The 57,671-nt window shown below is 50.8% G+C and carries 44 protein-coding genes and 1 riboswitch (1 of these 45 only partly in view); of the genes, 20 read left to right on the top strand and 24 right to left on the bottom strand.

What is annotated here, in order from left to right; translation table 11 throughout:
* The 7 genes from ACNRUY_RS00920 to ACNRUY_RS00890 form a co-directional block, all read left to right on the top strand.
* Positions 1–59: the end of a glycogen synthase gene (locus ACNRUY_RS00920; RefSeq protein WP_488109757.1), read on the top strand. The gene continues 1,456 nt to the left of window position 1, outside the view; 59 of the gene's 1,515 nt are visible here — the last part of the coding sequence; the start codon falls outside the window, past its left edge; the stop codon is at positions 57–59.
* A gap of 5 nt (positions 60–64) precedes the next feature.
* The gene (glgB, locus tag ACNRUY_RS00915) at positions 65–2,284 is read left to right on the top strand and encodes a 1,4-alpha-glucan branching protein GlgB (protein ID WP_488109756.1); all 2,220 of its coding nucleotides are present in this window, start codon (positions 65–67) and stop codon (positions 2,282–2,284) included.
* Between the two features lie 218 nt (positions 2,285–2,502).
* Positions 2,503–2,952: an imm11 family protein gene (locus ACNRUY_RS00910; RefSeq protein WP_488109755.1), complete on the top strand. Its 450-nt coding sequence runs from the start codon at positions 2,503–2,505 to the stop codon at positions 2,950–2,952.
* 1,077 nt (positions 2,953–4,029) lie between these two features.
* Positions 4,030–4,800 (top strand): succinate dehydrogenase/fumarate reductase transmembrane subunit, encoded by a 771-nt coding sequence (locus ACNRUY_RS00905; protein ID WP_488109754.1) that lies wholly within the window; start codon positions 4,030–4,032, stop codon positions 4,798–4,800.
* Between the two features lie 194 nt (positions 4,801–4,994).
* Positions 4,995–6,965: a fumarate reductase flavoprotein subunit gene (locus ACNRUY_RS00900; protein ID WP_488109753.1), complete on the top strand. Its 1,971-nt coding sequence runs from the start codon at positions 4,995–4,997 to the stop codon at positions 6,963–6,965.
* 48 nt (positions 6,966–7,013) lie between these two features.
* The gene (locus ACNRUY_RS00895; protein WP_488109752.1) at positions 7,014–7,760 is read left to right on the top strand and encodes a fumarate reductase iron-sulfur subunit; all 747 of its coding nucleotides are present in this window, start codon (positions 7,014–7,016) and stop codon (positions 7,758–7,760) included.
* Positions 7,757–7,921 (top strand): hypothetical protein, encoded by a 165-nt coding sequence (locus ACNRUY_RS00890; protein WP_488109751.1) that lies wholly within the window; start codon positions 7,757–7,759, stop codon positions 7,919–7,921. The genes ACNRUY_RS00895 and ACNRUY_RS00890 overlap by 4 nt, the downstream gene beginning before the upstream one ends.
* 25 nt (positions 7,922–7,946) lie before the next feature.
* On the opposite strand, the gene ACNRUY_RS00885 is transcribed toward ACNRUY_RS00890, so the two are convergent.
* The 6 genes from ACNRUY_RS00885 to ACNRUY_RS00860 form a co-directional block, all read right to left on the bottom strand.
* A complete protein-coding gene (locus tag ACNRUY_RS00885) occupies positions 7,947–8,789 on the bottom strand; it encodes a DUF2726 domain-containing protein (protein ID WP_488109750.1) in 843 nt (280 codons plus the stop codon).
* A 261-nt stretch (positions 8,790–9,050) separates the two neighbouring features.
* Positions 9,051–9,362: a cold shock domain-containing protein gene (locus ACNRUY_RS00880; RefSeq protein ID WP_488109749.1), complete on the bottom strand. Its 312-nt coding sequence runs from the start codon at positions 9,360–9,362 to the stop codon at positions 9,051–9,053.
* 479 nt (positions 9,363–9,841) lie between these two features.
* Complete coding sequence (locus ACNRUY_RS00875; protein ID WP_488109748.1) at positions 9,842–11,422, bottom strand: SpoVR family protein; 1,581 nt, start codon at positions 11,420–11,422, stop codon at positions 9,842–9,844.
* Positions 11,409–12,698 (bottom strand): YeaH/YhbH family protein, encoded by a 1,290-nt coding sequence (locus ACNRUY_RS00870; protein ID WP_488109747.1) that lies wholly within the window; start codon positions 12,696–12,698, stop codon positions 11,409–11,411. The genes ACNRUY_RS00875 and ACNRUY_RS00870 overlap by 14 nt, the downstream gene beginning before the upstream one ends.
* Positions 12,699–12,884: 186 nt before the next feature.
* Positions 12,885–14,807, bottom strand: coding sequence for a PrkA family serine protein kinase (locus ACNRUY_RS00865; protein ID WP_488109746.1), 1,923 nt, complete (start codon positions 14,805–14,807; stop codon positions 12,885–12,887).
* A gap of 397 nt (positions 14,808–15,204) precedes the next feature.
* Positions 15,205–16,095 carry a lysophospholipid acyltransferase family protein gene (locus ACNRUY_RS00860; RefSeq protein ID WP_488109745.1) on the bottom strand — a complete coding sequence of 297 codons (891 nt, stop codon included), beginning with the start codon at positions 16,093–16,095 and terminating at the stop codon, positions 15,205–15,207.
* A gap of 99 nt (positions 16,096–16,194) precedes the next feature.
* On the opposite strand from ACNRUY_RS00860, the gene ACNRUY_RS00855 reads away from it, so the two are divergent.
* Positions 16,195–16,980, top strand: a complete 786-nt coding sequence (locus tag ACNRUY_RS00855) for a sulfite exporter TauE/SafE family protein (RefSeq protein WP_488109744.1) — start codon at positions 16,195–16,197, stop codon at positions 16,978–16,980.
* A gap of 21 nt (positions 16,981–17,001) precedes the next feature.
* Here ACNRUY_RS00855 and ACNRUY_RS00850 read toward each other — a convergent pair whose 3' ends face one another.
* Complete coding sequence (locus ACNRUY_RS00850; RefSeq protein WP_488109743.1) at positions 17,002–18,714, bottom strand: ShET2/EspL2 family type III secretion system effector toxin; 1,713 nt, start codon at positions 18,712–18,714, stop codon at positions 17,002–17,004.
* 250 nt (positions 18,715–18,964) lie between these two features.
* Between ACNRUY_RS00850 and lgt the strand changes: the two genes are divergently transcribed.
* Positions 18,965–19,813 carry a prolipoprotein diacylglyceryl transferase gene (lgt, locus tag ACNRUY_RS00845; RefSeq protein WP_488109742.1) on the top strand — a complete coding sequence of 283 codons (849 nt, stop codon included), beginning with the start codon at positions 18,965–18,967 and terminating at the stop codon, positions 19,811–19,813.
* The gene (locus ACNRUY_RS00840) at positions 19,810–20,643 is read left to right on the top strand and encodes a thymidylate synthase (protein ID WP_488109741.1); all 834 of its coding nucleotides are present in this window, start codon (positions 19,810–19,812) and stop codon (positions 20,641–20,643) included. Before lgt ends, ACNRUY_RS00840 begins: the two co-directional genes overlap by 4 nt.
* Here the strand turns inward: ACNRUY_RS00840 and ACNRUY_RS00835 are convergent.
* The 4 genes from ACNRUY_RS00835 to ACNRUY_RS00820 form a co-directional block, all read right to left on the bottom strand.
* Entirely contained in the window at positions 20,640–23,348 is a 2,709-nt protein-coding gene (locus tag ACNRUY_RS00835) for an inositol phosphate phosphatase SopB (RefSeq protein ID WP_488109740.1), read from the bottom strand. The genes ACNRUY_RS00840 and ACNRUY_RS00835 overlap by 4 nt on opposite strands.
* A 163-nt stretch (positions 23,349–23,511) precedes the next feature.
* Positions 23,512–24,567: a succinylglutamate desuccinylase/aspartoacylase family protein gene (locus ACNRUY_RS00830; protein WP_488109739.1), complete on the bottom strand. Its 1,056-nt coding sequence runs from the start codon at positions 24,565–24,567 to the stop codon at positions 23,512–23,514.
* A gap of 58 nt (positions 24,568–24,625) precedes the next feature.
* Positions 24,626–25,531, bottom strand: a complete 906-nt coding sequence (gene rimK / locus ACNRUY_RS00825; protein WP_488109738.1) for a 30S ribosomal protein S6--L-glutamate ligase — start codon at positions 25,529–25,531, stop codon at positions 24,626–24,628.
* Positions 25,532–26,083: 552 nt separating this feature from the next.
* Positions 26,084–26,260: a PA3496 family putative envelope integrity protein gene (locus tag ACNRUY_RS00820; protein WP_488109737.1), complete on the bottom strand. Its 177-nt coding sequence runs from the start codon at positions 26,258–26,260 to the stop codon at positions 26,084–26,086.
* 372 nt (positions 26,261–26,632) lie between these two features.
* Here ACNRUY_RS00820 and yccS point away from each other — a divergent pair, with 372 nt between their 5' ends.
* Positions 26,633–28,828: a YccS family putative transporter gene (yccS, locus tag ACNRUY_RS00815; RefSeq protein ID WP_488109736.1), complete on the top strand. Its 2,196-nt coding sequence runs from the start codon at positions 26,633–26,635 to the stop codon at positions 28,826–28,828.
* A 49-nt stretch (positions 28,829–28,877) separates the two neighbouring features.
* Here the strand turns inward: yccS and ACNRUY_RS00810 are convergent, their stop codons facing one another.
* Positions 28,878–30,044 carry a M20 family metallopeptidase gene (locus ACNRUY_RS00810; protein ID WP_488109735.1) on the bottom strand — a complete coding sequence of 389 codons (1,167 nt, stop codon included), beginning with the start codon at positions 30,042–30,044 and terminating at the stop codon, positions 28,878–28,880.
* A 151-nt stretch (positions 30,045–30,195) separates the two neighbouring features.
* Here ACNRUY_RS00810 and ACNRUY_RS00805 point away from each other — a divergent pair, with 151 nt between their 5' ends.
* A complete protein-coding gene (locus tag ACNRUY_RS00805; RefSeq protein ID WP_488109734.1) occupies positions 30,196–30,972 on the top strand; it encodes an alpha/beta fold hydrolase in 777 nt (258 codons plus the stop codon).
* A 194-nt stretch (positions 30,973–31,166) separates the two neighbouring features.
* Here ACNRUY_RS00805 and maiA read toward each other — a convergent pair whose 3' ends face one another.
* From maiA to ACNRUY_RS00775, 6 genes are all read right to left on the bottom strand, one after another.
* Positions 31,167–31,802: a maleylacetoacetate isomerase gene (maiA, locus tag ACNRUY_RS00800; RefSeq protein WP_488109733.1), complete on the bottom strand. Its 636-nt coding sequence runs from the start codon at positions 31,800–31,802 to the stop codon at positions 31,167–31,169.
* A complete protein-coding gene (gene fahA / locus ACNRUY_RS00795; RefSeq protein ID WP_488109732.1) occupies positions 31,799–33,151 on the bottom strand; it encodes a fumarylacetoacetase in 1,353 nt (450 codons plus the stop codon). The genes maiA and fahA overlap by 4 nt, the downstream gene beginning before the upstream one ends.
* 41 nt (positions 33,152–33,192) lie before the next feature.
* The gene (gene hmgA / locus ACNRUY_RS00790) at positions 33,193–34,491 is read right to left on the bottom strand and encodes a homogentisate 1,2-dioxygenase (protein ID WP_488109731.1); all 1,299 of its coding nucleotides are present in this window, start codon (positions 34,489–34,491) and stop codon (positions 33,193–33,195) included.
* Between the two features lie 212 nt (positions 34,492–34,703).
* The gene (locus ACNRUY_RS00785; protein WP_488109730.1) at positions 34,704–34,946 is read right to left on the bottom strand and encodes a PA3496 family putative envelope integrity protein; all 243 of its coding nucleotides are present in this window, start codon (positions 34,944–34,946) and stop codon (positions 34,704–34,706) included.
* A 178-nt stretch (positions 34,947–35,124) separates the two neighbouring features.
* On the bottom strand, positions 35,125–35,913 hold the full coding sequence (cpdA, locus tag ACNRUY_RS00780; RefSeq protein ID WP_488109729.1) for a 3',5'-cyclic-AMP phosphodiesterase: 789 nt from the start codon (positions 35,911–35,913) through the stop codon (positions 35,125–35,127).
* Positions 35,914–36,031: 118 nt separating this feature from the next.
* The gene (locus tag ACNRUY_RS00775) at positions 36,032–36,511 is read right to left on the bottom strand and encodes a DUF1249 domain-containing protein (protein ID WP_488109728.1); all 480 of its coding nucleotides are present in this window, start codon (positions 36,509–36,511) and stop codon (positions 36,032–36,034) included.
* A 451-nt stretch (positions 36,512–36,962) separates the two neighbouring features.
* Between ACNRUY_RS00775 and ACNRUY_RS00770 the strand changes: the two genes are divergently transcribed.
* Together ACNRUY_RS00770 and ACNRUY_RS00765 are read left to right on the top strand one after the other, a co-directional pair.
* Positions 36,963–38,354: a TolC family outer membrane protein gene (locus tag ACNRUY_RS00770; RefSeq protein ID WP_488109727.1), complete on the top strand. Its 1,392-nt coding sequence runs from the start codon at positions 36,963–36,965 to the stop codon at positions 38,352–38,354.
* Between the two features lie 129 nt (positions 38,355–38,483).
* Complete coding sequence (locus ACNRUY_RS00765) at positions 38,484–38,771, top strand: hypothetical protein (RefSeq protein WP_488109726.1); 288 nt, start codon at positions 38,484–38,486, stop codon at positions 38,769–38,771.
* 29 nt (positions 38,772–38,800) lie between these two features.
* On the opposite strand, the gene waaA is transcribed toward ACNRUY_RS00765, so the two are convergent.
* The 5 genes from waaA to ACNRUY_RS00740 all read right to left on the bottom strand — a co-directional run bounded on the left by waaA (position 38,801) and on the right by ACNRUY_RS00740 (position 45,726).
* Positions 38,801–40,087: a lipid IV(A) 3-deoxy-D-manno-octulosonic acid transferase gene (waaA, locus tag ACNRUY_RS00760; RefSeq protein WP_488109725.1), complete on the bottom strand. Its 1,287-nt coding sequence runs from the start codon at positions 40,085–40,087 to the stop codon at positions 38,801–38,803.
* A gap of 268 nt (positions 40,088–40,355) precedes the next feature.
* On the bottom strand, positions 40,356–41,489 hold the full coding sequence (locus tag ACNRUY_RS00755; protein ID WP_488109724.1) for an ISAs1 family transposase: 1,134 nt from the start codon (positions 41,487–41,489) through the stop codon (positions 40,356–40,358).
* A 211-nt stretch (positions 41,490–41,700) separates the two neighbouring features.
* Positions 41,701–41,814 (bottom strand): type II toxin-antitoxin system prevent-host-death family antitoxin, encoded by a 114-nt coding sequence (locus tag ACNRUY_RS00750; protein ID WP_488109779.1) that lies wholly within the window; start codon positions 41,812–41,814, stop codon positions 41,701–41,703.
* 91 nt (positions 41,815–41,905) lie between these two features.
* Positions 41,906–44,137 (bottom strand): hypothetical protein, encoded by a 2,232-nt coding sequence (locus tag ACNRUY_RS00745; protein WP_488109723.1) that lies wholly within the window; start codon positions 44,135–44,137, stop codon positions 41,906–41,908.
* Positions 44,134–45,726 carry a hypothetical protein gene (locus ACNRUY_RS00740; protein WP_488109722.1) on the bottom strand — a complete coding sequence of 531 codons (1,593 nt, stop codon included), beginning with the start codon at positions 45,724–45,726 and terminating at the stop codon, positions 44,134–44,136. Before ACNRUY_RS00740 ends, ACNRUY_RS00745 begins: the two co-directional genes overlap by 4 nt.
* Before the next feature lie 244 nt (positions 45,727–45,970).
* On the opposite strand from ACNRUY_RS00740, the gene ACNRUY_RS00735 reads away from it, so the two are divergent.
* Together ACNRUY_RS00735 and ACNRUY_RS00730 are read left to right on the top strand one after the other, a co-directional pair.
* Complete coding sequence (locus tag ACNRUY_RS00735) at positions 45,971–48,997, top strand: hypothetical protein (RefSeq protein WP_488109721.1); 3,027 nt, start codon at positions 45,971–45,973, stop codon at positions 48,995–48,997.
* 99 nt (positions 48,998–49,096) lie between these two features.
* A complete protein-coding gene (locus ACNRUY_RS00730; protein ID WP_488109720.1) occupies positions 49,097–50,596 on the top strand; it encodes a cobyric acid synthase in 1,500 nt (499 codons plus the stop codon).
* 54 nt (positions 50,597–50,650) lie between these two features.
* On the opposite strand, the gene ACNRUY_RS00725 is transcribed toward ACNRUY_RS00730, so the two are convergent.
* On the bottom strand, positions 50,651–51,415 hold the full coding sequence (locus tag ACNRUY_RS00725) for a hypothetical protein (RefSeq protein WP_488109719.1): 765 nt from the start codon (positions 51,413–51,415) through the stop codon (positions 50,651–50,653).
* Between the two features lie 738 nt (positions 51,416–52,153).
* On the opposite strand from ACNRUY_RS00725, the gene ACNRUY_RS00720 reads away from it, so the two are divergent.
* From ACNRUY_RS00720 to ACNRUY_RS00705, 4 genes are all read left to right on the top strand, one after another.
* The gene (locus ACNRUY_RS00720) at positions 52,154–52,738 is read left to right on the top strand and encodes a cob(I)yrinic acid a,c-diamide adenosyltransferase (protein WP_488109718.1); all 585 of its coding nucleotides are present in this window, start codon (positions 52,154–52,156) and stop codon (positions 52,736–52,738) included.
* A gap of 375 nt (positions 52,739–53,113) precedes the next feature.
* Positions 53,114–53,346, top strand: a riboswitch (cobalamin riboswitch).
* A gap of 301 nt (positions 53,347–53,647) precedes the next feature.
* Positions 53,648–54,700 carry a cobalamin-binding protein gene (locus ACNRUY_RS00715; RefSeq protein WP_488109717.1) on the top strand — a complete coding sequence of 351 codons (1,053 nt, stop codon included), beginning with the start codon at positions 53,648–53,650 and terminating at the stop codon, positions 54,698–54,700.
* Positions 54,701–54,937: 237 nt separating this feature from the next.
* Complete coding sequence (locus ACNRUY_RS00710) at positions 54,938–56,749, top strand: TonB-dependent receptor domain-containing protein (protein ID WP_488109716.1); 1,812 nt, start codon at positions 54,938–54,940, stop codon at positions 56,747–56,749.
* A 217-nt stretch (positions 56,750–56,966) separates the two neighbouring features.
* Positions 56,967–57,530, top strand: coding sequence for a cobalamin adenosyltransferase (locus ACNRUY_RS00705; RefSeq protein ID WP_488109715.1), 564 nt, complete (start codon positions 56,967–56,969; stop codon positions 57,528–57,530).
* Positions 57,531–57,671 lie beyond the last annotated feature (141 nt).

The following is a 57,671-nucleotide window of genomic DNA, read 5'->3' as shown; positions in this document are numbered from 1 at the left end:
TGTCTTTTACCTGGGAGCAGTCGGCCCGACAGTACATCGAAGTCTACCGTTCGAAATAAATGTCATGAATATAGCTGTAACCTCTTTTCCTGCCTCTGATCTGGAGGCGGGTGTTTGTGCCACCCCGTTCAGTACACTGGGTCTTCACTCCCACCCCACCGGCAAGGGCCTTGTGGTCAGGGCGTGGCGACCAGACGCAGTGGCGGTGGATGTCCTGGATTATGTGTCCGGAAAAATGCTGGGAACCATGGAAAAAAGGCCGGATGGTGTCCATGAGCTGCACTTAACCAGACGGCGTAAACCGTTTTTATATCAGCTGGTGGTTCACTGGGAGAATGGACACTGTTTTACGCTGTTTGATCCCTACCAGTTTGGTCAGTACACCCTGACACAGGGGGATATTGACTCGGAAAGCCTTTATCAACACCTCGGCGCCCAGGTGATGTCACATGCTGTGAATACCCGGAGGCGTATTGAGGGAGTGTTGTTCAAGGTGTATGCGCCCAATGCCAGGGCCGTTCATGTGGTGGGCAGCTTTAATGGCTGGGATGACCGACTGCACCCCATGGCCAGTGCCGACGATGGTATCTGGCGGCTATTTGTCCCTGGACTGAAACCCGGCGACCCGTATAAATATTCCGTTCGTGACCAGCAGGGCCAGCACCTGCCCCTGAAAACCGACCCTTTTGCCCGACACATAGAACAGTGGCCGGGGCTTGCCTCTGTTGTTCAAAAGGGTTCCCAGGCTGACGAGACCTTCCCGTGGGGGGATGAACAGTGGATGACAGTCAGGCGTGAGCTTCAGCCCGGTAATCAGCCCATGTCCATCTATGAGGTTCATGCCGGTTCCTGGCGCCGAAAAGACGATGATGGCTTTTTATCGTTCCGTGAGCTGGCCGGGGAGCTGATTCCCTACGTTCGGGAGATGGGTTTCACTCATATTGAACTGTTGCCTGTCTCTGAGCACCCCCTGTTTGACTCATGGGGTTATCAGCCCGTGGGGTTGTTTGCTCCCAGCAGCCGTTACGGCGGTCCGGACGATTTCAGGGTGTTTGTGGATCAGTGTCACCAGGCGGGGATTGGCGTGATCCTGGACTGGGTTCCCGCTCACTTCCCCAGTGACGACCATGGTCTGGTGAATTTTGACGGTAGTTGCCTGTTTGAACATCCGGACCCCCGCCGGGGCTGGCACCCGGACTGGCAGACCTGCATCTATGACTTTGGCAAACCCTGGGTTCAGGACTTCCTGGTCAGCAACGCCCTTTACTGGCTGGATGAATACCATATTGATGGTCTTCGGGTGGACGCTGTGGCCTCCATGTTGTACCTGGACTACTCCCGTAACGACGGAGAGTGGGAGCCCAATGTTCATGGGGGCAATGAAAATCTTGAGGCAGTGGCCTTCCTGCAAAAGTTTAATGACGCCGTGCACCGGAGATTCCCGGATGTCATGACCATTGCCGAGGAATCCACCAGCTGGCCCGGAGTCACCCGCCCGGTGAGTGAAGGTGGTCTGGGCTTTGACTTCAAGTGGAACATGGGCTGGATGAATGACTCTCTGGAGTACATGAAGCAGGATCCGGTGCATCGCCCCTATCACCATAACCAGATCACGTTCAGTACGGTGTACGCCTGGAGTGAGCAGTTTATTCTGCCTCTGTCCCATGATGAGGTGGTCCATGGGAAGGGAACGCTGCTGACCCGCATGCCGGGGGATGAGTGGCAGAAGTTTGCCAGCCTCAGGGCCTATCTTGCCTTTATGTACGCACACCCTGGTAAAAAACTGCTGTTTATGGGCGGAGAGCTGGGAACCGACAGGGAGTGGAACCAGAATGGGTCCCTGGACTGGCATCTGCTGGACGGTGACTCTGATGGCAAAAAGAGTCTGAATGCCGGTGTTCAGACGCTGGTAAAAGGGCTGAACCAGTTGCATCGAAACCTTCCAGCGCTGTATCAGAAAGATATAGATCCTGAAGGCTTTGCCTGGACCGTAGGGGACGACAGCAGTCAGAGTGTACTGGCTTTCCGGCGTTATGATGAAGAGGGAAGGGCAGTGCATGTTGTGTGTAACCTGACGCCTGTTGTTCGTCATGATTACCGCATCGGGGTTCCGGCGGCAGGAGCCTACCAGGAGCTGTTGAATACCGATGATAAACGCTTTGGTGGCAGCGGGGTCAGAACGGGTGACGCACTGCAGGCGGATGACATTGCCATGCACGGTCAGCCATGCAGTTTGTCGCTGACTCTTCCTCCCCTGGCCACAGTGATTCTGGCCAGCGAGTAACGCAACGCTTTAACATTGGCAGGGACTTTCATTGAGAGTCTCTGCTTTTTTTATCTCTCATTTTTCCCGTTCCCATGCTGTCAGCAAGGCGGTAGAGCCCGAAAGGCCGAATAAGTTATTGAAAACTCGATGGCTTTGTTTTTTCATGCCTATGCATATACCGGTATGGGCTGATTATCGGACCTGTTTTCTGACCGGTTTCGTTCAAGGAGGAAAAAATGCCCTATTATGTTTCTGGTTCCATCCGTCCAGGGGAAGTCGTAAAGGTGACATTCGACCCACCCTGGCGCACGAGACAACTTGTGCACTATACCTCCTCCCCTGAACCGTTGCCGGAAGCCATGGTTCGCCGGTTCCCCAAAACGGCGACAGTGGTACTGGAGCGGGGCCAGTTGAGCCCTCCGGATATGATAGGTAATCCAGGTAAAGCATTGATCAATGAGGCCTTGAAAAATCAAATAGAGGCACTGGAACCGGAACTTCACAGTTTTATCCCTGTGGATGTTCTTGATCAGAGGGGCAATCACCACGGATGCTATTACTACCATTGCGTACACCATTTTGCGGATACCCTGAATTATGACCGCACCCGTTTTTTAAGCGGCTTTGGCCTGGAGGCAGGAAAAGCAAGCCATTTTTCATTTCGAGACAATGACGGTGAACGCTGACCTATCATGATGCACCAGAATCGGGTGGCTAACCGGCACTTTTGGCGGGGTCTGAACAAACAAATGAATACTATTTTTTTGTTCAGACCTGTCAGGGGATTTTATCAAGCAACACCGTATGAAAGGGTGGAGGCTCGGTAAAGCGTGGTCTTAACAGGAAAATAGACCAGCGTACCGTTCAAGGGTGCACATCCAGAAGCGATGAGGGTATTGAAAATAACACTGGGTTTCGCAGGATCACAAAGTATAACAGTAGTGATCTATGTCAAATTATCATGCTCTGGTTGTATGCTACTGTCCATAGCCTGAAGCAGTACTTGATAGATAAATAGCAACTTTAACCAGGATCAGGGAGAGGTTTCGTTAGGAAAGGTATTCAATAAAAGTTCTGTGCATTCCTGCAGACCAAACCGTTTGCAGATGTCATGCCCTTAAGACACAAGAATGCAGTTTACACTTAATGGCCCTGGCTCGTAATTGCATGCTGCGATGTATCCTGTGCTGATTTGATGTCTTGTCTTTCAAGGAAGCCCAGGCTCATTGGGAACCGTTTTAACGATATTAAATCGGTCAAAAATAGTTTTCTTGATTCTGAATTTGCCCCTTTCTTGATACGTATTGCTTCTTTTTTCATTTGATGGGCTATTGATCAGGATAAAGGTTTGATCATGAAGTTATTATTTTTTGAGGGATTGAATAAAATCGGTAGAGCAAATATTGTACACTCTGTGTGTTCAGTTTTAATCGCCATCCCTGCTCTACTGCTATACCTGGCTTGGCAGTACTTGATGTTTTTTCTGGGTTTTGTATTTTCAGTGATTTACTTGTTTTCACGATTTAAAAAGTAAGGCTATCCTGTTATAAAATTATCGTTTTAAATAGGATATGTTATAAAAAACTGATGCTGGGAGATGTATAAACCAATTTCAGATATTCAAGTTGGTAAGTAGAGTTGTTGTTCAAGACTTGATCGACACCGTCCTTTCTTTTTTTACGCTCGTCTTCAGTATTCTCAGAGTTTAACAGGTATGAGAATTCAGGGATGAGTAGAAACCCCTCTGGTTAACTGGATGGCCGATGATTGTTTTCATCGGGTTAGTGCTTTTCAGTGCCTGCGGGTTTTACGGGGTAAAAATCATAGTAAAAAAGGTGTGCTATATCAGACAGGATTTGATCAGTATGTTATTAATTTATAAGAAAAATGTGAGTGGTTGGCTGGATGTAGGGCAAAGTGTGTCAGGTGTTATTCTAGCCCTTTTTTTGTGGCTTCATACGATGCTTGTGTCGTCTATAAAGCTGGGTGAAGAGGAGATGGTCTTTGTTGCAAAGACTATGAAGTTGAGCTTTTTAAGTGAAGAGGGTCGTGGATTCCCCTGGGTGGTGAGTTTGGTGGCTCTTGGTATTGCCATTCTGACGCTTTTGCACGCCTGGGTGGTAATACACAAGATACCACTGAACCTGGCTCAACAGCGGACACTTAAAAAGCAGATGGCTGTAATCAAACACAAAGATACCCGCTTATGGCTCTGGCAGGTGATTACCGGTATTGGCCTCTTTATTTTGCTTCCTATCCATCTTTGGCTGATTGGCAGTGCGCCGCAAATCATTGGTCCTGAGGGCAGTGCAAACAGAGTCTGGAATGAGGCCGGGTGGATTATGTATGTGCCATTGCTGCTTTGTGGGCAACTTCATGCTGCCATAGGCATTTACCGGGTCGCCATGAAGTGGGGAATGAATAAAGCAGTGAAGAACCGGGCGTGTTTAAAGAAAGTGATGATTACGTTTGGGGTGGTATTTTCGGGGCTTGGTATGGCTTCTTTATTCGCCTTTATGCCCTATGCAGGTTGATAGCTGAATGGTTAGGTGTTGGGGTTGTTGCTTGTAATCTGGCGATGAAAATGAACTAAAAGCCAGGAATAGCGGCCTATTCATAGAAAAAATAAAACAGACTGTAACCCGGTTTTTTATAAGCACTTCCACTGTGATGTCTGAGAAGACACCAGGAAGATTTATAAACTACCCGGTTAGCGCTAGGAGTACGTGTGAAACTGATATACACCGATTCCCTGGTTGTGGGTGCCGGGCTTGCGGGGCTCAGGGTTGGCATTGCTTCAAAGGAGCATGGCCTGGACACGGTTGTGCTGTCCCTGATTCCTGCCAAGCGCTCTCACTCTTCAGCGGCCCAGGGGGGAATGCAGGCGAGTCTTGGTCATACCGCTAAAGGGCGGGGGGATGATGAAGATGTTCATTTTCATGACACCGTAAAAGGATCTGACTGGGGATGTGACCAGGAAGTGGTTCGTATGTTTGCCCACTGCGCACCCAAAGCGGTTCGCGAACTGGCGGGTTGGGGGGTGCCCTGGACGCGGATAAAGAAAGGTCCCCGTCAGGTGGTGGTGAATGCCGAAAGGGTCACCATAGAAGAGGCTGAAGAGGCCCATGGTTTGATTAATGCCCGTGATTTTGGTGGTACCAAAAAGTGGCGCACCTGTTATACCTCAGATGGTACCGGTCATTCGTTGCTGTATGCGGCGGACAATAAAGCCATTTCTCTGGATATTCCTGTTCACGAGCGTGTTGAGGCGCTGTCACTGATTCATGATGGCAAAAGGTGCCATGGTGTTGTGGCCCGCTGCCTGATTACCGGTGAACTCCGGGCTTATCTTGCCAGGGCAACCACCATTGCAACGGGAGGGTATGGCCGGATCTATTCAGTATCCACCAATGCAGTGGTGTGTGAAGGAATCGGGCAGGCAATGGCCCTGGAAACTGGTGTTGTCAGGTTGGGCAATATGGAGGCCGTCCAGTTCCATCCAACAGCGATTGTGCCCGTAGGGATATTGACCACTGAAGGTTGCCGTGGGGATGGAGGCCTGCTCCGTGACAAGGAGGGGCACCGCTTTATGCCGGACTATGAACCTGAGAAAAAAGAGCTGGCTTCCCGGGATGTAGTGTCCCGGCGAATGACCGAACATATGCGCAAAGGCAAGGGAGTCGATAGCCGGTATGGACCTCATTTGTGGCTGGATATTACCTTGCTGGGCCGTAAGCACATCAATACCAACCTCCGTGAAGTCAAAGAGATCTGTGAAAACTTCCTGGGGATTGATCCTGCTGAAGAGTGGATTCCTGTGCGGCCAACCCAGCATTATTCCATGGGAGGCATTCGCACCGATGCGACGGGGCAGAGTCCGCATTTGAAAGGGTTGTTCAGTGTGGGTGAAGCGGCATGCTGGGATATGCACGGTTTTAATCGTCTGGGGGGGAACTCATTGGCAGAAACCGTTGTTGGCGGCATGATCGTTGGTAAGTACGTAGCTGATTTCTGTGAGGAAAATACTCTGGAAATCAATACTGCCCTGGTGGAGACGTTTGTTGACCGGCTGAGGGAGGAAATTGATGAGCTGATAGAGGGCGGTGGCTCTGAGTCAGCCTTTGAAGTCAAAGCGGCCATGCAGCAAACCATGATGAGTTATGTGGGGATATTCCGCAACGGGCCAGAGCTTGAAAAGGCTGTGGAGGAGTTGCAGGCGCTCCTGTTGCGTGCCCGGAACATGGGTGTTACCTGCAAGAAGCGTCATGCCAATCCAGAGCTGGTGGAAGCCTTGCGGGTGAAACGTATGTTAAAGGTGGCTCTCACCGTCGCCAGTGGTGCTCTTGCCCGTACTGAGAGCCGGGGAGCCCATGCCCGTGAAGATTATCCGCAGCGTAATGATAAGGAGTGGCTGAACCGGACCCTGGCAAGTTGGCCTGACTCCAGTGCGACAGTGCCCACTCTTGAGTACGAATCCCTGGATGTGATGAAGATGGAGCTGCCTCCCGGTTATCGGGGCTACGGTGAGGATAATGCTATTGCCCACCCGGATACGGAAAAGCGGGAACGGCAAATCACTGAAATACTGAGGGGGTTGGGTGAGCATGCAGATCGGCACGAGCAACAGCATGCCTTGATGCCCTTTGAAGTACCCGAGTCACTAAAAGACAAGAATGAGCGTTTGCATGATGCAGGATAACCGGGTTAAACATCACCAGCCGCAGAATCAGCCTGGAGCACGAATCCAATGAGTCAGGGCCGTATCTTAACATTGACTGTTTTCCGCTATGACCCCCAGGAACCCGGTGGTCAACCGTGTATGGTCAGCTATCAGATTGAAGAAGCGCCGGGAATGACGGTGTTTATTGCCCTGAATATGATCAGGGAGCAGCAGGATGCCTCTTTGCAGTTTGATTTTGTCTGTCGGGCCGGCATTTGTGGAAGCTGTGCCATGGTCATTAATGGTCTGCCAACGCTGGCTTGTCGTACTCTTACCAGCAAGTTTCCGGAGGGTGAAATTACGCTTATGCCTTTGCCCGGGTTTGAGTTGATCGGTGATCTGTCAGTGAATACCGGTCAGTTTATGCGGGAGCTGGCAGAGCGGCTTGAGTTGTGGTTACAGCCCGGGTCTGACGATGTGGATATTCATCGGATGGAAGCACCGATGGACCCGGAGGAAGCGGAGAGGCTGTATGAAATTGAGCGTTGTGTTGAGTGCGGTATTTGTGTGTCGGCTTGTGCGACAAAACAGATGCGGGATTCATTTGTAGGGGCCGTTGGCATGATGAAAATCGCCCGGTTTGCCCTCGACAGCCGTGATGCCCGTGAGGTGGAAGATTTTTATCATGTGCTGGGCAATCAGGACGGCGTATTTGGTTGTATGACCTTGCTCGGCTGTCAGGATAATTGTCCAAAAGATTTGCCCCATATGCAGCAAATTGCCTACTTGCGTCGAAAGCTGGCCTTGAGAGGGCATCAGCAGCCATCCGGGTGAGCCAACACATTTTTGTCAATGAGCGTTTAGGGGGGTGTGAAGCGGCAGCAGGGGGGATAAAGCCTTTGTTGTTTGGTTTCCGGGAAAATCGATTTGGCAAGGAGTTGCCAGAAGTGTCAGGAGAGAGAAGCTTCTGGCCAGCCTGGGGTTATTACAGGTGAATCTCTTGTGAGTTACTGTAACCGGTCATAATGGCATTTCTGCGATAACCCGCCGGGCTCCCTTGCACTGAGGATAACTGCTGCACACCCAGCAGTGCTGACCGGCATAAGGCCCTTTTTTCAGGGTTCTCAGGGTCATGGCTGAGTGGCATTTGGGGCAGGTTTCTGCAGGTTCCTGCATAAGTTCATCGTTGGTAACATCAGAATGTTGTGCCCCAGCCGTCCTGGGCAAAACCGCATCTTCAACGGTCAGCTCGGACACCACTTTACGGGAGCCCTGCATCTCATCGTCGGGAATCTCCAGTTCTTCAATGCCACAGGTGGCCAGCACCGTTCTTCGCAACTGTGGGACATCCCGATAGGGCTTCATTTCATACTCCAGCAGGGGCAGTTCAGCCGCCTCGCAGAGTCTTCTCAAGGTTTGGATGGCCCTTGAGTTATGGCTGGAACCATAGGGGATCAGTTTGATGACGCACCGAACTTCCATTTTCCGCCGGTGGTAAAGAACAAAGTCAAATTGCTGGATCCCGGCCATACGCAGGATAACGGCAGATCGGCTGAAGCGGCCGGCTTTGAGCACATCTCTGATGGGGAGGGATGGGAAAATCGCCAGGTGGCTGCGAACGGCAATGTCCAGCTGGCCAAGAAAAGCCCGGGTATCCGGTTCAAGCAGCGGCCGGTTAGTGGCAACCTTGAGCGGGCCGAAAGCCAGCCAGGCGAGTACCGCCAGGGAGATGATCAGTAAGGCTGAGGCGCCAATAAGTAATGGAAGGCTTTCCTGAAACACTGAAGAACTGCTCTTTATTCCGATCGACTTCGAATCAACGGCATTCCAGCCAATGCCTCTCCTTTCGTACTCTCTTTTCACAAGAAATGCACAGGAGAAATGCACTGTGTGCCCATGACAACAATAAACGGGCACAGACAATACCGCTTTCTATTGGATCAGTGAATCAGATCACGAAAAAGCACTTCATACCGAATCATTTCCAGCCATTGCCGGAAACGGCCCGGTTGTCAGCCCAGCGCCTCATAATAGCGGTTTGCAGCGACAGTAAAGAATACGTGTTTGCCCGGTATCCCTTATCCGGGCTATGCATCCATGCAAACTGTCTGCTGGCAAACAGCCCTACGCAGGAAGTGATTCTTCCTGGGTAGCTGAGGTGTCCTGGTTATTGCCTGAAGCGGCTGTGCCATTGCCATTGTCGGGAATCACCTTGGTGGCGATCAGCCCTTTGGGGCCATGGCCAATCTCAAAGCTGACCACCTGACCGGCTTTCAGGGTTTTGAACCCTTCCATGTCAATGACGGAGTAGTGAATGAGAACGTCTTGATTTTCAGTGGCTTCCTGAGCCTGGATAAATCCATATCCCTTCGGGTTATTAAACCACTTGACTGTACCTACCAGCATAGCTTCCATTTCCTTCTTGGTCGCTTCCATACAGCTTATATCCTTCAAATATTACATTGACGGAACTGCTGGGAAACTGCAACCCTTGTTGTTTTATTTTTGGTGTTTTTTTGTTGGTTCATAAACTTTCTTATTAACAAAAGTGCCATCCTTGCCACTTCTCCCTTCCATTATGCCCTGATCAAGCGGGTCAACCCATCAGGTTACCGGCAAAGGGAATTTACAATATAACACTATCAATAGCCTTTATAACAGCCCTGGCACCGCTTTATATACTGCCAGGGATGTATTCTTTAGATAAAAATGCCGTTGCATGGCTCCTCAGTTATTTTCAGGGTTCAGAGTAAGCGGCATTTTCCGCTCATGGCTGTTTAAAGCTGTATCACATATGTCTTATGTCGTGCAGGCCGGGCGAACCATTTAAACAGTTGCAGAGGGGGTGTGAAGAGGCAGGCTCACCGTGGAGTGAGCCTGTAACAGAGTAGCTTGTAACAAAGAGCCTACAGGGCTCAGGAAGCCTTTTCCTGTTTTTTCTCTTCCACCGGCAGGGTGAACATATCCTTGATGCTGTTTTCTTCGTCAACGGACTCCAGCCGCACATCAAAGCCCCAGAGCCTGCGGACATGTTTGATGATTTCGGTGGTACTGTCAGCCTCCAGAGGTCTGCCACGGTGCATGTAATGGCGCAACGTCAATGAGCGGTCACCCCGGATGTCCACATTGTACACCTGGATATTGGGTTCCCGGTTGCCCAGGTTGTATTGGGCCGCCAGGTTCTCCCTGAGCTGCCGGTAGCCACTGTCGTCATGAATGGCGTCAATCTCCAGATAGGGATTGATGTCATTGTCATCAATGCTGAACAGCCGCATATCCCGCATCACTTTGGGAGAAAGGTACTGCAGGATAAACCCTTCATCCTTGAAGTTGCGCATGGCAAAGTGAACCGCATCCAGCCAGTCTGTTCCGGCCAGGTCCGGGAACCACTCGCGGTCTTCATCGGTGGGTTCTTCACAGATCCGGCGGATATCCCGGAAGATATTGAAGCCCAGGGTATAGGGGTTGATGCCGCTGTACCTGGGGTCATCAAAGTCCGGCTGGAACACCACGCTGGAGTGGGAGTGGAGAAATTCCATGATAAAGCCTTCGGTGATCAGGCCTTCATCGTACATTTCATGCATCAGGTGGTAATGCCAGAACGAAGCCCAGCCTTCGTTCATCACCTGGGTCTGGCGTTGGGGATAAAAATACTGGGCGACCTTGCGGACAATCCGGATGATCTCCCGTTGCCAGGTTTCCAGTAGAGGGGCGTTCTTTTCGATGAAGTAGAGCAGGTTTTCTTCCGGGTCTTTCGGGAAGCGTACTTCCTGCTTTTCCTGCTCACTTTCCCGAACCGGGATGGTACGCCAGAGGTCGTTCAGGTTTCTCTGGATATACTCTTCCCGCTCCTGGGCCATGGCCTTTTCCTGCTCCGCCGACATGGGTTTCGGCCGGACATAGCGATTCACCCCCTGGTTCATCAGGGCGTGGCAAGCATCCATCAATTCCTCTACGGCGGTAATGCCGTATTTTTCCTCACACTGGGCCACGTAGTTCTTGGCAAACAGCAGGTAGTCGATGATGGAGCTGGCATCGGTCCACTGCCGGAACAGATAGTTGCCCTTGAAGAACGAGTTATGGCCATAACAGGCGTGGGCAATCACCAGTGCCTGCATGGGCATGGTGTTCTCTTCCATCAGGTAGGCAATGCAGGGGTCTGAGTTAATAACAATCTCGTAGGCCAGCCCCATGCGGCCGCGCTGGTAATTCTGCTGATTGCTCAGGAAGCTTTTGCCATAACTCCAGTGGTTGTACATCAGGGGCATGCCTACTGAAGAGTAAGCATCCAGCATCTGCTCAGAACTGATGACCTCTATCTGGTTGGGGTAGGTGTCCAGCCGGAACTTGTCCGCCAGGCGGGAAAATTCCCTGTCGTATATTTCCAGCAGCTCAAAGGTCCACTCCGAGTCTGTGGAGAGCGGCTGCTTCCTTTTGCCTTTTTGTTTTTCAATGTCCCCATCAGAAAGGGGCTGTCTGGTTTCAGCTTCCAGCATGACTTCCCTCCTTTTTCTCAAATAAGCGTCGGAAGGTTGGGTAGATGTCCCCGTAGCTGCGGATCTGCTGCATGGCAAAGTGACCCGGATGCTCCTGCTCGATACTCTTGTATTCATACCAGAGATTCTGGTGGTGACGGTCGGTGATCTCTACATAGGAGTAGTACTGACAGACCGGCAGGAGTTTCTGCAGGATGATATCCCGGCATTTGCTGGAATCCGCTTCCCAGTTATCGCCGTCAGAAGCCTGGGCAATGTAGATGTTCCACTCACTGGGGGAGTATCGATCCTGAATGATCTCATCGGACAGCTTCAGGGCCGTGGAAACCACGGTGCCACCGGTTTCCCGGGCATAGAAGAAATCGTTCTCGTCACACTCCCTGGCCTCACTGTGGTGGCGGATAAAGACCACTTCCACGGCTTCGTAGTTTCTTTCCAGAAACAGATACAGCAGCAGGAAGAAACGTTTGGCCATGTCCTTGATGTCACGGGTCATGGAGCCGGATACGTCCATTACACAGAACATGACGGCCTTACTGGAAGGCTGGGGTACTTTGGCCAGGTTGTTGAACTTGAGATCGAAGTCATCAATAAACGGCAGTCGTTTCAGCTTTTTATTGAGCACATTGATCTCTTCGCGAATCCGGCGCGCCTGCTGCTGATCCACTTCCTCCGGGCTCACTTCCATCTCGCGAAGTTCCCGCTTGAGGGTGCGGATCACCCGGCGGTCTTTGCCAGACAAAGCGATGCGCCGGGCATGGGCAGCTCGCAGTGAACGCACCACGTTCAACCGGTCCGGGGAACCGGCACTGGTGAATCCGGCCCGCTTGAGTTTGTAGTCGGTGCTGTCTTTCAGCTCTTTTCTGACCAGGTTTGGCAGCTCCAGGTCATCAAACAGGTATTCCAGGAACTCGTCCCTGTTGATCTGGAAAACAAACTCGTCTGCACCTTCGCCGCTGTCGCTGGCCTGACCGTCACCACTCCCCTGACCACCGCCACCGGGTGGGCGCTGGATACGGTCGCCGCTGTTGTATTCTTTATTTCCTGGGTGAACATGGCCGTGGTGTCCTCCCTGGCCATGGTGAAAGAAGGGCTCGTTCAAGTCCTTCTTTGGGATAGTGATGTCGCTGCCGCTCTCAACGTCGGTAATGGAGCGCTGATCAACGGCATCCTGAACAGCCTCTTTAACCAGGCTGCGATAACGCCTCAGAAAGCGCTGTCGGTTGACCGTGCTTTTCTTTTTCCCATTGAGGCGTCGGTCGATGATTAGGCTCATAAGACGCTCTCCCGATGATTATTGTCCGGTGGTAAAGGCTCTTTAGAGAGCTGAAGGCTCTTGTCAGAGTTGAAGGCCCTTTATCGAGCTTAAAGCTCCTGCCTATTGAACGACAGGAGTCATCTGGGTCGTCCCCTCCTCACAAGGCCGGTTCTGCACTCATGAGGAGTGGGTTGGTACCAGGGGTTACTGAGACTTGCGAACCCGGATATACCACTCGGACAGCAGGCGGACCTGTTTCTCGGTATAGCCATGGGCCACCATGCGGTCGACAAAGTCAGCGTGCTTGCGCTGGTCGTCCTGGGAGCCCTTGGCGTTAAAGGAGATCACCGGCAGCAGGTCTTCCGTGTTGGAGAACATCTTCTTCTCAATGACGGTGCGCATTTTTTCGTAGCTCAACCAGCTGGGATTCTTGCCGTCATTATTGGCCCTGGCCCGCAGTACAAAGTTCACCACTTCGTTACGGAAGTCCTTGGGATTGGCAATGCCTGCTGGTTTCTCGATTTTCTCCAGCTCTTCACTGAGGGCGGAACGGTCGAGAATATGGCCGGTATCCGGATCCCGGTACTCCTGATCCTGAATCCAGAAGTCCGCGTAGGTGATGTACCGGTCAAAGATGTTCTGGCCGTACTCTGAGTAGGATTCCAGATAGGCGGTCTGGATTTCCTTGCCCAGGAACTCAATGTACTTGGGCGTCAGGTACTCTTTGATAAACGACAGGTAACGATCCTGAATCTCTTCCGGGAACTGGTGCTGCTCAATCTGCTGTTCCAGAACATAAAGCAGGTGTACCGGGTTGGCCGCTACCTCAGAGGGATCAAAGTTAAAGACCTTGGACAGGATCTTGAAGGCAAAACGGGTTGAAAGGCCGTTCATGCCTTCATCCACGCCGGCCATATCCTTGTATTCCTGAAGGGGCTTGGCGTTCGGGTCGGTATCTTTCAGATTTTCACCGTCGTACACCCGCATCTTGGAAAAGACGGCAGAGTTTTCCGGTTCCTTGATCCTTGACAGGGTGGTGAACTGGGCCAGCATTTTCAGGGTGTCTGGTGCGCAGGGGGCATCCCTGAGAGAGCTGTTTTCCAGAAGCTTCTCATAGATATGAACCTCTTCACTGACCCGCACGCAGTAGGGCACCTTGACGATGTTGACCCGGTCAATAAACGCTTCGTTGGTTTTGTTGTTGCGGAAAGTCTGCCACTCGGACTCGTTAGAGTGCGCCAGCAGTATGCCTTCATAAGGAATGGCGCCCAGGCCTTCGGTGCTGTTGTAGTTACCTTCCTGGGTAGCGGTCAGCAATGGGTGCAGAACCTTGATGGGGGCCTTGAACATCTCCACAAACTCCATGAGGCCCTGGTTGGCACGGCACAGAGCGCCCGAGAAACTGTATGCATCGGGATCGTCCTGGGAGAACTCCTCCAGTTGACGGATGTCCACCTTGCCCACCAGGCTGGATATGTCCTGGTTATTTTCATCACCGGGTTCGGTTTTGGCGATGGCCACCTGATTCAGCTGGCTTGGATAGAGTTTTACCACCCGGAACTTGGAGATGTCGCCACCAAATTCATTCAGGCGCTTAACCGCCCAGGGGGACATAATGTACTTCAGGTAGCGGCCGGGGATGCCATACTCTTCCCGGAGGATATCGGCATCCTCTTCCGGGTTGAACAGGCCCAGGGGCGACTCAAAGATAGGCGATCCCTTGATGGCATAGAACGGCACCTTCTCCATCAACTGCTTGAGCTTTTCTGCCAGTGAAGACTTACCGCCCCCCACCGGGCCCAGCAGGTACAGGATCTGTTTCTTTTCTTCTAATCCCTGGGAGGCATGCTTGAAATACGACACGATCTGCTCAATGGCTTCTTCCATGCCATAGAAATCTTTGAAAGCCGGATACTGCTTGATGAGTTTGTTGGAAAAAATCCGGCTCAAACGGGGATCCCGTGAGGTATCAACGACTTCAGGCTCACCAATAGCAGTCAACATCCGCTCAGCTGCATTGGCGTAAGCCCCGGGGTCTTTTTTGCAGAGTTCCAGGTACTCAGTAAGACTCATCTCTTCCTGCTGAGTGGACTCATACCTCTGCTGATATTGTGCGAATATGGACATTTATTCTTCTCCTCGCCTGGTTCTGGTAAGTCTTGAAGGCGTACTGCTTAATTATGGTTATCAGGAGCTTTTTATTTCTTTGGACGACACCTGGTAGTGGCCATATCGATGTACGTACATTTACGTTATATAACTAATGGAACCGATAGTCTATAACTTTTATTGGCTAAATTAACGTCTTGATCTGACAGGGAATAATCGAAAAACAGGTAGCAGGGGAAAGGGTGGAAAATAAATGTATCCTGTCATGGTAAAACGTTTTCATAGATAAATCTAACAACTCCGTCGTTTACTAACGAATGTAATTTTAGAACGCTTCTGCTGCCTTTCTGAAAATAAAAACAAATCGATTTCGGTCTGTTTTTTGTACAGTCGAGTTGTAAAAAAACGTTGTCGCTTATTGGGTGACCAGATGCTTTAATTGAAAACGATCATAGTGCCAGATCCACAATTCAGGATTTTGTCGTATCACGGCTTCCATTCTGTCGAACAGGCGCTGCAGGTTACTCTGAATGTCCCGTTCTCTGTTGCCGGTCAGTTCCAGGGGAAAGGGTTCAAAGTGGCAATGCCACCGTCGTTTTTGCCCAGGCCTCTGCTCCTCGCCCCCTTTCTCAAGGGTGCAAAAATGAAAGAGCACTGGAACGTTCATCATCATGGCAGAGGTGATCAGGCTGGCAGGCGCCCGGGTCTCCATGCCAAAAAAGCGGACAGGCGCCTCATCAGATCGCATATCACAATGAAGAAAGAGGGCCTCTTTTCGTCTCAGGGTTTTCATGACCGCAACAGGGTCTCCACGCTGGATAAAGCGTATGCCCACTCGATCCAGCAGCCACTGCCCTGCAGCATTGAGCCAGGGCTTTTGCTTACCGGCCCCGATGACCGTAGAGACCGCTACCCCTTCCCTGCTCAGGGCCAGTGTGGCGATATCCGGTGGCCCCATATGGGGGGCGGCAATCAGAAGCCCCCTGTTTTCAGCCAGGATCTGCCGGACGGTCTCAAGGTTGTGGAGTTGATAATGGCATCGATGGAGCCGGGGGATGGACAGGAGGTAATCCAGGCCATTTCGAGCGGCGGATTCAGCCAGTTGGTCCAGGACGTTATCCGGTTGCTCTGGAAACGCTTTCTTCAACGCGGCACGGGCGATGGTTCCCTTCTTCCGGTCAACCAGTCGCCCACCCACTCTGGCCAGTTTTTGCACCAGGCATTCTGGTAAGATGGACAAAAAGCGCATTACACCGATGGACAGAGTTGCTTTGATGCGGTGGTTGGTGGTTTGATTGGGTGCCATCCTGGCCTCCTGTTTTGTCCGAGTTTGTTCTTGTGATTCAGGAAAGCTTATGGACTTTTAATACAAGACCTGAACATTGAAATCAATTGAGAGAGTGAAATGACCTTCCTTCTATACCTGATTCTTGGGGCTTTTGCCGGCACGCTTGCGGGTCTGTTTGGTATTGGAGGTGGGTTAATTATTGTACCGGTGCTGATCTTCAGTTTTGAGTTGCAGGGACTTTCTCCGGAGGTCCTCACTCACCTGGCGGTGGGCACATCCCTGGCAACCATTGTGATCACCTCATTAAGTTCGATTAACGCTCATCACAGCAAGGGGGCAGTGTGTTGGCCGGTCTTTGCCATGTTGACGGTGGGCATTCTGATGGGCTCCTTGTTGGGAGTGTATACCGCTATTCAGCTCAGTGGCCAGGTGCTGCAGCGTTTGATCGGGGTATTTGCCATAGCGGTGGCGGCCAAAATGTGGTTTGGTTTTCAATCGGGGGCAGGCTCAACAATGCCTGGGCGGCCGGTGATGGTCTTTGCGGGGGGCGTTATTGGCTGGGTGTCCAGTATTTTTGGCATTGGTGGCGGGACCCTGTCAGTGCCTTTTTTAAGGCGCAGCCACCTGCCCATGGCCCAGGCGGTGGGGACTTCTGCCGCCTGTGGTTTGCCCATAGCTCTGATGGGAACCGCTGCCAACATGGTGCTTGGCTATGACAATGCTCAGGTGCCCGCCCTGGCGACGGGGTATGTCTATTGGCCGGCCTTTTTTGGCATTGTACTGACCAGTGTACTGTTTGCCCGGCTAGGGGCTTTGCTTGCCCACCGGCTGCCTTCTGAGCAGCTTCAGAAGCTGTTCGCAATTTTGCTGGTGGTGGTGGGGAGCAAGTTTTTGCTTTCGTGAGTTTAGGCCTGTCAGAAGCGGTTACACGAAAGCACAGCCCTGCTCCAGGGCCTTATGGAGTCCAGGGGCATACCCTTGTTGATCACGGGCATTCAGCAGGTCCAGTTTGCACTGTTCTGGCAGTGAGCTGGCGAGTACTTTCTGGCAGAAAACGTCTGCGACTTTTGATTGACCTTTATCCAGGGCAGCCTGCAAGCCGGTTCTGTTTTCTGTTCCCCTGGCTGCCAATAGAGCCATTTTTTGGGGCAGCGGCAGTGAGCTTGAAAGGACCGCATCACAGAAAACACTAACCGTTTTGTGGTGGCCTTTTTCCATGGCCGTATGTAAGCCAGTAACCCCGGCGCCGTCACTGGCATTTAGCAACCCAAACTTATGCTCCACTGGAAGGTTGCTTTGATGAATCAGATCGAAGAATACCTTTATGGAATCTGGCTGATTATGACTGAAGGCGGCGTTGAACCCAGCGGTGCCCTCTAAGTTTTCTGCAGAGAGTAGTCGTACTTTTAGGGGTAGGGGTAAAGAGCAGCCAAGAATGATGTGGCAATAGGTGTGAATACTCGTTGGGCAACCGTGTGCAAATGCACAATAGAGCCCCGGATGGCCATCAGAAGTCAGTGACAGTAAAAGTTTTACTTTTTCTTCTTCGGAAAATGAACTGTTTAAAATCAGTTTGCAAAACTCTTTTATAGACCCCGGGTGGCTATCCAGCATTGCTGCTGATAGCCCTGGTAATCCAGTGGCGTCCTTGGATGAGAGTATTTCATGTTTTATCTGGTTTGGGAGAGTCGTATCGGCCAGGATAGACTTGGCCCGTCTCTTCCATTCAGCCTGTTCAAGCACTCCGTCATAGAGTGCAATGAAAAGTCCCATAGGGTCACCAATCAGGACTGTTTCTCTTTCAGAGGCTTTATCTGTCCAATCGGCGAGTTCAAAGACTGCAGATTGATTCTTGTCATCAAAATACAGGTCAATAAGCTTCTGGGGCAGAAAGTCATGAATACTGAGATGGGGGATGTTTTCAATTCTGCAAACGATCCTTTTATGTCGGGTTGTATCATTTGGATCGTAGAAGAGAATGATAACAAGATCATCTTTTATAATTAGTCTCATTGCCATGGCGTGATTGTCACTTAGGAAAAAATAGGAGGCTTCATGTCTTTTTTTGCCTTCTGCCTGGCGAAAGGTCGTTGAGCACACATGAATTAGTGCATCTGTGAAGTGACTTAAGTCGAAGTATATTGCTTTTCTGGTTTTCTTTGATTGTCTGAGTGTATGCCACTCATCATCTACAAACGCAGGGTGATTTTCGACTTTTTCTATGGAGTTGATTGACTCCTGCCCTTTTCCTTTTTTTGTGCTTATTGTCTTTTTTAGAAATGCGGTAGACCAGTCTACGCATGTTATTTCTTGGTTTTTACGAGTTCCTTGTTTAAATTTGGCTCGGCAATTCAGCCCTTTTTGTGATTCATGAGAATGGTAAATGAGGATTGTATCCGGGTTACATGAAAGGCACATATCTCTTTCTTTTAACGGGGGGGGGAGAGTCAGGTCAGCAGGAAAAAAAGAGCTTTGCCCCCATTGAATAACAGACGACACCACTTTGTGCAGGTTAACAGTATATTGACCCAGTTTTGCACCAAGATCGCTATTAGCTGTTTTCTGGACAAAAGGTCTTCCTTCTTCACGAAGTTTTCTGATTTTTTCACAATAATAGTGCGGGCTGCTCTCTATCATAGTGAGCCTCTTCTTCCTTGAAGTTCGATGTATTATGCCAAAGCGCACAGGGGGGATTCATAACCTTTGGGTTAGTCAGGCTAACAGGGTGTGAACTTTGCCAGAATCTTTGAAAACCGAGTCGTAGCCAGGGCATTGTGTATCTCTGACTGCGGTAATGCTGATTTTCAGGATTTCTGGCACTGGTGGCTGGCTGTGATACCTTGGTAGACTCACCCCTCATTATTTTGAATTGAACGGGAACAGATTTGTGATCGCCTATCCGGAAATCGACCCCATTGCCTTTAGCCTTGGGCCACTGAGTGTCCACTGGTATGGCCTGATGTACCTGGCCGGTTTTGCCCTGGCGCTGTGGCTGGGAGGCGTTCGGGCCAGAAAATCCAATGGCCTCTGGCAGCCTGAGCAGGTCAGTGATCTGGTGTTTTTCGGTGCGGTCGGGGTAATCCTGGGGGGACGCTTTGGTTACGTGGTGTTTTATAACTTTGACTATTTTCTAAGGGATCCCCTCTGGCTGTTCAAGGTCTGGGATGGGGGGATGTCTTTCCATGGCGGCTTGCTCGGGGTTCTGGTGGCCATGTGGCTCTATGGACGGAAAATCGGCAAACACTTTTTCCAGGTAACGGATTTTATTGCCCCCCTGGTTCCTCTGGGGCTGGGGCTTGGGCGAATTGGCAACTTTATTGGGGGAGAGCTGTGGGGCCGTGCGACTGATGTACCCTGGGCAATGGTGTTCCCATCTGACCCCAGCAGATTGCCCCGGCATCCGTCCCAGTTGTATCAGTTCTTTCTGGAAGGCGTGGTGCTGTTCTCTGTTTTATGGTGGTTTTCTTCAAAGCCCAGGCCGCGAATGGCCATTTCCGGACTGTTTTTGCTGGTCTACGGTCTGGCCCGTTTTGCGGTGGAGTTTGTCCGTCAGCCTGACAGCCAGCTGGGCTTTATTGCCTTTGACTGGTTGACCATGGGGCAACTGCTGTCCCTGCCAATGATTGTTCTGGGCGTCGGCATGATCGCCTGGGCTTACCGCAACAACCCGCTCGACAACGGTATCAATGTTGACGATGCGGCCTGGTTGAAACTGTATGGATCGAAAAGACGATGAAACAATATCTGGACCTGCTCCGTCATGTTAAGGATAAGGGTACGTTCAAATCGGATCGGACTGGGACAGGCACCTACAGCGTGTTTGGTTACCAGATGCGTTTTGATCTGTCAGACGGTTTTCCCCTGGTGACCACCAAGAAGTGCCACCTTCGCTCCATCATTCATGAGCTGCTCTGGTTTCTGAAAGGGGACACCAATATTGGTTACCTGAAAGAAAATGGCGTTCGAATCTGGGACGAGTGGGCAACCGAGCAGGGTGATCTCGGTCCGGTATATGGCAAGCAGTGGCGTAGCTGGGAGGCCCCTGGGGGAGAGGTTGTGGATCAGATTCAGTGGCTGCTCAATGAAATCAAAACCAATCCGGACTCCAGGCGGATGGTGATCAGTGCCTGGAACCCAACTGTCCTGCCTGATGTGGCGTTTTCTCCAAAACAGAATGCGGCCATGGGGCGCCAGGCATTGCCTCCCTGTCACTGCCTGTTCCAGTTTTATGTGCTTAATGGACGGCTATCCTGCCAGTTGTACCAGCGCAGTGCGGATATATTTCTGGGGGTTCCTTTCAATATTGCCTCTTATGCGCTGCTCACTATGATGATTGCTCAGGTCTGCGGTCTTGAACCCGGTGATTTTGTTCATACCTTTGGAGATGCACACCTTTACTCCAACCATCTTGAACAGGCTGAGGAACAACTGGGCAGAAAGCCTTTCCCGTTGCCCCAGATGAAGCTGAATCCGGCCATTGACAGCCTCTTTGACTTCACCATTGATGATTTTGAGCTGGTGAACTACGAAGCTCATCCTCATATCAAGGCAGCGGTATCGGTTTAGCAGCAACCCGTGTACATTGGCAACCGGCTCCATTCCATAAAATGTTTCTGGAATGGTGCAGGTTGTTGCGGAGCACAGCGAGGCACTATAGGTGCCTGGCAGGGCTTTGCGTGGGGAAGGTGAACTGAACTGAACCACTCAGGCTTCAGATTCTCCTGCTGCCTGGGGCAGGTGAAGTTTTCGGAACGCTGGATGGCCTGGTAACACTGTTTGTTCAGCCGGGCTCCGGGGGTGCTGTCCAGGCGGTATCCTGGGAGGCCAGTGTTTCTCATTTGAACCATCATATGGCCACCAAATACCAGACAGTGCTCGACCATAAGGGGGCCTCCCCCCAAGAGGGCTGCCTGGTCATGAGCTTCGGAGATTCCGGTGCGGTCCTTATTGCTTTTACACCCAGTAAACTCCGGCATCTTGAGGAGTCGAAGCAGGGCTTTCAGCTTCATGGAGAATTCGAAGGGACCTTTTTCCATGGAGGCTTTTTGCAGGCCGCTGTTCACCATTTCCCAGAGTTCATCGGCCAGCTTCCGGGCACTGGTCTGTTCATCGGTCGATAAACCGGGCAGTTTCTCCCCCAGCATGCCCTGATGGCTGCCGGAGCTTCCCACAAGCCGGGTCAGGGCCTTCCTGTTGATGGTCATAACGCTCTTCCAGGTGTTGGCGTGCCTGGCCAGCCAGGGTTTAAGAGCCAGCATATTGCAGGGCAGGACAAACATCAGCGGGTTGGCTTTGACCTTCACGGTCAGGGGCTGTCCATTAGATTGTGTGATGGTCAATTCCCTGGGCGTGTTGATCATTGAATCCAGGTAATCATCCAGTTTTTTCACCCATTCTTTTTCATTATCCTGATCCATCAGTTTTGCCAGCAGGCCGTCTCGCAAATGGTCAGGGCTCATCAGGTTAAGATAGGCCAGGTCAAGCTCGATCACATGATCAGGGTCTGTGGCAGCCTGCTTCAACGATTCTGGTTGGCAGTGAACCAGAGTGGCGGTCAGGATTTCATCCAGACGGTCATTGGTCTGGACGGTCTGTTCTTCCCCTTTCGCTTTATAGGCCAGCGGGCATCCCACCCTGATACGCCGGGTGACCACTTCATCATCCACTTCCATGGTATACCCCAGCATATTCACAGCATGCTTTGTATCTCTGAGCATTGAGGGCTGAAAGGTTCCCCCATAGGAATGTTTAAAGGGATCTCTGTCGTTCATTGAAGCATCCGGGGACGGACCATGGAAACGCATATCGGCGGCCGGAGTGTAAGTGAAGCGCACTTTATGCCAGCCATCTTCTTTATAAACATAAAGTTCGCTGGCAAAGCTACTGCTGTCTTTGGAAAGTTCATCAATAAGCCGCTGATCAAATGCCTCGCCGGACAGGCCGTTCTTCTGCCCGATTTTCCTGAGTTTATTTTGCAGTTTGATTAAAAGGGCGACGGCATTTTGCACACAGCCATCAGTGCTACCGTTTGTTGAGGGAATATCACGGTATTTCTGAATGACCTCCATGGCTTGTTGTTTCCCCTTGAAACTGTCAGGCAGTTTATCCGCAACTTTCTGGTGGAGATCGACCTGTTTTAAGTAGTTTGACGGGCTTCTGAAGTCATGCAGAACTGCGGTATCAATATAGTCATTGAGACCCTTGAAGTCAGCCTCAAGTCGGGCCATTGCCTGCCGTAATGGGTCATAACGCGGATCATCGGATATCTGCTCTTTAAAATACGAGCGGAGTTTTTTCAGTTTTTTGGCTTCAAATAGTGCCAAGTGTGGTTGAACAGTCTGTTTATCAGAGCCTTCTGACAGAAACTTCATTTGTATGTGTTCAATAAGGGCTTTCAGGTCACTTTGGCATTGACTCATTGAAGCTTGCACACTGTCTATTTCGACTTCATCAACAGGGGGGGATGGAGGCAGAAAAATCGGAACCTTACTTTTCAGCATGATTGAATGGTCATTCTGCATGGACGTCTCTTCAGGTGCTTTCAGAAGATCGTCATGGAAATCCTCCAGTTCATCCTCACTGTTTTCCAGGGGAGTAATATCAATTTGTTTGTCAGGCAGAGGGCTGTCATATCCACCGTCTGAAGAATCGGAGCCCGGTGGGATGGGCTCAGGGAAATCAAGATGCACATCTTTCAAGGCTGTTACATCACTCTCTGCTCTAGAGGCGCTGGTGGAATTACTGTCAATACCGCTGTCTGGAGCCTGTGGAGCTAACGGTTCAATGTTGATTGGAATGGGTAATTTTCTTTCTCCAGGATTGGCCTGCACCTGAGGAGGCTTTGGAATCGCCAGGCGCAGTTGTCCGCTGTTTTTTTTGTCTATCCAGCTCTGTTCGGCTGGATTGTGCGTTGGTGCGGTGGTGGTTTGAACATGGCGATCTGCAGCCAATTGAGCGGGTCCTGCTGGCTCCGTGTTTGGTGCAGGTGGGCTGTAGCGGCGGGTCGGTGAGAAACTTCGTACAATTCTGTCGTAAATGGATTGACCGGCAGACACTATTTTTTGAAACAGCCATGCCGGAGTTGAGGCAATGGCCCTCAGTACCGTTCGAACGGTTCGAACGAATGAAGACCCTTCCGTAGCCCTGCAGTGTTTCTGATGAAACATACCGGTGGGTGTAGAGAGGCTCTCAGGGGAATCTGGCAGCAGAGGTTCCAGATCCTCAGAACGGGAAGTCGAAGACGGACTGAAAAATGGGATAGTCAATTTCATCTTAAACCTCCCTGTTGGCTTGTCAGGCATCCTTGCCTGGTTTGGTCAATGGTCCAATCGGTATTGATTGAGACGGTTATTTTTGGATTTCCTGATTGTAATAGCCCTTTTCAATAAAAGTCGATACAGAAAACCGAGTTGGTTAGGCATAGTGACCGGCTTGTTATATAGGGGCATCAGGCATTGGCTGCAGGGTATTTCCCATTTCAAGGTTTTCCTGCACTGCCTCCTGGTCATACTCATTCGACGAAAGTCTACTATCGGTTTTGGCCAGATGAATCAGTGCATCCCCTTCATTGGCCAGAGGAAGTTGGTTCAGCCCGATAATCACGCCATCAAAAGGAGCGTAAATACAGGTGGTATCTGACGCATCGAAAGGGTTGACGATGCTGATCAACAGCGTGTCCTTGGTGACCCTCTGGCCTGACTGGGTATGAAGAAGGACAACCCCGTTACCGCTGCTTCGTAACCAGCGGCTCTGGTTGCATTCCCAGGGGGAGATCAGGGGCGGTTTCTGCGAGCGGCCGGGCAGCATTTTCAAATGGCGCATGACTCGAAAGATTCCTTTCAGGCCCAGCCGGATGGAGGCCTGATCCAGTCGCAGGGCTTCCCCGGCTTCGTACACCAGCGTGGGGATTCCCTGCTCATGGGCCGCATGGCGGAAGGAACCGTCCCTCAGGGCTGAGTTCAGAATAACCGGAACACCGAATGCCCTGGCCATGGCCAGGCAATAGCCATTGCTCAGGTCGGTTCTCAGTTGTGGCAGGTTGGTTCGGTGAATGGCTCCGGTGTGGAGGTCTATGGCAAAGTCAACCTTGGGTAGGAGATGAGAGGTAATCCTCTCGGCCAGTCTGCCGCCCAGTGATCCTTTGCTGGAGCCCGGGAAACAACGGTTCAGGTCGCGCCGGTCGGGGAGGTAGCGGATCTGATGGATAAAGCCCAGCTGGTTCACCACTGGAATGACAATTAACGTTCCCTGTATTTTTGCAAGATGTCGGTGGCCAAGCAGCTGCCTGCAGATCTCTACGCCATTCAGTTCATCGCCGTGTATGGCGGCAGTGACCAGCAAGCACGGACCCTGCTGTTTTCCGTGGATGACCTCCATTCTCAGGTCAATGGGGGTGTCCGTGTAGAGCCGGACCACGGGGATAGAGAGGTGTCTACGGGTACCCGGTTCGATGGTCTGCCCAAGTAACTCGATGGATTCTGCTTTTGCCATTGGTGTGTCTCGCCCTGGCGTATTTCTGGCAGGGTATGATTTTGATTATGGAGGGTACTTAACCCTGAGTGCGTGAATGTCTGTTTGAACGACAGTGGTTTTTTTCTACGAATTCAATAATGCAATTGGCTACATCGTTGGCTGTGGCGCTCTCAATCCCTTCAAGGCCGGGTGAAGAGTTGACTTCCATCACCAGGGGGCCACGGTCTGACCTGAGAATATCCACCCCAGCCAGCCTGAGCCCCATGGCTTTTGCCGCCTTGACGGCAGTGGTTCTCTCATCCCGGGTTAATTTAACGAGGCTGGCACTGCCGCCACGGTGGATGTTGGAGCGAAACTCTCCTTCCGGAGCCTGCCGTTTCATCGCCGCGATGACCCGATCTCCAATAACAAAGCAGCGGATATCGGCACCACCCGCCTCCCGGATGTATTCCTGAACCATGATATTGGCCTTTAACCCCATAAAGGCTTCCAGCACACTTTCTGCGGCCTTTCGGGTTTCGGCCAGAACCACCCCGATGCCCTGGGTGCCCTCAAGAAGCTTGATGACCAGGGGGGCTCCCCCCACCAGGTCAATCAGGTCGGGTATGTCTCCCGGGCCACTGGCGAAACCGGTAATGGGCAGGCCAACACCTCTTCGGGACAGCAGTTGCATGGAGCGCAGCTTATCCCGGGAGCGGGCAATTGCCAGGGATTCGTTCAGGGAGTAACAGTTCATCATTTCAAATTGACGAAGTACTGCCGTTCCATAAAAAGTGTTGGATGCCCCGATTCGGGGAATAACCGCATCATAGCGGGGCAGTTCAATCCCTTTCATATGAATGCTGGGGTTCTGGTCATTGATATTCATATAGCAGCTTAAAATATCAATCACATCGATGGTATGGCCTCGGGATTCTGCCGCCTCAATAATACGGCGTGATGAGTATAAGCGCTCATTGCGGGACAGCAGGGCTATTCGCATGGGTAAAACTCCGGGGTATGGAAGGTGAGAATAAGTCCTGCGGCACTCTGGCCTGCCAGGGCGAACCAGAATCGAGAAAGCCTTTTGCAGGCAGGTCGGGACCTGTCAAAAAAGGCTGACGAAGAGTCTGGTTCGCCCTGGAGGCCCCGAAGGGCAAGCTAAACAGCCTGCATCTACTGTGTTGAAGTTTTTGTTAAGGGTTACGGCCATTAACTGCAAACTTCGCCCTTGTGCCCTATGGGTATTGTATCTGCAGGCTGTTTAGCTTGCAGAGCACGCACAGGACTTAATCGCACCTTCCTTATCCTGCGTCCAGGCTATGAACGCTGATGCTTTAGAAAAAAGGGATTAAGAGGGCCCGTGTTTTAATTCCCGGAATGGAAACCAAAAACGGGCCTCAGGGTATTAAAGTAATCGTTTCTGTTGAATGCACCGGTTTTTTTACTCTACAGTGATTCAAGTCAGTTAGAACCCGGTGTCGATTTAACAATGGCTTGCCGTAAAATGATTGTTTGGCAAGCCGATGAATAAACGATGCATCTACTTGTGTTACTACCAGTGGTCCAATACAAGAGTGTTGTCGTCAAGTAGTTTTCTTAAATTACGCTGCTCCAGATAAAGCTCAGCCCTGGCTCTTTTTCTTTCAAGGGATGCGGCACGGGAGCGCTGCTGTTTTTTTACTCTGGCGGATTTTTCGAATTCTGCTTCGAAATCAATATAGTCTTCCATCTTTGCCTGCTCTGAATGTCGGTTAAGACAATAGCAAACTGCCTGGATTTCAATGCAGCCAATCAAGCTTCACTGTTTTTGATCCGGCATTGCGCGCTAATTTCTGGCAAAAGCTTTTTTGAGTCAACAAAAAAAATCGGGAGCAATGAAAAAAAGAGTAATGCGCTGAGAACACTGGAGTTCAGTGATCGTTTCTGAAGCCTTCTGCTTTTCTGTGGTTCTGAGTTTTTTGTTTTGATGACCGTTTTCAGCGTTTTTTTCTGAGGCTGGGCAGACCCCTATTCAGGCCAGAGGCTGTTTTGGGTATCCTCACTGCCGGGGCTAATGGATAGTCGCTCTTTTCTTGCACTTCTTGATACAGATTCCTCAGATATGTCAGCCAGCCACCTGCGTTACCGGCTTCGAAGTTACTGGGCCAATGATCGAATTCATAACAGTGTCAGGGTTCTGATTGCCCTGGCGGGGGTTACCCTGCCTGCCTGGTATTGGGGAGCCAACCATGAGATCACGCCGCTGGTGCTGGGTATTATTGCCGCTGCCTTGGCAGAAGTGGATGACAATCTGACCGGCAAGCTCAAGTCCCTGGTGATGATGTTGCTGTGCTTTCTGCTGGCATCTGTATCCATTGAGCTGCTGTTTGACTGGCCACCTCTGTTTGCCATTGGACTGTTCACTTCGACGTTTGGCTTCATCATGCTGGGGGCCATGGGTACCCGTTATGCCAGCATTGCTTTTGCCTCTTTGCTGCTGGCGGTTTATACCATGCTGGGAGCCCATAACAGCCCCAACCTCTGGTATCAGCCAACGCTGCTTTTATCAGGGGCACTCTGGTATGGCCTGTTGTCGCTGGTCTGGCATATTCTCTGGCCCAATCGACCGGTTCAGCAGGGTCTTGCCGGTGTGTTCACCGAACTGGCCGCTTACCTGGAAAGCAAGAGTCAGTTATTTGTGCCTGTCTCGAACATGGATCCCCAGCCCATGAGGTTAGTGGCGGCCGGGAAAAATGCCCGGCTGGTGGCCGCCCTGAACGCTGCCAAGGCAACCTTGTTGAGCCGGGTCAGAAGGCATCACTCCTCCCGGCAGCAGGCATTGTTGCAGACGTATTTTCTGGCCCAGGATATCCATGAGCGGGTCAGCTCTTCCCACTATCGTTATCAGGATCTGGCCAGTACTTTCGGCCGCAGTGATATTCTGTTTCGTTTTCAGCGGGTGTTAATGGCCCAGGCCCGAGATTGTCGGCACATTGCCCGGGCACTGGCTATGGGAAAGCAATACCACCATGGCAAAGAGAGCGCCTGGGTATTGGACGAGCTTCAGCATTCCCTTGACCATTTGAAAAGCCTGCAGGAGGCTCAGCCGAACCCTCAGTGGCGTTCCCTGTTGATTCAGCTGGATTATTTGTTTAATAACCTGGCGACGGTTGAGCTGCAGATGTCGACAGTGGGCAATCCTGAGCCTGGTCAAAAGAGTGAAGAAGAGGAGCTGGCGGATTTTGAGCCCCGGGGGATCAGGGCAATGCTCCGGAGGATACGGGGAGAGTGTCACCGGGACAGCCTGCTGTTTCGACATGCAATTCGTCTTTCCATCGCCCTGACCGCCGGTTACGGGATCATTCAATTCCTGCATATGGAACGTGGATACTGGATTCTGTTGACCACCTTGTTTGTTTGCCAGCCCAATTACAGCGCTACCCGTCAGAAACTGACCCAGAGAGTCCTGGGAACCCTTGGGGGACTGTTGCTGGGAATGCCTCTTCTGTATCTTTTTCCGGGCCAGGAGGGACAGTTGGTGCTGATGGTTCTGGCCGGGGTGCTGTTCTTCGCCTTCAGAACCGTGCGTTATGATGTGGCCACTGCCTGTATCACACTGCTGGTTCTGTTCTGCTTTAATCAGCTGGGTCAGGGATTTGCCGTCATTCTGCCCCGCCTTGGGGATACCCTGCTGGGTTGCCTGCTGGCGGTGATAGCGGTCAGTTTTATTCTGCCCGACTGGGAGTCCAGGCGACTGAACCGCATCATGGCTTCCGCCATTGGCAGTAACCGGGAATACCTGGCCCAGATTATCGGTCAGTACCAGAAGGGCAAGCATGATCATCTGGCCTATCGAATTGCCCGCCGGAGTGCCCATAACACCGATGCCCGCCTCCATACCGGTATCAGTAATATGCTGTCGGAGCCAGAGCGGTTTCAGGTGGCCAGCGATGAGTGTTTCCGGTTTCTTACCCTGAGCCATGCGATGCTGAGCTATATCTCGGCACTGGGGGCTCACCGGTCAAAGCTGGCAACCCCTGATGCACGACAGCTGGTTAATGAGGTCTATCAGCTGATTGATGGTCACCTGTTGATTCTGGAAGGGCAGCTCACCGGAGGACGCCAGGATACAGATCAGGTCTCTGACCTGGTTTTAGAGGATAAGCTGGGGCATTGGCATGAAGAAGAGAGTCTGCCGGTCCGAATGATTCTTCAGCAGTTGCATCTGATCCATATTATGTTGCCGGAGCTTCACGCTCTTGCGGTTACGCTTGAGCCAAAGTTTAACGGAGCGAGTCAGGCAAAGGTGGGGCAATAAGCAGCGGGGTGAAGAAAGGCTGCGACCAGATCGCAGCCTTCAGCACGGATTAACCGGCCAGTTGTTCTGAAAGGTTAATCAGAACGTTTCTCAGCAGCTGGAGCCTTGGGCCGATGGAGTCCAGCACCAGGAACTCATTGCGGCTGTGCATGCCACCGCCAATGGGACCCAGGCCGTCAACGGTGGGAATACCCAGAGAACCGGTCAGGTTGGCATCAGAACCACCGCCTACGGCCTGCCAGGTGATGGGCAGTCCCATATCCTGTCCGCTCTTTTCAATCAGCGCCATCAGCTTTTCACTGCCTTCATTGGGAGTGAAAGCGGGTTTGTAGGCATCCCGGGACAGGCCGATCTCAATGCCTTTCAGGCTTGGGTTTTCCTGGAGTTCGGCAATTTTCTTTTCCAGGAGGGCGTAATCGTCATTATCCCAGAAACGGATATCCAGAACCGTTGACGCATAATCCGGTACCACGTTACCGGCAGAGCCGCCTTCAACGACACCGAAGTTGAGGGTGGTGCCGGTTTCAAAGTTGGTTTCCCGGTTCAGGGTTTGAATCCAGTGAGCCAGTTCGGTAATGGCGGAAATCCCTTTTTCAGGCTCGTTACCGGCGTGGGCCGCTTTGCCCCGGAATTCAATTTTGTAAGAGGCCATGCCTTTACGGGCCTTGACCAGAGAACCGTCGGCACGGGCAGCTTCTCCCACCAGAACGAAGCGGCTCTTTTGGGCGACACTTTTCAGCCATTCACCGGAATAGATAGAGCCCACTTCTTCGTCGGGGTTCATGCAGACGCAGATGCGCAGGCGGTCAGCAACATCTTCAGGCAGCAGGCTGATGGCCTTGAACATGTTCAGGAGGCCGGATTTCATATCGGCCACACCGGGACCGTAGGCTTTTTCACCGTCCTGGCTGAAGGACCATTCGGCGATGGTGCCTTCCGGGAATACGGTGTCCATATGACCGATCAGCAGAATATCGTATTCTTCCGCTTCGGGTTTGTTGGTGGCCAGAAGTCCGGGTCCCACTTTTTCGCCCAGATCGTGGCGCTCTACCTGCCAGCCAAGGCTCTGGTATTTTTCGGTCATCAGGTCGGCAATCTGGTGAACTCCGGCGGGTGTCCAGGTGCCGCAGTCAACATTGATCAGGGGCTTGAGTTCAGCCAGGTACTGTTCGAGGTCGAATGGGTGTGAAGGGTTTTGTTCTGTCATGTTTGTCATGAAAAATACAACATTGGGTTGATTGAGTGTTCTTTGTTCGCTGAGAGCATTTGTATCAAAACTTGGTACGATTGTGTTGGTCATTAAGTAGAAATGCGGATCAGTAATTTCCGATTACTGATTACAGATTAAAAGCTGTCAGGGTGTCTCAATGAAACTTTATGCAAGGCGACAGGGGCAGGGGGCGGATGTCGTCAGTCTTCATGGTCTGTTTGGTTCCCAGGAAAACCTTGGGATGATCAATCGCGGACTGTCGGAACGGTTCTGTGTTCATGGGCTGGATGTTCGAAACCATGGACGTTCCCCCCATGATTCCGTGATGAATTATGAGGCCATGGCCTTAGATGTGCTTGAGTACATGGATGATCATCAGCTGGATAAGGTGAGTCTGGTAGGGCACTCCATGGGCGGGAAGGTAGCCATGACCCTGGCGCTGATGGCTCCGGAGCGTATCCAGCGGTTGGCCGTGATTGATATTGCCCCGGTCGCCTATCAGGAACGTCGTCATGACCGGATCCTGGAAGGGCTGTCCTCTCTGGATTTATCAGGCATCAGTAGCCGTTCAGAAGCAGAAAGACACCTTCAGGCCTATGCTCCGGAACCGGATATACGGCAGTTTCTCCTGAAAAACCTCTACCGGAATGAGCAGGGGGGGTATGCCTGGCGGATGAACCTGGGCACCATTGTTCAGCACTATGATGAGGTGATGGGTCAGGTGATAGTAGCTCAGAGTTCTGCCACCGGTTTTAATGGCAAAACCCTGTTTATCAAAGGGGGAGAGTCCGATTACATTCAGCCGGAACACCGTGAGTCTGTGCTGGCTTTATTTCCGGCAGCCAGTGTCAAAGTAGTACCGGGGGCCGGTCACTGGCTTCATGCCCAGAAACCGGAGCTGGTGATCCGTATGTTGCACCGGTTTCTGGCTTAGTGCAGGAAAGCGTAAGAGAAAAGCACGGCTTTTGTTGCGCTTCGTTGTGCTCAGCAGCAACCTACTGCATTCCTGAAGTTGTTTCTAAACGTAGGTTGCAGCTGAACGTAGTGAAGCGCAACTGAAAAAGACACAGAAGCGATCGGAGCCCCGCCATCACAGAGAGAGTGTTTGGGTACCAGTGTTGTCTTGCACTAGACCACATCGGGCTGGTTTTCCGGAGCTGCGTCTATGAATGGCTGCAGACTATTACAGTGCTGGTATATCGCCCGGATGCGCGGATAGGCGGTCATATCTACCTCAAACCGAAGTGCATTGAATACCTGGGGAACCAGACAGATGTCGGCAATACTGGGCTGTGGGGAACAGCAGAACCGCTGTTCATCAAGCTGCTGTTCCAAGGCTGAAAAGCCCAGTTCAATCCAGTGGCGGTACCAGGTGTTTCTGGCGTCCTTGTCCATACCAGATTCTGTTTCCAGATACTTCAGAACCCTGAGGTTGTTGACCGGGTGGATATCACAGCTGACCTGAAAGGCCAGACTTCGAAGCCGGGCTTTCTGCCAGCTGTCGCCGGGAATGATAGAAGGCTCTGGGCAGGTTTCTTCCAGCCATTCCATTATTGCCAGTGACTGGGTCAGTATGCCCTGTTCAGTCTCCAGGGCAGGCACCAGCCCCTGGGGGTTTTTGGTCTTGTAGGTGTCTGACTGCTGCTCACTCTGTAACAGATTGACAGGGCGTTGCTGGTAATGGATACCCTTCAGGTTCATGGCGATACGAACCCGGTAGGCTGCCGAAGAGCGAAAATAGGAGTAGAGGCTGACGGGTTTCATGGGGTGCTACTCTCCGGGCTATCAAGAGCAGGCAGGACCGTCGCGCGGACTTCACCAAAACCAATTCGGGCATGACCCGCTTTTTCACACCATCCTTTGAACGTGACGGTATCGCCGTCTTCCAGGAAGGTGCGTGTTTCGCCATTATCCAGGGAAATCGCCTGTTTCCCTCCCGCGGATAGCTCCAGCAAAGAGCCGGCTTCTTCCGCTAAAGGCCCGGACTGGGTGCCGCTGCCAAACAGATCTCCCGGCTGAAGGTTACAGCCATTGACGGTGTGGTGGGCCACCATCTGACTTATGGTCCAGTACGAGTGCCGGAAACTGGACTGGGATAGTTGAGCGGGTGCTTTTCCCTGCTTCCCCATGGTTTCAGTTAACAGGTGGGCGGACAGCTGGATGTCCAGGGCGCCCTGTTGCCGGTTGTTTGAGGACTCCAGGTAGGGCAGGGGCTGCGGGTCGTCTTCCGGGCGGTTAAAAGCGGTTCGATAGGGGGCCAGGGCTTCCAGGGTAACAATCCAGGGAGACACCGTTGAAGCGAAGCTTTTCGACAGGAAAGGTCCCAGGGGTTGATACTCCCAGGCCTGGATATCCCTGGCAGACCAGTCGTTAAACAGGCAAAGGCCAAACACGTGCTGGTCCGCCTGATCCATGGGGATTGGAGAGCCGGAGGCATTGCCGGTGCCAATAAAAATCCCCATTTCCAGTTCGTAATCCAGTCTTTTGCAGGGACCAAAAAAGGGCCGGTCTACATCCGGGGCTTTGGTCTGTCCCATGGGCCGGTGAAAGCGGTGGCCGGATACCTGAATGGACGACGACCGGCCATGATAGCCGATGGGAACCCATTTATAGTTGGGCAGCAGCGGGTTGTCCGGACGAAACAGTGAGCCAACGCTGGTGGCGTGATGAATGGAGGTGTAGAAGTCGGTGTAATCACCAATCCGGCAGGGCAGTGAATACTCAATATCATTGAGAGGGATAAGGCAGCTGCGAAGTATTTTCTCTTCTTCAGCCCCGGAGCGCAGGGCTCTGGACAGGGCCAGACGAAGCGCTGACCAGTGATGAAAACCGAGCCCCATGAAGCGGTTCAGGGTAGTTTCACAACACGCTTCCAGAGCCTCGGCAGCGGCTTTTATAAATAGAGAGCTTGCGATTAACTCCGAATCGCGTATGGCGCAGAGGTCAACAACCTGATCGCCAATGGCCACTCCTCCTCGGAACGGTTCATTGCGGTTCCTGCGTTTGAAGACAGCAAACGGCAGGTTCTGTATGGGGAAGTCACACGCTTTCCGGTTGGCAGACTCCAGCCAGGAGGTAAGGCTGGCGTCGTGTGTTTCATTGAGAGATAACATGGTTCCAAACGCTCCTGTTTTAATCGCTTTATTGGGGCTGTTTATGGAGAAAATTGTTTTTGCAGACCGCTCCAGCAATCAATGTAGTCTTTCTGTCGAGCCTCCGTTTTTAAAGCAAAGTCTGTGAGGGAGTAGGCATAACGGGACTCAAACATAAAGGCCAGGGTGTTTTCATAACGCTGGGGTTTGAGCTCCGCGGTGGTGGCTTTGTTGAACACCGATGCTTCCGGGCCATGGGGGCTCATGCAGTTGTGCAGGCTGGCTCCTCCCGGAACAAATCCCTCCTCCTTGGCGTCGTAAATACCATGGATTAACCCCATAAACTCGCTCATCACATTGCGGTGATACCAGGGGGGGCGAAAGGTATCTTCTGCCACCATCCAGCGGGGTGGAAAGATGACGAAGTCAATATTGGCGATGCCCGGGGTATCGCTCTGGGAGGTCAGGACGGTAAAGATGGAAGGGTCGGGGTGGTCGTAACTGACGGTATTGATCACATTGAAACGGGAAAGGTCGTACTTGTAGGGGGCTGAGGTGCCTACCCAGGCCACGACATCCAGGGGGGAGTGATTCAGCTGGCAGGTGAAGAGGTTTCCGGAAAACTGGGTGACCAGCTCGAATGTATCATCAATATCTTCATAGCTGGCCACCGGGTATTGAAAGTCCCGGTCATTGGCATACCCGTTGGCGCCCACAGGCCCCCGTTCTGGCAAGGTCAGGGGGGCGCCATAGTTTTCACAGATATAGCCCCGGGCCTGGCCATCCGGAAGCTGGATCTGAAATTTGATGCCCCTGGGTACCACCAGTATTTCACCGGGGTTGATATGAAGGTGACCCATTTCGGTTCGGGCCAGAAGTGCGCCCTGCTGGGGGACTAACAGAAGTTCACCGTCGGCGTTACAGAAAAAGCGGTTCGCCATATCCTGGTTGGCCTGATAAAGATGGATGGCCGAGCCGATCTGCTGCTTAAGGTCGCCATTGACCGCCAGAGTGGTCAGGCCGTTAATGAAGTCTGTTGGCTGGTCACTGATGGGGAGGGCATTCCATCGCATCAGGTTGGGGAGGGGAAGGGCTTCAGGGAGAGGGGCGGATCGCAGCAGGCCGCAGTCGATGGGCTGGTAATCCCCCTGAGCGACGGATGGTCGGATCCGATAGAGCCAGGTACGGCGGTTCTGATGTCTGGGGGCGGTAAATGCGGTGGTTGAGAGTTGTTCGGTATAGAGCCCAAGAGGCGGTGTTTGAGGGTTAAATCGGCCCCTGGGCAGGGCTCCGGGGACGGCTTCGGTTTCATGCTCATTGCCAAAGCCGTGGAGATACTGGAATTCTGAAGATAGCACCATCTGTCATGACTCCAATTAAGTTTATTATGAAAATGCAGTCGTTTCTGATGCAGCTGTTATTATTCGGGAGCGGCATTTTCCGCCCATGACTGCCTTGTTGAACTCCATCTTACTATGGAAGTGGGGATGCTTTCATTGCTCAATAAGGTGTCTGGAGATAAACAAAAAAATGCCACAGGTGAGTGGCATCTTGAAGGGAGGGCTACTTAGGTCTAGTGGGGCCGGGTTTGATCGAAATCATCAAGCTCATCATCGTCATCAAAGTCGTCGTATCCATTGGCAATATTGCGCCGGAGTTTGCTTCTTTCAAAATAATCGTCAATTCCCTGGCGGATGGTCGAGGATTTCAGCGATTTTTTCTTCTCTTTGGCTGACTGGGCTTTTTTAAGCTCCTGTTTGCTGTTCCAGAAAATATCGTCCTGATCGTCGTGGTACATAGACCTTACCCTGGTCATAACTGCGTCCTTTGTTTACTGCTCCTGATATAAATCTAGGAAAAAATAACGGGTTCCTTCTAATAAAAAATCGATATATAGCGCAGCTTCTTTACTATGAAAATGCCGCCGAGCCAGGCTCTGTAACTATCTTGATTAGCCCGAAGGTGAGCGGCATTTCCCTATAGCTGCTGGATTATCAGTAGCCATTGGAGGTCAGATCCAGGTTCATCGGGTAGTTCTCCAGTCGAATTACCTGGCTATCCATCCGGCCATCGGACCAGAGATCCAGAAGTCTGAAGCCTGGGGCGTTCTGGTTGGCCTGGAACTCATCGGATTCAGGGGCAAACTGCACACAGGTGGAAGGGGTTGCCATGACTGGAAGCCTGCCCAGCCGGTAGAGTCTTTCCTGGTGGACATGGCCGTGAACCAGACCTCTCACATTGGCGTGTCTGTCCAGTACCCGGCACAGCTCATGGGTGTTTTTAAGCCGGATTTTATCCATCCAGAGGCTGCTGATGGGGGTTGGATGATGATGAAGGGCCACCAGGGTGTGTTTGTCCGGGTACTGGCTCAAGTGCTGGTCAAGCTGATTCAGCTCACTGGGTTGGAGATAACCAAATACGGCTCCGGGCACCCGGGTGTTCAGCAGTATGACCTGCCAGTCGCCAAGGTCAACCCGTTGTGCCATTGCGGATGGATTGACGGCTTCCATAATGTCCGGTTCATCATGGTTTCCGCATAGCCAGAAATAAGGGGCGTTGATGCCGTCCAGTCTTGCTTTCAGGTGCTGGTAGGAGGCAGTGCTTCCGTCCTGGGTCAGATCTCCGGTGACCAGCAGGCAGCGAATGTCGGAGTACTCTTGTCTGATACGCTCTAGAATGGCGTCCAGAGTGGCTGAAGTATTGATGCCCATCAGTTTGTCAGCCGTGCTGGCAAAAAGGTGGGTGTCGGAAATTTGCAGGACTCGAGTTCTGGCAGTGCTCATAATTAGCCTTAACCGGTATTTATTATCCTGGTGTCCCAGTTCAGAGCATTATATTAGCCTGCCTGTATTCACAATTAAATGGAGGAGGTAGCACTTTGGGGCCTTGTTCCTGTTCCCTTCATCTGAGGGGAACAGGCTCTGGAATGAGACCACCGGAATGGCAGTAGTCGAGCCATTCGGCCAGAAACCGGTTGTGTTGTTCTTTTTCATCGGGCTGGTGCATTTTCGGGTTAGGGTAGGAGTACAGGGGCTCCAGTCTCTGGCTGTGTTTTCGAAAGACAACTTCAGCCATATTGACATCGTGATACAGCCGGACCTCTGTTTCGGGGATGGCAAAAGAGTGGTTCCAGCAGGTCTTCATTGTGATACGGATCAGTGTGGTAAATGGAGAGCGCTGGATAACATCAACCTGTACTTCTTCTCCGGTTGGCTGCTCAGAAGAATGACCGTGATGAACCAGCAGGCGATGATGATCTTCCTTATGAAGGTTGGGCAGTAATTTGATCACCCTCTGATAGTTCGCTTCGCACAGCAGCTGGAGGCGGACAAGATTGATGCGATAGGCAGGCTTAAGTGCATGTGGATTCATGGCCTTCATTATATACCCTTCGAACTTGAAGGGGCAGAAGGTGTTGCTCTTACCAGACCGCGAGAGGTCTTTCCTTCTGGTCAAACGCTACTGGGCTTGTCAAAGCCTCTGGTAGCTGGCGCAAAATACACCGATGGCGATTTTTACGGGAATCGCCAAAAAGCTGCATTTTTTATGTAAATTAGTGTAGATTTCCCAAGGTTACTCTTGAGCCAGGCTTTTTTATCCCCAAACATAGGGGCTGGTGCGACCAGGCCCGGCATTACGAAAATACATTATCGAGTCTGGAGAGTGGCCGGATTTTCCAATCCATTCTGGCTCAGGCGGTTGAGGTCTGAAGCTGGCTCGAGTGGAATGGAAAATCTCACTGGCTTATGGCTTTTTACGGTTGGCTGTTATTGTCTGATGGCCCTTAACCGGTTCGGGCTGTTTGAAGATTACCCCCAAGGATCACTGGATTATGTCACACAACAGGCGTAGAGGATTTCTGCTGGCAGCTCTGGCTGGAGCTGTTTTCAACGTTCATGCGGCTCCGGCGGAATACAACCTGCTGGACGTTTACAATATGGCCCTGGAAAATGATGCCCAGCTGGCCGCAGCCAAAGCTTCCATGCAGGCCACTCAGGAAGGTGTCAGCCAGAGTCGTGCGCTGTTATTGCCAAATCTGGCACTGAAAGCAAATACTCAGTACAACAAAAATTCCGCTGAAACCACGACGGGTTCAGACAGGAAAGATAACTATAACTCTTATGGCTGGGGGGCGACCCTGAATCAGCCCCTCTTTAACTTGAACAGCTGGTTCAAGGTGGATCAGGCCAAGGCGACCAGTGCCCAAGCTGAGGCGGTGTTTGCCAGCGAGCAGCAGCAGCTGATTCTGCGTGTCTCCGAAGCCTATTTCAATGTGCTTAAAGCGGAAGACACATTGATGACGGCCAAAGCCCAGGAAAAGGCGGTCAAGCAACAGCTGGACCAGGCCCGGGAGCGGTTCAATGTGGGACTGATTGCAGAAACCGATGTTCTTGAAGCTCAGGCTGCTTATGACAATGCCCGGGTCGCCCGAATCCAGGGAGAAAACCAGCTGTCCGTCAGTTATGAAGGGTTAAGGACCATTGTTAACCACGATGTGACGGCCATTGCCAAGCTGGAAAAGTCCATGCCAGTATTGGCTCCAGTGCCAACGGCTGCTGAAGAGTGGGTAAATAAGGCCGTCAATAATAACCTGAGTCTCAGAGCCTCCCGGGAAGGCCTGAAGGCATCTGAAGATAATCTCAGGGCGACCAAATCAGGGCATGCACCGACGCTGAATGCCTTTGCCAGCTATAACTACAGCTCTTCTAATGCCGAACAGCTGGATCCCACCAGAACAGGGGATGGAAACCAAACCGTCGTCGGTGTCCAGTTCGATCTACCGATTTTCTCCGGAGGAGCGACCAGCTCTGCTTCCCGTCAGGCCGGTTACCAGCTGGAACAGGCCCAGCAGAATTTCGACAAGCTGCTGCGTGAAACCAACTCCAATACGCGCAACCTGCTGCGGACCGCTACTTCCGATGTGGAACGGGTACAGGCCCGTTGCCAGGGCATCACTTCATCGGAAAGTGCCCTGAAGGCGACCCAGAGCGGTTATGAAGTGGGCACCCGGAACATCACCGATGTGCTGGACGCCCAGCAGAAACTGTACTCTTCCACCAGTGACTATCTGAACACCCGTTACGAGTTTATCGTGAACACCCTCAAGCTGAAGCAGGTGGCGGGAACCTTGAGCCCTGGGGATCTGGAAGAGTTGAATAAGTGGATGACCGGCGCTGCTTCCAGTGAAGAGCTGTCTATTCCAGCGGAGTGCCGCTCCAGCTGACCGGTCACTGCAACAGAAATACATGAAGGCTTTCCTCCCTGCCCGGAAGAGGAAAGTCCTTCTGCTATACCCTTCTCCTATACTTAGCTCTATTGAACTTCTCCACTCCTTCCACCGGGTACCCTCATCATGGATGAATCAAACCAGCTTTTATTAAAAAACCGTGAAGCAACGCTCAAGTCCTATGTGGACAGGGGCTGCTCCCTGGCTGAGGCCTTTCTCAAGACGTTCGCTGAACATGATCTTTCGGACCAAAAGCCGGTGATCGACAGTATTCTCAGAAAGTTCTCCATACCGGATCTACAGATAGGTACGGACTATTTTTTTGCGGATGGCAGCCGGCTGAATATTGACCCTGGTTTTGATTCCATGCTGGCCACAAAGGGAGTGGGAATTGCCTCCCGGCGGGGGGTATAGGTGGCAACCCTCTGGCTTTGGTGGGCTGATCAGGAAGGTGGCAGAAGTCGCTCGATCTGATCCATCACTTTGGCCAGTGCTCCCCGGTTTTCAGAGATAAAGTCCTCAGCGGCATGGCTCATCTGTTCATACACCCCTTTATCCTCAAGAAGATGAGTCACTGTCTCTGCCAGTTCATTGCTGCTTTCTATGATTTTCATGCCACCCGCTTTGACCAGGGCGTGGCTAATTTCCTCAAAATTGAAAATATGGGGGCCAGATAGCACTGGCAGCCCCAGGGCCGCTGGTTCGAGCATATTATGTCCTCCCACGGGCACCAGACTGCCCCCCACAAAGGCCAGATCGGAAGCGGCCAGAAACTTCATCATTTCGCCCATTGTGTCACCCAGAATTACCCGGGTACCGCGGGGAACGTCACTTCCTTCGCTGTGCCGTGCCACGGAAAGCTCATTGTCCTTGATCAGTTGAAAGACATCATTGAACCGTTCAGGGTGTCGGGGAACCAGCAGCAAGCGCACCTCCCGGTGGACATGGGTAATCGTCTTAAAAGCATCAACTACCGGCTGGTCTTCCCCTTCATGGGTGCTGGCGGCGACCAGAATACGGATATCACTCCCCATACTGTTCTGCCATTGTGATCGGAGAGCTTTGCCCTGTAGCAGGGTGTCTGTATCCACCTGTAGATCAAACTTTATACTTCCAGTGACGCTTACTTGTGGCTTTGGAATGCCCAGTTCAAGAAAACGACTGGCGGTTTCCTGACTTTGTGCGGCCACCATGCTGACTTTCTCCAGCATACGCCGGGACAGACTGCCAAACCGGGCATACCCCCGGGCAGAGCGTTCCGAAAGTCGGGCGTTGGCCACCATAACCGGAATGTTCCTGTTATGGCAGGCGGCGATGGTGTTTGGCCATAACTCCGTATCAATCACCACCGCCAGTACCGGACGGGCACGGGTTAAAAAACGTCTGACAGTGCCAGGCAGGTCGTAACAGGCGTAGACATGCTCCACCGACTCTCCATGAAGCTTGCGAACCTGCTCCGACCCTGTAGGTGTCATGGTGGTGATCAGGATACGGTGATTCGGGTACTGGTTTTTCAGCTCCCTGACCAGAGGAGCGCTGGCAATGGTTTCTCCAACCGAGACCGAATGGACCCAGATCAGGGGCTTTTCCGACCGGGGGAGTTGTATCCAGCCAAAGCGTTCCATGACACGCTGGCCATAGGCCGGCGCTTTCCGTGAGCGCCAGAAAAGACGCCCGATAACCAGGGGAGTAATGAGATATAACAGCAATGAATAGAGGAAACGATTCATGCACCAGCGCCAGTTTGATCGATGAAACCGGTTATCTTAACAGATTGGTCGAGCTCATATACACGTTTGTCTCCTGTGGAGATCACGGTATATCAACCTCAGGGATAACGCGGGCTACTGCTTTAACACGGCTGTGTGCAGTTCATTGCGGAAGGCTCTGGGGCTGCAATCAAACTTCTTGCTGAAACTCTTGCTGAATTGAACCGTGTCGGAAAAACCGATCGATGACGCGATCTGTGAAAGCCCCCCTCCCAGGGCAAAAACATGATCAAGAATCAATCAGTCCAAGCACTTTCATCATATAGTCTTCATCCCAGCCACAGGTTTTACGTTTGTTCTTGATACCAGCCTTCACTGAAGTATCAAGCTTGAGAAGGTTGAGTGTCACCTGTCGAACAACTGCCAGGTTCTCAGCAGCAAAGCCTTCCCTTGCCCTGCAACGGTCTTCATCGAAAGCAACGTCCAGAACCCAGTGCAACTGGTTCTCAACCAGCCAGTGCTGTCTGGTAGCCTGCAGAACCACTTCGGCACAAAGTTGGCGACTGGATACGAAGTAGCGGATCAGCGTGCTACCTTTGCCTTTCTTACAACTATCCAACTGAATAGCCGCTATGGTTTTCGCTCCCCATGCGGCAGCACTGGAACCTTCCTTGATGTCATGGGTGACCCAGCAACGCCGGTGCTCTACACGGCCATGCGCTTTGCCTTCCTGCTCAGAAAAGTTCTGATCTGGCGCGTCTTCAGGGTTGGCTTGCCAGTATTGATCAAAGATACGAGTGATTTCACCATAGAGTTTTTTCTGGTTGCCTTTAACGGCCAGTAAGTAGTCCGCGCCTTTTGTCAGGATCGCCGTTGCAATTTTTTCCTGGCAACCCATGGCGTCAATGGTGACCAGACAACCGCTGAGTTCAAGCAGCTTGAGCCGTTCAGGTATAGCGGTAATTTCATTGGATTTGGCATCGACTTTATACTGCCCGAGGGATAGTCCGGCTTCCGTGCACCAGGCATTGAGCATGTGTATGGCGTCTTTACCCTTGTTCCAGGCTGAGCCTTTCACCGTCTTGCCATCAAGGGCAACGATTCTGCTATCTGATAGCTCCAGACCAGACAGTACGTCTTTGATCCATTGGATAAAAATGGAGCGAAACTCTTCAGGCTTAAGGGCTGCAAAAATACGATTAAACGTGATGGCTGCTGGAATTCCACCGGGTAGCGTCAAGTGTTTACGAAACCAACCCTCTTTATGTTCAGCAAACAGGCGAATGCTGTTCCAGTCGTCGGCACCGCAAAGAATGGCACAAACAGACATGAACATAACCTCAGCGAGTACATGTGTGGTTTTTTTAGGGTCTCGCTTGTCAGTGAGCGAGGAGAACTTGGAAAACAGGGCTTTTGCAGACATCGAAGACAGGAAAAACCCTGATTATACAGGCTGTTTCTTGACGGCGCTGTTCAATTGGTGATCATGTTTTTGCCCTGGCCCCCCTCCTTATTGCTTTAGCTTTGGCTTGATGGGACGTTGATACAGGACATGCCACTTTCCTTCTGCGTGAATGACAAGGGAAAGGGTGGCAGTCAGTTTAAAGTTTTTGAAGACGCCTCATAATGAATGGTTATTCAGGAGAGGCTATGGCGCCCAGAACTTCCCCATTAGAAGTGACCATAAATGACTGTCCTGGCTGAACTTTTTTTAAATAACTCAGCAGTTTTGCCCGTAATTCGCTGATATTGATTTTTTATATGGGGGGATTGTACATGGATTTCGTACGAAATAGCTGCCTCCTGATGTCATTATCAGGACTGGATAAATAACGAATTCTATTTTCCTATTGGAAGGACTAGCATAACGGCATTACTGACGGCTGCACTAGTGCTCAGGGAGGTTACTGTTCCCAGAGTAACGTTGAAGGACAAAGAGGTTGAAAAACTGGCAAGTGAGCTGATGCTCAATTGACTGAGATTAGCAATTGAAAGTGATAATTCTGTTTCTTTAACGGGAGCCCAGCCATACGATTGATAACGGAAAAGATTATTTCTAAAATAAGTATTAACGGCTCTTGTCTGCATAATTCTGCTTCTACTACCGAATGCTTTATGAACTGAGCGTTTAAAATCATAGTATTGTTTTTGTTTTGATATGTCTGATAAGCTTCTCATTGTATCATGTTTGTGGTTGTGTTCAAAGCGTTGTAGAGATTTAAGGTATTTGTTGACTCGATATGATGATGGCTTTAAATTTGGGTGGCGATTTAGGCTTGATTTGTTTAGTTGCCTCATGCTCTCTTTGAAGTTTTTCATGTTATCTAAATATGAACCTTTTACATTTCCCGTTTTAGGGTCGAGCCGAGGACTAATTGGAATGTCACCCCAGTCAACCTCAAATTGAGGTCTTCTTATGAGATGATAAATAAGTGTGGGTAATGCAGCTTCAGTAACACTGGTTGATAGGAAATCATCAACAATTGGAGAGCGATGTTTCTCAATAGAAAATGGCATTTCAATTGCCGCCATAAGATCCAGCTTTAATCTTGAAAAATCATTCCAGTAATCATCTTTAAAAACCATTGATGTGGTCATGGCTTTTTGTAATTTTAACCATTGGTTTGCTGAGTTTCTTATTGTTTCTCGGTCAAAATAAGCAGCTTCGCTGCTAACTAGGCTAGTTAATACTGCATTGTGTAATACAGTCTCGTATAAAATACTTGCTTTAGCCTCTGCTGTAATAAACTGACCAATATTATCGAATGAGACCTCATTGAATGAAGCGTATAATCCTTGTTCTAATAAGGCGATAATGTTTGTTAGAAGATTACCTGCATTATTAATTTGTGCTTCATCAGCAAGCCCGTCAAAAAGTGCATTTTGGACAGCGTTAACCAGTGTTGCAAATTCTCTTTGCTCAATAGTCGTAAGTGCGCCAAGCAGATCGATCATGAATAACCGGTTTACCGTATGAAAAATTGTTGCTGCAGTAATCCAGTCTTGACTGAACTCTTTATCGGATACCTCTGAAAAATGGCGTAATAAAACTCTAAGTTTTTCCAATAGTAAGAACTTACTGGATACGATCTGTTCAATTGCAGTTTTTTTATCTGAATCTGTTGTTTCAGATAAAAGCCTCTGAATTGCCCAGGACTCGTTGATTTCATCACGTATGCCCTCCTTGGTTTCATAACCATGATGAATTCCTTTAAAAATTTGAGCCTGTAATGTTCGTATTGAATCAGCAGCTCTTAAAAACAAGAGCTGATCGCTTGATTTTAAAGGTTCATCGGAACGATAAGAGCTCATTGTTGATAAACGTGATTGATTTACTTTAAAGGCAACTTTGCCTTCGTCAATGTAAAATTTACCTTTAAATCCTTTTTTGACTCCGCTGTCTCTGTTTTCAAAACGGTAATTTACATCAAATTCTGACCACTCAAAGTGATCAGAACCTCCTTCTATCTGTTGTAACGTCAGGATGTCTTGAAAAAAATCATGTTCTAGTATGGAGTTGAATTTAGTAGTTTCATCATATTTGAATGTTGTGGATGATGTCCCACAAAACCAGCTGTATTTATATATATATAGTGACATATTTCTTGGAAGTTCTGGAAAGGTTCTGACATACATTGTCATTAAATATCTGAATACTTGTCTTCCATACTTTACAATATCTGTGTCATATATTGGGTGGGGGGCTACCCGCCATTCCGGACTTAAAAAACCATTAGTTCTTAGGTGTTCTATGTCCAGCTCAGCAGCAAAGAGTAAGCGATTTGCTTCATCAATCTGATTATTAAAATAGTCTCCAAGCTTATCAAGGTAGCGGTTATATTCCACTTGGAATGTTAGTAGCCTTTCTTTGCTGGTCTGATACAGTGCCCGGATTTTACCACTCTTATTTATGTTGAAACACCCTGCATCATCAATAGCCTGATCAAGCATTTTAAAGAAGTTTTGTTGGTTTTTTCTTTGATGTTCTCTGTGCACCTCAACGGATATAGCATTTGCCTGAGTGAATGAAAGGGCTGTAGCAATTAAAAGAATGATATTTTTGACTTTCATAGAAAACACCATTGGTTATTTATTCTTAAGATGAATGTAAGTGCAGATGTAAATATCGTGATTGAATTGATGGCAGTGGTAGAGGCTGAATTTTCGTATTCCTGATGGATAGGAGGTTGTAATTGATTATTACTAGTTGAAGGTAAATATACTTCTAACCCTGCGTCTGAAGTTGCTGCTTCAGTCGAAGAACCAAATTTATCGAATAAAGATGTGCTCGTGAATACCCTTACATCACCTTTCTCGCTGATTAATATCATAAACTGGTTTTCATGTCCCGCGTACAACACATTCCAATGTTGATATGATTGATGTTCAATTCCTGCTGTTCTGTTTCCATAAACTGCCATCGAACTGTGATTCTCATCGGAAATGTTAATTTTCAGTACACTGAGATCACAGTTATAGAGACTGCAATCCGCAAGAGGGTATGAAAGGGTAAAGTTAACAACGACTTTATCACTATGCTGACATGTGGGAGATGAAAAAATAGTTGAACGTTCCATATGTTGAACGAATTTAGAGTAAGTTGTTAATTGAGCTTTACTACCCGTATAGCCTTTGAGTTTGATCATTATACCATCATTTCCCTTGGATAATTGGCCTGACTCTGGTATGCCATGCAAGCAAGGGCTGAGAAGCACTGTGGCAATTTCGCTCCATAAATTGTCATGGGTTTCTCTATATGCATACTTTACTTCGCCATTTCTTTGTATCAGCAAAAGTGATAAGGTTGTTTCATCTTGAAAGCAGGCTAACTTGGACAATCCTCTATCGGTGATTTTTTCTAAAAACTCTACTGAATCGTCTTCTAGATTCCATATGGCAAGAGATGACTGTGCGTGGTCATGGACAATGATATGACTTTCATCGCAGAAAGCAACGGCATTCATTGTAGAAAAGGTTCTTTTATCTGTTTTTTGAAAGTATTTTGATTTTTTGTAGGAGAGCTCAGTCATTACCTCTTCAAAGAGATTGACCCTGTTTTTTTCAAGAATAGCGACTCTTTGTTTTGACTCGCTAACATCACCCTGCTTGCTTTTATGACTGTTCAACCAGGTGGCTGAACGATACCTAGCTGCCAAGTACCAGTCCAATAAGTTATCTCTCAAGTGAGTATGGGCTACTGCGAAGCCCATGAATGCATTATCAATATCAGAGGTTTTATTGTTATAACCTAGGCTTATGGATGTCGTCTGGAAACCTGTTGTTGTTGGGCAAAAATGAACGGCTACTGTAATGCATGAATCGCTGTCAAGGGTAATACGATCTTCAATCATATTACTGAGCATAAACGCACTTCCTCCATAAGTATGGATGGAGTCGAGTGCTTCTGAATCATATTCATAGTTACTTCTTGCATTGAGACAGAATCTGAAATGTCGAAGAGTTGAGAGGGTCGGAGTGCAGTTTGTAGCGACTTCCATTATGCCAGCTTCTTGCAGCCAATATTTTTCAAAGGTGTCTGACAGGTTATGGGCACTGGCTGTTTGGTTGATAAAGGTGAAATTAAATATAAACAATAACGTTGTTATAATAAAAGCGCTTTCTTTAAGCAAAGCTCTGTTGTTTGAAATTGATTTATTCATGGTAAAATATATATGGATTTTCATGATGCGAATTGTAGTATGATTCTTATTAATTTAAATATTGTATAATTGTATCGATAATCATTTTTATTTCTTCTGATGTAGGTTTGAACCTAATGTGCGGGACAACTATCCTGACACAGTGGGTTATTCCCCACTACACTTCCTGGCACTGGCTGAAATCAGGAAGTTCAACTAGGACTATTCCTTGGATGAATGTCATTGTTGAAACGGGAGTTGTAGTGTGTCAAAGCAAACTTCCCAGCGGAGGGCTTTTCAACGACTCTTTTTGCTCACATCGTTACTGGTACTGGCCACTATTGTCGCTGTATCTCTGGTATTGTCCCCAGACAAAACGGCACCTGTACTTATTGGGGGGGGGCAGGTAGGGCCTGATCTACAGGTTACTTCCAATACGGCTAATACAGCACAGTCTGAAAACCTTCAGAAGGTGGTTGAGTTTGTAGAGACTCTCCAATACCGGGGATGGGAGCATGACCCTTATATCCGCCCTACGGGAGATGTTCACTCAACCCCGGATGGAAAGGTTATTGATGGCTCTACCCACCACCGGGTGCGCATCTATTATTCTCCTGATGTCGTTAAATGGTTGAAAAAGTGTCGCAATACACTTCACAAGCCGGGAAAAGGGGAGTGTACGCCGGAAAAGAATATGAGGGCCCTGCCGGATGGCTCCACCATGGTCAAGGAAATGTATCAATCCGTCCCACCGGTCTATCCCGCAGAGGATCCGCTGATCGGCTGGGCGGTTATGGTGAAGAAAAACGGGGCATCTCCGGATGGCTGGTTCTGGACCATTCACTTCAAACAGGCATTTCGCTCCATGGCCACCATGGGGACTTTTTCCTATTCCTTCTGTCTTGCCTGCCATGGGGTGACGACCGCCCAGAGTTCCTTTGCCCGCTATCAGAACCTGACCGGCGACAATGCCCGCTCAATGGATGGGCAAAACTACAGGGCTCTGGCTGACCCAGTGTTTATGAAGCGGATTCTGACGGAGAAAATATCCGCAACGGGGGACATTAAGCCTCACCGGGAAAGTCCGGATCCGGACTTTCAACGGCTCTATTCCGATACATCAATCTATCAGGGGGAAGCTGCACCGGTTTACCGGGCCTCCGGGACAGGGCCAATCTTTCCCGGCAGTGACTATGATCACGTCTGGAACCATGTGTCGCCTATGCCCGCAAGCCATTCCTATCTGACGTCATCCAACTGTATTGGCTGCCATGATGCCACTTCCCTGGTGGGAACCCAGGTGCCCAATATGCTGATCCGTGATCCGGTTGAGAGGCAAAGATCCGGTCGAACAGGCCACCGGCTGCTGAATCTCTCCGTGTATGGGGAGTGGCGTTCATCATTGATGGGAATGGCGGGGCGTGACCCTGTGTTTTTTGCTCAGCTGGAATCGGAAATCAATACCTACCCCGGGCCGGCGGGGCCGATACAGGACCTGTGCCTCAGCTGTCATGGCGCCATGGGGCAGAGGCAGTATCAGGAGGACCGGGTGAAGCCGGAGAACCAGCACAAGGCGGAGTTTGGCAAACCCTGGTTTGATATCTCCATGGTGTTTGCCACCGAGGGCCCTTATGCTCGTTATGGAGCCCTGGCCAGGGACGGAATCTCCTGCATGACCTGCCATCAGATGAGCCCTGGGTCGATCAATGTGCCACCGGAAAAACTGCCGGATACCGGGCGTTTTATCCGGGCGCAAGACCACTCCCGGATTTACGGATCAACGCCAGACCACGAACAGCCCTCAGGAGGAATACGGCCATACCCGATGGAACAGGCTTTGGGCTTGACTCCGGTTTATGACCCCTACATCAACTCTGCCAATCTCTGTGGCACCTGTCATGTGATTCAGTTGAAGGTCAATCATCCACAAACCTTGGGTCATTTTCATGGCCATCAGCCCATGGATAAAAAGGGGCGGGTGATGATGAGTAAAGCCCATGAGCAGGACACTTATCTGGAGTGGCTCTACAGTGGTTACCAGAATGCAAACCCTGAGGTTCCGGTCAACCGGGCCACGGCTATGACTTGCCAGCAGTGTCATATGCCGAAGGATCTAAAGGGAAGTGGTTTCCCGCTGGCGCCCAGGGTGGCCAATGTTGAAAATGGTAACTGGCCATCCCCTCCTGCAGAAAACCTGGCACCACTGGACCGAATTACTGTACCTCCACGACCAGAGGTGGGAAGGCACAGTTTTTTTGGAATGAATCTGTTCACTTTGACCTTTTACCAGCAGTTTACCCAGTCTGTTTTCGGGATTGCTCCTGACAGTAATGTGCCGGAAGGCACAGTGTCTGGCCAGGACTTTGCAGTGGAAGACGGTGAGTATCAGATACAGCATGCCACTGCCCGCGTGGATATTCTGGACACCAGAGTGAGCAGTGCAGCACTGATTACCCGGGTTAGAGTCTCCAACAGGGCGGGGCACCGTTTTCCTTCAGGCGTCGGGTTTCGCAGAGCCTGGCTGGAATTGACCGTGCTTGGAAAGGAGGGAGAGGTCCTATGGGGATCTGGAGTCAGCGATTCTCAGGGAGTGATACAGGATGGAGCCGGTCAGGGTGCGCAACCTTTGTCGTCGGAGTTTACCCTTGACTGGCAGTCTCTTCAGCCCCACTGGACTACCATCAGCCGACAGGATCAGGTTCAGATTTATGAAGAACGCTATGTTAATCAGGTGCCTGAAGCTACGAAAGAGCGATACCAGCTCAGTACCAGCTTTCTCGGAATTGGTCGGGTAGTAAAAGACAATCGACTGTTGCCCAGGGGCTACCAGTATCGATTGATCAAAGAAAAATACGACCATGCCCGTGGGCTTTACCGTGAGACTCCGATAGCAGCCAATGAGCACGAAATGGAAAAGTGGGAGTCCCTGCTGCCGGTTTCCCTGTGGGGGGAGACGCATTTGAAAGCATGGCCGGAGTCCCTGAAAGCGGAACTGCCGGAAGGTGCGGGCAGCCCTGCGGATGACCCGGCTTACAGGGATGGCAGTGGCTCCGATGAACTGACTTATATCATTCCCCTTGGGGAGATCAAAGGTGCCCGGGAGGTGAGGGTGCAGCTGAATTACCAGAACCTGCCCCCCTATTATCTGCGCGATCGTTTTCAGCAGGGCAAGGGGGGGAGTCAGACTCAGAGGCTGTATTACCTGGTGGGGCATACGAAAACCGCGGGAACCCCTATTGAAGGCTGGAAAATCAAGGTTGCCAGTGATCGTGCCAGCATTCCCCAGGGTTGATACAGGTCAATCACCGGTGGAAATACATCCTCGAGGGTACCGGAAAAAGGAAGGATATCCGTATAATCATTCGCCAGATTAACCAATAGGGAAGCCAACATGGGCAGTAGCAACTCTCTCTCCCTGCCTCATACTTTGATGGTACAGGGAACCACCAGTGATGCCGGTAAAAGCGCTCTGGTGGCGGGTTTATGTCGTGTATTCCGACGCCATGGCATTTCAGTGGCCCCCTTCAAGCCACAGAATATGGCGCTGAACAGCGCAGTGACGACCGATGGTGGAGAGATTGGCAGGGCTCAGGCGCTTCAGGCTGTGGCGGCAGGCCTGGAACCCCATACGGATATGAATCCGGTGTTGCTCAAGCCCAACAGTGACATTGGTGCCCAGGTGATTGTTAATGGGCAGGCCATCGGCGAGATGGATGCGGTTCAATATCACGCCTATAAACCGGAAGTCCTGAAAGCGATACTGGATTCCTGGCAACGGCTGGAGAACCAGTACCAGGCAGTGCTGGTGGAAGGGGCAGGCAGTCCCGCAGAGATCAACCTGCGTGAGGGCGATGTGGCCAATATGGGGTTTGCCGAGGAGGCCGACTGCCCGGTCATCATCATCTCGGATATTGATAAGGGTGGGGTGTTTGCCCATCTCTATGGCACCCTTGCGCTGCTGTCTGAATCAGAACAGAAAAGGGTTGCCGGGTTTGTGATTAATCGCTTCCGGGGCGATGTGAAACTGCTTGAACCCGGATTGAAGTGGCTGGAAGAAAAAACCGGAAAGCCGGTGCTGGGGGTGCTTCCTTATCTTCATGGGTTGCACCTTGAAGCGGAAGACGCCGTTATTTCCCAGCAGTCCGTTAAAGATCAGCAGAAAGCCCTGAAAGTAGCGGTACCCGTTTTGACCCGGACCAGCAACCACACGGACTTTGATCCACTCAGGCTTCATCCGGAAGTGGATGTCACTTTTGTGGGTAAGGGCCAGAGAATACCGGCGGTGGATCTGGTGATTATTCCCGGTACCAAAAACACCCGGACCGATATTGAGTTCCTGAGAAGCAACGGCTGGGATCAGGACATCCTCCGGCACCTGCGTTATGGCGGCAAACTGATGGGGATCTGCGGTGGCTACCAGATGCTTGGGCAGGCCATTCATGACCCGGATGGCATTGAAGGCACAGCAGGCAGTTCCGAAGGACTTGGCTTGCTGACGCTGGAGACGACCATGGTACGCCAGAAGCAGCTGACCCTGGTGAAAGGGGAGCTCCAGCTGCCCGGCTTTAAACCAGTGGCGGTCACCGGCTATGAAATTCATGCCGGAGTCACCTGCGGGCCGGCACTGAACCAGCCCCTGATCGCTCTGGATAATGGGGAAGTGGATGGGGTGATATCCGAAGATGGCCAGGTATTTGGTACTTACCTTCATGGTATTTTTGAAACTCCGGCCACATTGAATGCGTTACTGAAGTGGGCTGGCCTGTATGAAGAGGAAGCGATTGATTATCGTCAGCTCAGGGAGGAGGGGATCAACCGGATGGCGGATGCTGTGGAGCAGCACCTTGATCTGGATAAGTTGTATGAGCTTTGTGGCTTGTCGATGAAGTGACCGGGTTATTTCGGGCTGCCTGATGATGTGCAGGGCAGCCCGTAAGAGGTTGTTCTATCTGAGCTCTGGAGCAGTGCCATATTGGTTGTTGATGGTTTCAACCAGACCGGCAATCTTCATAAGATGGACCTTCATCTGCTGGATAACCTCCGGTGTGTAGTCAAAGTTCGGAGGAATCTGGCTTCCTGTGTTGGTGGCATGTTCCAGAAAATCAAACCCACCAACCAGGGAGGCTTGCCCCCTGGCCAGTTGCTGGAACTGGATTCTTTGTTCGTCATCCAGACACTCTTCAAGCCCCTGCATCCGGGTGGCGATGGTTCTCAACAGTTCCGTTTTCAGGGCTGGGTTGTCTCTTCGGCCTCTCTCTCCACGCATATAACTTTTTTTCTGTAGCTGGACGGGAGGGGTTACCAATTCCTGCTTGATGTCTGATCGAGTTGGGTTTTCAGGTAGAGCATCCAGTTGCAGCAAGGTGGTTTCAAGAAGGGTCTGAAAACCACAGAGTTCCTTCTGAAACTGGGCTTTTCTTGCGGCTTTACCCATGACCGCTCGTTGTGCCGGGTTCAGTGTTTTGTCTTTTAGGTTGTTTATTTTGTCAGGAAAATGCTTTGTTACCTTTTCTGGTGGTCTGGATTTGAAGAGCTCATCCCTGAGCCATTGGAACTTTAAGGCTTCATCCGCAAGGGCCTCACGGTTACTCCGGCTTTCTTCCGGTGAAAGGTCCATAGATGTGGCGCTGGTTTGTTTGATCAACCTTTGTAAACGGTCATGACACTCTTTACAGCCGGTTCTGTATTGTGCTTCTTCAGGTTTTTCCAAAGTTCCTGTTGAGCTTTTTTGTCTGAATCTGGACCAGACTCCAGATGCTTTTTTCCCCTGATCCTGCAGGAATTGGGTAGCCCGCTCCCATGTTTGACTGGCCCTTCTATAAAAACGGGAGGATAACCCCCCTCTCGGCATGCTGTCTTCGGGAACAGGGGGAAAAGGGACTTTTGCAAGCTCTCGGTTAAGCGCTTGCATGGCATGTTCACACTCCTTCTTGGAAACACCCTCGGTGCCGAGCATAGATGCCTCAACCTTTTTCAAGTGAACGTTGATGCGTTGTGCGGTGGGAAAATCGCAAAATGATTGACAGCGCTCAGCCAAATCAATGATGGGTTTTAAGGACTCCCTGTTAGCGAGAGCCTTTTCAACCTCAACAGGGTTCAGTGGCTGACGAGGGCGTTCCCGCCTTAGCTTTCGATTTCTCACCGCCTTTTCAGGGGCAGCAGTTGTAGGCTCAGTTGGAGGCAGTCTTAGCCCGGCAGTGGTGTGGGACTCTGAAGGGGGCATTTTCGATTTTGGGTGAACTTCAGGCGAGTAGCCTGGTGTCTGTGTGATTGAGCCTGGAATTTTTGGGCCACCCATGGGAGAAAATCCTTTTCTGATGATCGCTGTATAGTTACAGATTAGCTCAGCCCGGTGCAGAGCACCTTGTGAATAAGCCCGATAAAAGGCGTTTGCCAAAACCCGGGGTTGCCCCCATCATGAGCCGGACATGTAACCAGAGAGACTGCCATGAGCGAAAAAAAAGGCTACCGCCTGACTCGAATCTACACCCGGACCGGTGACCAGGGCATGACCAGAACGGGGGATGGGCAGCAGGTGTCGAAGTCTTCCCCCCGAATGCACGCCATTGGCACGGTGGATGAAGCCAACAGCTGGCTTGGGTTATTGCTGCACTCACTGAAGCAGCAGGGGGAGCTGACCCTTGAGCAGCTGGGGCGGATCCAGGATATTCAGCACCGGATGTTTGATGTGGGGGGGGAGCTGGCCATGCCGGGCTACCAGTTGATCAGGGAAGAGCATACGGAAGCGATTGAGACGCTGATTGATGAGTTGAACGGGCCTTTGCCTCCCCTGAAAAACTTCACCCTGCCGGGTGGAGGGCAGTCGGCCTGCTATTGCCATATGGCCAGAACGGTATCGCGCCGGGCAGAACGCTGCATTATTGAGTTGAAGGACAGTGGTGAAGCGGTGAACCCCCCTTTGCTGACCTTCGTCAACCGCCTCTCAGACCTGATGTATGTCCTGGGCCGCCACTGCGCTATCCAGGATGAGGGGGAAGTGCTCTGGCAGGCTTCTGAAAAGCACAAGCTTTAACCCGCATATTTCATGAAGCCGCTATGAAAAAGCGATTATCCCACGTCTTTCAAGGGGTGTAGGAGAAAAGCGTAAAAAGACAATTTGTCATAGGGACGCTCGTCGGCTTGTCGCTAGCTCTTTTTCCGCCATGACAGCATTTTGTCGACAAATCCAGGCAATGAGCATGAATGTGTCGACAAAATGTGTCAGCCGAAAAAATAGCAGAGCGACAAGCTCGACACTTCATGCAATATGCGGGTTAATTGATCTTTGTCAAAAGTGAAATGCCCGACAGCTTGATCCAGAGCAGTCGTTTTCCTTAATTCCCGGATGAATTGATACGGATGTTTGGGTATTATGTCGCCACTTTGTAAGGGTTTCTGTCAGTTATCCGTGATTTACCAGAGGTAAAACGGTGCTGACGCTTCCGGGAAAGAGCATTTTCGAAAGAGGGAACAGGGTGAAAGGCCCTGACTGTACCCGCAACTGTAATGGACGAGTTTTCCGCCACTCCTTCTCTGCTTTGAATGGTCAGCAGAGAAGGGCGCCACTGGAGTGATCTCCGGGAAGGCGGCTGAAAATGATGACGCCAGAGTCAGGAAACCTGCCTTTGCAAAGCTGGCAGCCTGTCGGACTTAAGACAATTTCGGCCTAAAATCCAGAAAGAACGGCCTAATCTTTCGATGAATTCGATTAAATAGACCCGCTATTTGCACGAATCCATCGAAAGATTTGACTCGTTCTACTGAATTTTATGCTCGAAAGCATAAGTCCGACAGGCTGCCGGAAACAACCAGGTCATGACAGTATGACTTGAACCGGGCGGGTTACCTGGCGGTTGGGAGCACAATGCATTCCTTTTATAAACTGGATAAACATCCGGTGACCGCATGCCGCCCTGAGTAATTGCAGTGACTCAGGGGCACTATGAGAACGTTTCTCTCTTTTATTCAAACCCTATTGCCAGCATGGCCTATAGCCGGTTTTTGCCATGGGTTGAGTGTGGCGGCTTTTTATAAGCTGATGGCTCTTTATGGGCTGATGGCTTTTATGGGGCTGACGGCTCTTGTCTCAAGTCCGGCGGTTCAGGCAGAACCCCGCCATGGCCAATACTGCGTTAAGGACAGCAGTGATCGCAGCGTTTGTCTGAAGACCCGTACTCCCAGAATTATCAGTTTGTCCCCAGGTTCCACAGAGCTGCTGTTTGCCGCCGGTGCCGGGAGCCGGGTGGTGGCAGTTGACCAGTACAGTGACTATCCCGCTCAGGCGGAAACGCTTCCTAAAGTGGGTGGTTACCCCAATATCAGTGTGGAAGCGATTGTTGAAAGAAAACCGGATCTGGTGGTGGTCTGGACCGGTGGGAACTCCCTGAAACTGATGCACCAGCTGGAATCCATCGGGATTCAGACCTTCCACCTTGATGTTTTTGACTTTAACGATATTGAACGAACGCTGAGAACTCTGGGGCAGGTGGCAGGCACTGAACGGCAGGCAAACCACCAGGCCGATGCCTTTGCCCGTCGATTGGCGTCCCTCAAATCCAGTTATCAATCCCGTCCAACCGTATCGGTGTTTTTTGAGATCTGGCGGGACCCTCTGATGACCGTGGGCAATGGTCAGATTATCAACAAGGCGATCCAGCTCTGCGGAGGCCGGAATGTGTATGGCAACCTGTCCGAAAGGATTCCCCGGGTTGGCATGGAATCACTGGTTGCTCTTGATCCCCAGGTCATTATCGGTTCAGACCCCAGAGGGGATACGGTGGCCACCCGCAAAGCGTTAATGGAGTACTGGGGGCGCTGGAAAATGCTGACAGCGGTTCAGAAAAAACAACTGTTCTCCGTTCCCAGTGACCTGATTGCCAGGCCCACACCCCGAATGCTCGATGGGGTTGAGACCCTCTGCCAACACCTTCAGGCCGCAAGGCCTGCCAATGCCCAACAAGAGGCTGAGTTTGCCGCTACTGAAACGGCACCTTGAAATTGCCTTGAGCGGAATAACAACCATGACAATGAATACCAAGCCGCAGTATAGCGGCACTCTTATGGTGAATAACCATAGTCAATAGCCACAGTAAACAGATCAGGTACAGCAAGGATTTAGATGATGTCAATTCACCCTCGCACTTGTCGGACACCTTCCCGGGCCTCTTTTCGGGAAAAGCGCTTTGCCAGAAGCAGGCTGGCCATCGCCACCTCCCTTATTTTGACTGGCGCGATGGCGGGAGCTGCCGCCCAGGCCGAAGAGGTTTATGAACTGGGGGAAGTGGTGGTCACTGCCGCAAGAACCTCCCAGACTGTGGATGAAACCCTGGCACCGGTGACTGTTATCAACCGGGCTCAGATTGAGCGGAGTCAGGCGAGCAGTGTGACGGAGTTGTTGAACAGGACTCCGGGACTTCAGATGGCAACAAGTGGTGGGGCCGGTAGTATGGCCAGCGTTTATCTGCGTGGCACGGCCTCTGCTCAGACTCTGGTCATTTTGGATGGGCAGAAAATTAACTCTGCAAGCAATGGTCTCTCACCTTTGCAATATATCGATCCAGAGCGAGTTGAGCGAATTGAAATTGTTCGAGGCCCGCGCTCCAGTTTGTACGGGGCAGATGCTATTGGTGGAGTTATTCAGATTTTTAGCCGAAAAGGTAAAGGTGAGCCTTCACTTACGGCAAAATTAGGGGGGGGGAGTCGAAACACTGGTGAGTATGGTTTCAATGTTAATGGGCAGTCAGAAAGCACCCGTTACAATTTAGGGGCTAATATGTATGAAACTGGTGGTTACGATAATACATTAGCTACCAATAATGGGGATGAAGATAACGACGCTTATAGAAACAAGTCGGTTTATGGTAGCCTTTCACACCGGTTATCCAGCGAGCTGGATATTGGGGCAAACTTTTCCCATTCTGAAGGTAAGTCAGAGTACGATAATAACTCTTCATTTTCTTCTAGCTCTCAACCATATAACATTTTCAGAATTTCCAATCTGAGCTCTTATGTAGCTTTGTCTGTTAATGATAAATGGGATACACGGCTCGATGTAGGTTATGGGGAAGAGCATACCCAGGCTCGCAAGAAAGACAACGATTCAGGTGTTTCTACCGACAACTATTACAGTACAACCAAGCGTTATTCTGCCAGTTGGAAAAATGATATCAGCTGGCATGACAATCAATTACTGACCACAGGCATTGACTACTCAGATGAGCAGTATCAGGGCTCAACATCGTACGATGAAGACTCTCGCTACAATGCAGCCCTCTTCATCCAGAACCTTTCTTCTTTTGAATCCAGTGATCTCCAGCTTGGGTTGAGACGAGACAAAAACGAAGCTTATGGACAGAAAACTACTGGCAATGCCTCGTTTGGCTATAACCTGCCTGCGGATATGAGAGTTATTGCCTCATATGGAACGGCATTTAGAGCCCCAACTTTGGGGGATTTGTATTATCCTGGTTACTCAAACCCAAACCTTAAGCCAGAGACCGCTGAAAACGTAGAAATAGAGTTGAGGGGAAGGCTGCCTTCAGGGCATTGGGGCATTTCACTATTTCAGAATGAAATGGAAGACATGATTGCTGCCACTGCGGAGACTGGTTACATTCCACAGAATATCGATAAGGCAAGGATTCGTGGACTTGAGCTGAGTGCAGGGGCAATCATCAAGGGGTGGGATATTAATACCAGTGTTAGCCTGTTGAACCCGGAGAATCGCTCTGCACAGAATAATGGGAATGTACTTGTGTATAGGGCAAAGCAGCTGTTCTCACTTGAAATTGATCGTCAGTTTGGCCGTTTTGGTATTGGTGGTTCATTCAGGGGACAAGGCAGGTCTTATGCAAATGCTGGTAATACAGTGGAAGTTGCCGGTTTTGGAACCTTTGATTTAAGAGCTTCCATGAAATTAACTTCAGAGTTAAAAGCGAACTTCAAGGCCGTCAACCTTCTGGATAAAGAGTATCAAGCGGTTAATGGTTATCGTGGCGAACCCCGAGGTATCTTTGCCACTTTGATCTGGACACCTGAGATTTAACGACCGCTGTTTTTTATGACCCGCTTCGTTCCCACGCTTTTAGGCCTTTAGGCCCCTGCGTGGGAATGCCTTGCTCGGGCTCCGTTGCGCTTCGCTGTGCTCAGCGGCAACCTGCGGTATTCTCTGAGAATGTTATGTAGGTTGCTGCTGAACGAAGTGAAGCGCAACACAAAAGGCTAACGTGAGCGAAGGCGATGACCAAAGTAAGGATTTACCCATGACCCTGAAGTATTCCGGCAATATCCGCGAACTCTGTTACCCCTTTATTTATGAAGACTCCCCCCTGTGTGACTACGAGATTGTGACTGACGAGCTCTGCTCTACTCTGGGGGGCGTCATCTCAGAACTGGAAGGGGATGAGCGGTTTGGGGATATTTATGACTTTCTGGACCAGCTGCAACCCCGGATCTTTCATATGAACGGTTCCATCCGTGGCAAACAGGCCATTTTTGAAGCCCAGATTGAGTGGCTGGCGGAGTATTTTGACCGTTACCAGCAGGAAATTGAGGGGCTGCTCAACGGGTTTGTGCTGCCCCGGGGTGGGCGGCCGGTACAGCTGTTGCACAGCTGTCGTTCATTGGCCAAGAAGGCGGTCAGAGCGTTGGTCAAGGTGGATGCTCACGGGATAGAAGTGCCTGATGAACTGCACCGGTTTGGTAATATGCTCTGCAACCTGTTCTTCCGGCTGACTGTGGTGATCAACCGTCGTCTCGGTGTCGTCGAGCCGGAATACGAGAGCCTGAGTTACAACCTGAAAGCACCCAGGAAAAAAGAATCCTGAGATTCACCGTTCCCTCCTGAGATGGTTGCCAAAGCCCTGGTTCCTGTTCGCTTCGCTGTGTTCAGCAGCAACCTGCGAGACTCCATGAGACGTTTACGCAGGTTGCAGCTGAATGAAGTGAAGCGCAATACAAAAGGCTAA

The sequence above is a fragment of the Endozoicomonas sp. Z74 genome (genome assembly GCF_057680865.1).
Note: the sequence above shows the minus strand (reverse complement) of the source record. Positions and strands in the feature narration are given on the sequence as shown.

Excerpts from the sequence above, each read along its gene's own strand:
- glgB (WP_488109756.1), top strand. The coding sequence starts at position 65 with ATGAATATAGCTGTAACCTCTTTTCCTGCCTCTGATCTGGAGGCGGGT.
- yccS (WP_488109736.1), top strand. The coding sequence starts at position 26,633 with ATGTCAGCCAGCCACCTGCGTTACCGGCTTCGAAGTTACTGGGCCAAT.
- ACNRUY_RS00785 (WP_488109730.1), bottom strand. The coding sequence starts at position 34,946 with ATGACCAGGGTAAGGTCTATGTACCACGACGATCAGGACGATATTTTC.
- ACNRUY_RS00765 (WP_488109726.1), top strand. The coding sequence starts at position 38,484 with ATGGATGAATCAAACCAGCTTTTATTAAAAAACCGTGAAGCAACGCTC.
- ACNRUY_RS00840 (WP_488109741.1), top strand. The coding sequence starts at position 19,810 with ATGAAACAATATCTGGACCTGCTCCGTCATGTTAAGGATAAGGGTACG.
- ACNRUY_RS00755 (WP_488109724.1), bottom strand. The coding sequence starts at position 41,489 with ATGTCTGCAAAAGCCCTGTTTTCCAAGTTCTCCTCGCTCACTGACAAG.
- ACNRUY_RS00710 (WP_488109716.1), top strand. The coding sequence starts at position 54,938 with ATGGCGGGAGCTGCCGCCCAGGCCGAAGAGGTTTATGAACTGGGGGAA.
- ACNRUY_RS00910 (WP_488109755.1), top strand. The coding sequence starts at position 2,503 with ATGCCCTATTATGTTTCTGGTTCCATCCGTCCAGGGGAAGTCGTAAAG.
- fahA (WP_488109732.1), bottom strand. The coding sequence starts at position 33,151 with ATGTTATCTCTCAATGAAACACACGACGCCAGCCTTACCTCCTGGCTG.
- ACNRUY_RS00720 (WP_488109718.1), top strand. The coding sequence starts at position 52,154 with ATGAGCGAAAAAAAAGGCTACCGCCTGACTCGAATCTACACCCGGACC.
- ACNRUY_RS00830 (WP_488109739.1), bottom strand. The coding sequence starts at position 24,567 with ATGGCAAAAGCAGAATCCATCGAGTTACTTGGGCAGACCATCGAACCG.
- hmgA (WP_488109731.1), bottom strand. The coding sequence starts at position 34,491 with ATGGTGCTATCTTCAGAATTCCAGTATCTCCACGGCTTTGGCAATGAG.
- ACNRUY_RS00895 (WP_488109752.1), top strand. The coding sequence starts at position 7,014 with ATGAGTCAGGGCCGTATCTTAACATTGACTGTTTTCCGCTATGACCCC.
- ACNRUY_RS00820 (WP_488109737.1), bottom strand. The coding sequence starts at position 26,260 with ATGGAAGACTATATTGATTTCGAAGCAGAATTCGAAAAATCCGCCAGA.
- ACNRUY_RS00835 (WP_488109740.1), bottom strand. The coding sequence starts at position 23,348 with ATGAAATTGACTATCCCATTTTTCAGTCCGTCTTCGACTTCCCGTTCT.
- ACNRUY_RS00705 (WP_488109715.1), top strand. The coding sequence starts at position 56,967 with ATGACCCTGAAGTATTCCGGCAATATCCGCGAACTCTGTTACCCCTTT.
- ACNRUY_RS00805 (WP_488109734.1), top strand. The coding sequence starts at position 30,196 with ATGAAACTTTATGCAAGGCGACAGGGGCAGGGGGCGGATGTCGTCAGT.
- ACNRUY_RS00905 (WP_488109754.1), top strand. The coding sequence starts at position 4,030 with ATGATTGTTTTCATCGGGTTAGTGCTTTTCAGTGCCTGCGGGTTTTAC.
- ACNRUY_RS00865 (WP_488109746.1), bottom strand. The coding sequence starts at position 14,807 with ATGTCCATATTCGCACAATATCAGCAGAGGTATGAGTCCACTCAGCAG.
- cpdA (WP_488109729.1), bottom strand. The coding sequence starts at position 35,913 with ATGAGCACTGCCAGAACTCGAGTCCTGCAAATTTCCGACACCCACCTT.
- ACNRUY_RS00730 (WP_488109720.1), top strand. The coding sequence starts at position 49,097 with ATGGGCAGTAGCAACTCTCTCTCCCTGCCTCATACTTTGATGGTACAG.
- ACNRUY_RS00745 (WP_488109723.1), bottom strand. The coding sequence starts at position 44,137 with ATGAAAGTCAAAAATATCATTCTTTTAATTGCTACAGCCCTTTCATTC.
- ACNRUY_RS00880 (WP_488109749.1), bottom strand. The coding sequence starts at position 9,362 with ATGGAAGCGACCAAGAAGGAAATGGAAGCTATGCTGGTAGGTACAGTC.
- ACNRUY_RS00775 (WP_488109728.1), bottom strand. The coding sequence starts at position 36,511 with ATGAAGGCCATGAATCCACATGCACTTAAGCCTGCCTATCGCATCAAT.
- ACNRUY_RS00875 (WP_488109748.1), bottom strand. The coding sequence starts at position 11,422 with ATGCTGGAAGCTGAAACCAGACAGCCCCTTTCTGATGGGGACATTGAA.
- maiA (WP_488109733.1), bottom strand. The coding sequence starts at position 31,802 with ATGAAACCCGTCAGCCTCTACTCCTATTTTCGCTCTTCGGCAGCCTAC.
- ACNRUY_RS00870 (WP_488109747.1), bottom strand. The coding sequence starts at position 12,698 with ATGAGCCTAATCATCGACCGACGCCTCAATGGGAAAAAGAAAAGCACG.
- ACNRUY_RS00810 (WP_488109735.1), bottom strand. The coding sequence starts at position 30,044 with ATGACAAACATGACAGAACAAAACCCTTCACACCCATTCGACCTCGAA.
- ACNRUY_RS00855 (WP_488109744.1), top strand. The coding sequence starts at position 16,195 with ATGACCTTCCTTCTATACCTGATTCTTGGGGCTTTTGCCGGCACGCTT.
- ACNRUY_RS00770 (WP_488109727.1), top strand. The coding sequence starts at position 36,963 with ATGTCACACAACAGGCGTAGAGGATTTCTGCTGGCAGCTCTGGCTGGA.
- ACNRUY_RS00715 (WP_488109717.1), top strand. The coding sequence starts at position 53,648 with ATGAGAACGTTTCTCTCTTTTATTCAAACCCTATTGCCAGCATGGCCT.
- ACNRUY_RS00850 (WP_488109743.1), bottom strand. The coding sequence starts at position 18,714 with ATGATAGAGAGCAGCCCGCACTATTATTGTGAAAAAATCAGAAAACTT.
- waaA (WP_488109725.1), bottom strand. The coding sequence starts at position 40,087 with ATGAATCGTTTCCTCTATTCATTGCTGTTATATCTCATTACTCCCCTG.
- ACNRUY_RS00860 (WP_488109745.1), bottom strand. The coding sequence starts at position 16,095 with ATGGCACCCAATCAAACCACCAACCACCGCATCAAAGCAACTCTGTCC.
- rimK (WP_488109738.1), bottom strand. The coding sequence starts at position 25,531 with ATGCGAATAGCCCTGCTGTCCCGCAATGAGCGCTTATACTCATCACGC.
- ACNRUY_RS00740 (WP_488109722.1), bottom strand. The coding sequence starts at position 45,726 with ATGAATAAATCAATTTCAAACAACAGAGCTTTGCTTAAAGAAAGCGCT.